The organism is Zoogloea oryzae, from assembly GCF_030161255.1.
GTDB classification, from domain to species: domain Bacteria; phylum Pseudomonadota; class Gammaproteobacteria; order Burkholderiales; family Rhodocyclaceae; genus Zoogloea; species Zoogloea oryzae.
The window spans coordinates 1-52,922 of record NZ_BSPX01000029.1 but is presented as its reverse complement, the minus strand read 5'-3'; the positions used below and the strand labels follow the sequence as shown (position 1 = coordinate 52,922).

Sequence of the window (52,922 nt, the reverse complement as noted above, 5' to 3'; positions counted from 1 at the left end):
CCGTCTGCGCCGCCGCTGGCCGCGCCCACCGCGCCGCCCCAGCGCCCCGCCCGTGGCGTCGCCCGGGCCTACGCGATGGATGGCGCCACCTTCTATCAAAGCGGTCGCAAGTACCGGGTGCAGGGGCTGGATGCCCGTGATCCCGGGATGAGCTCGGAGCACGCCACCCAGCGCCTGCAGCGCGCGCTGGATGCGGGCAACCTGACTGTCGAGCCGGTTGAGGTCGATCCGTCCGGCCATACCGTGGCGGTGGTGCGCGTGAATGGCCGCAACGTGGCCGACACCGTGCGCGGCGCCAACTGAGCGCGCAATGAACAACGGCCCTTCGCGGGGCCGTCTGCTCGGAATGAACAACGGGGCCTTGCGGCCCCGTTTGTTTTTTGTCTGCCCTTACATGGCGACGAGGGACTGGCGACCCCACCAGTCGGCGCCGGGGGAGAGCTCGATGGGCTCGCGCACGGCGGCGGCCTCGACGCACAGCATCCGGCGGAAGCCGTCGGCCGGCATGTCGGCGAGCCTGGCGCATTTGTCCACCCACGGGTTCCACACCACCACGTCGGGGAAGTTCTCGGCGTGGATGCCCATCGCGCGGTCATCCTCGCGCACCAGGATGGTGGCCGGCGCCTGGTGGTAGATGCGGTCGATCTCGTCGTCGACCATCACGCCGACGCCGGTTTCCTTCTTGAGGGTGCCGCCGTCGGCGGTGTCGGTGTAGTCCAGCCCGCGCAGGCCTTCGATGCGCAGGGATTCCACCTCGCGCACCTTGAGGTAGGTGTGCAGCGCGGCGGTGAAGCTGAGCGGGGCCTTGCCGGTGTTGGTGACTTCGAGCTCCATGTCGAGTCGGCCGCCGCCGATGGAGACACTCATCTCGGCGGCAAAGGCGTGGGGCCACAGGGCGCGGGTGTCGGCGTTGTCTTCGAGGCGCAGGGTGACGACCACGTAATCCTTGCCGGCGCGCTGGTTGGCGAGCGTCCACAGGCGGTTGCGGGCAAAACCGTGGGCCTTGAGCGGGCCGTTGCCGGCGAATTGCGGAAAGCACACCGGCACGCCGCCGCGGATGGCGGTCTGGCCGTCGAACACGGCTTTGGGGCTGAGGTAGAGGCGGTCTTCGCCGCCGGCGGGCGTCCACGACAGCACCTGGGCGCCGTGGAGGCTGACGAGGGCGACGGCGCCGTCGGGCGTCTGCAGCTTGAGGACGGGCTGGCCGTGGAGTTCGGCCGTTTCGATCTGGTCGGTCATGATTCTGCGGGGCCCTGCCTGGGCCCGGGAGAGGTTACAGAGGGCGCGATGATAACGCGGCCACTTCGGCGTGGCGGAAGCAGTCGGTGGTGTGGTCGTTCACCAGCCCGGCGGCCTGCATGAAGGCGTAGCAGATGGTGGTGCCGACGAAGCGGAAGCCACGCTGCTTGAGGGCCTTGCTGAGCGCATCGGACAGCGGCGTGCTGGCCTGGGCGTCGGCGAGGCTGGCGAGGCGGTTCTGGATCGGCTGGCCATCGACGAAGCGCCACAGCCACGCGTCGAAGCTGCCGAACTCGGCCTGGATGGCGAGAAAGGCGCGGGCGTTGTCGATGGTGGAGGAGATCTTGAGGCGGTTGCGGACGATGCCCGGGTTGGCCATCAGCCGCGCCTGATCGGCGTCGGTGAAGCGGGCGACGACGGCCGGGTCGAAGTTGGCGAAGGCTTTGCGATAGCCTTCACGCTTCTTGAGCACGGTGAGCCACGACAGCCCGGCCTGGGCGCCTTCGAGGGTGAGGAGCTCGAAGAGCGCCTGGTCGTCGTGGAGCGGCACGCCCCATTCGGTGTCGTGGTAGGCCTGGTACAGGGGATCGGCCCCGCACCAGGCGCATCGCACGAGGGGCGCGCCGGCCACCATCAGCCTTGCAGGTTGAGGATGCCGTGCTTGACGGTGTTGTCCTCGGGGTCGTTGGACAGCACGAAGCCCAGGCTGGCGACGAACTTGAGCATGCGCTCGTTGTTCGACAGGAAGATGCCGGTCATGGCGCTCAGGCCGCGGGCGCGGGCGGTCTCGATGAGCACGCCCATCAGCCGGCGGGCGAGGCCGCGGTGCTGCCAGTCTTCGGCCACGACGATGGCGAACTCGCAGGTTTCGCCGTCGGGGTTCACCGCGTAACGGGCCACGCCGATCTCCTCCTCGACACCATCCTCTTCGATGATCGCCACGAAGGCCATCTCGCGGTCGTAGTCGATCTGGGTGAGGCGGGCGACCATCGCCGGGGGCAGTTCGCGCATCGTGTTCATGAAGCGCAGGTACTTGGTCTCGGGCGACAGCTTGCGGACGAACTCGACTTCGAGCTCGGCATCTTCGGGCTTGATCGGGCGGACGGTGATGTCGCCTTCGGGCATCGAGATGCGGGTGATGAGGTGCGACGGGTAGGGGTGGATCGCCATGTGGTCGTAGCGATCGGCCGTCGGGGCGATGTTGTCCACCACGATGCGGGCATCCACCGCCACCGCGCCGTGCTCGTCGACGATCAGCGGGTTGATGTCCATCTCGCGGATCCACGGAAGCTCGCAGACCATCTCGGAGATGCGCAGCAGCACGAACTCCAGCGACTCCATGTTGATCGGCGGCATGTTGCGGTATTCGCCGAGCAGGGTGGCCACGCGGGTGGACTTGATCAGATCCTGCACCAGATAGCTGTTGAGCGGCGGCAGGGCGACGGCGCGGTCGGCCTGGATCTCGACGTGGGCACCGCCTTCACCGAAGGTGATCACCGGCCCGAAGATCGGGTCGCGGAAGGCGCCGACCATGAGCTCGCGGCCGTAGGGCTTGACGACCATAGGCTCGATGGCGACGCCGTTGATGATGGCGTCGGGGCGCTTGCGCTTCACATCCTCGAGGATTTCCTGGTAGGCGGAGCGCACCGCGGCGAGGCCGTTGAGGTTGAGCCGCACGCCGCCGGTGTCGGCCTTGTGGGTGATCGACGGGGAGTCGATCTTCATGGCCACCGGCAGGCCGAGCTCTTCGGCCAGCACCATGGCTTCGGTTGCGGAGCGGGCGACGACGGTTTGCGCGATGGGAATGCGGAAGGCCGCCAGCAGGGCCTTGGATTCCATCTCGTTGAGGTTCTTGCGGCGCTCGGAGAGGGCGGTCTCGATGACCAGCCGGGCGCTCTCGACGGACGGCGGGTTGAGGTCGGACGACAGGGACGACGGCGTCTGGACCAGCAGCTTCTGGTTGCGGTAGTAGGCCGAGATGTGGCCGAAGAGCTCGACGGCGGGCTCCGGCGTGCGGAAGGTGGGGATGCCGGCGGCTTCGAAGATGTGGCGGCCTTCGCGCACCTGCTCTTCACCCATCCAGCAGGTGAACACGGGTTTGTCGGCGTTGCGTTCGACGTCGATGATCTGCTGGGCCACTTCGGTGGGCGAGCACATGGCCTGCGGGCACAGCATGGTGAGCACGCCTTCGACGTTCTCGTCCGCCAGCACGATCTCGAGGGACTTGCGGTAACGCTCGGCGTCGGCGTCGCCGATGATGTCGATGGGGTTGGTGTGCGACCAGGTGGGCGGCAGGATCTCGTTGAGCTTGGCGACGGTGGCGTCGGACAGGGTGGCGAGGGGAATGCGCAGGTCGGCGGCACGGTCGGCAGCCATCACGCCCGGCCCGCCGCCGTTGGTGATGATGGCGAGGCGGTTGCCGCGCGGACGGAAGTGCGAGAACAGCGCGTTGGCGGCAGCGAACAGCTGGCCGAGGTTGTACAGGCGGATCACGCCGGCGCGGCGCAGGGCGGCGTCGAACACCGCGTCTTCGCCGACCATCGCGCCCGAGTGCAGCAGCGCGGCGTGGGAGCCGACCGGGTGACGGCCGACCTTGATCAGCAGCACCGGCTTGACGCGGGCGGCTGCGCGCAGGGCGCTCACGAAGCGCCGCGCGTCCTTGATGCCTTCGACGTACAGGAAGATGCTTTCGGTGCGGGAATCCGACACCATGTATTCGAGGACTTCACCGAAGTCGATGTCCACCGAGGTGCCCAGCGAGACGACCGACGAGAAGCCGACGTTGTTGGGGCGCGCCCAGTCGAGGATCGCCGAACAGAGGGCGCCGGACTGGGAGATGAGGCCGATGGAGCCCTTGGTGGCGCCGCCGTGGGCGAAGCTGGCGTTGAGGCCGAGCTCGGGGCGCAGCACGCCCAGACAGTTGGGGCCGAGCAGGCGGATGCGGTGCCGGCGGGCGTTCTCGATGGTGTTCTTCTCGAGCATCTTGCCCCGGGGGCCGGCGTCGGAGAAGCCGGAGGGGATCACGACCACCGACTTGGTGCCGGCGCGGCCGCAGGCGTCGACGATGGCCGGCACGCGGTCGGCCTTGGTGGTGATGATCGCGAGATCGAGCCGCTGGGGGATGTCCTCGACGCTCTTGTAGCAGGGCACGCCCAGGACTTCTTCGTATTTGGGATTGACGGCGAACAACTTGCCCTTGAACCCCGCCTCCAGCATGTTGCGGACAACCACGTTGCCGAGGGAGTTTTCCCGTTCGGTGGCACCGATGACGGCCACGGACCGGGGTTCGAAGAGGGGGGTGAGGTAGTGTCGTTCGTTCATGATGGATGCTCGGTTAGTGCAATTCGGTTGGTCTGCTGGGGCGACCATGACCCTTGCCGTAGCCGCAGATATTCTTATCGTCAGTTAACAGTCGAATTTTAACCCGCAAGAATGCTGCCGGATATCGGTAAAAGTGCCGATGTATTGCGATGCACAACATTAGTTGTGACTTATATCAACGCTTTTGAATTCAGGCTGTTGCGCAGCAGCAACGGTTTGGCTGCCGCACAACACCCGGAGGTGCCGGATCAGTGGCAGAGCGTGAAGAAGAAGCTGGCGCCCTGGTCGGGGGTCGACTGGGCCCAGACGCGCCCTTCGTGGCGCTGGATGACGCGCTGGACGGTGGCGAGGCCGATGCCGGTGCCGGCAAATTCGCTGATGCCGTGCAGGCGGTGGAAGGGGAGGAACAGCTTGGAGGCGAAGGTCATGTCGAAGCCCGCGCCGTTGTCGGAGACACAATAGACGATCTGCCGGTCGCGCATCTCGGCGTGGAAGCGGATCTGCGCCACGTCGCGGCGGCTGGTGAACTTCCAGGCGTTGCGCAGGAGGTTTTCGAGCGCCACGCGGATCAGCGCGCGGTCGGCGGCGGCGACGAGGTTGGGCTCGACGTGGATCTCGATGGCGCGTTCCGGGTCTTCCTGGCGCAGTTCGGTGAGGATCTGCTCGACGATCTGGCTGAGGTTCACCTGCTCGCGCTTCATGGCCTGGCGCGTGAGGCGGGCCAGGTCGATGAGGTCGTCGATGAGCCGCGCCATCTTCTGCGTGGCGATGCGGATGCGGTGGAGGTATTCGCGGCCGGTTTCGTCGAGGCGCGGGGCGTAGTCCTCGGCGACGATCTGGGCGAAGCCGTCGATGGCCCGGAGCGGCGCCCGCAAGTCGTGAGAGACCGAATACGAGAAGGCTTCGAGCTCGCGATTGGAGGCTTCGAGTTCGGCGGTGCGCACGCGCACGCGGGCTTCGAGCTCGAGGTTGAGGTTGCGCTGGGACTGCTCGGCTTCCTTGCGGGCGGTGATGTCGTCCAGCGTGCCGGAGCTGCCCACCACGTGGTCGTAGGTGTCGCGCAGGGGGCGGATGGTGGCCTCGACCCAGCGCAGGCCCTCGGAGTGGGTGCGCAGGCGGAATTCGAACTGGGCGATGTCCTCGTAGCCCTCGCGGATGCTGCGCAGGTGCTGCTCGACCCGGCTGCGGTCTTCGTCGGCGACGAAATCCAGCAGGCTCTGGCCGATGGACAGCCGGCCGTCGAAGCCGGTGGTGTGGCGCCAGGCCCGGTTGAGGAAGGTCACGCGACCTTCGCCGTCGGTCTGGAAGAGGATCTCGTTAACCGACTCGACCACGTCCCGGTACATGGCGCGGCTCTCGCGCAGCACCTGCTCGGCCGACAGCCAGCGGGCCACGTCACGCAATACATAAAGCACCGCCGGCTGGCCGTCGAAGCGCATCCGCACGCCGGTGGCTTCGGCGTTGATGCATTCGCCGTCGAGGCGCTGGTAGCGCAGGGGCAGCGGGGCGAGGCCGGTCTGCTCGGGGTTGGCGGCAAACTGCTGGAGCCGCGCGGCTTCCATCGCCCGGTCGTCCGGATGGACGAGGTTGAGCATCTCGATGCCTTCGAGCGCGCGGGTGTCGTCGGCGGCAAACAGGCGGCGGCTGGCGGCGTTGGAGAGGTGGATGCGCCCGTCGATGCACACCAGGGTAGCCTCGGGCGATAGCTCGAAAAGCTGGCGGTAGCGCTCCTCGCCGGCGCGGCGGGTGTCGAGGGTGTCGCGCACCGCGGAGATGTCCTCGACGACCACCGCGAAGGACGGCGGCGTGTCGTCGCGGCCGGGGATCAGCCGGACGGATTCGCGGCACCACAGCATGCTGTCGTTGGCGCAGTGGTAGCGCACGTCGCGGCTGTAGTGGTCGATCTCGCCCGTGAGGCAGCGGGCCCGCAGGGCCTTGCCGGCGGCGGCGTCTTCGGTGCTCATCACGGCGTCGAGGGCGGCGCCGGCGAGGGCTTCGGCCGGCTGGCCCAGGAAGGCGGCGAGGGCGGCATTGACCTGCAGCCAGCGGTCATCCACCGAGATCCGCCCGACATTGGCCGGCGCGTGCTCGAAGAGCGCGCGGAACAGGGCTTCGTCCCGCTGCAGCTGCTCGCGGGCGACGACCCGATCAGTGATGTTGCGGGTGGTGCCGCAGTAGCCGGCGAACACGCCCCGGTTGTCGAACACCGGAATCCCCGATTCGCTCAGCCAGATCGCCCGGCCGTTGCGGTCGCGGCGGCAGAACACCAGATTGGAGAAGGGCTCGATCTGCTTGAGCTGGGCGATGTGCTCGGCCCACGGGGCTTCGTCCGGGGATTCGCCGGGCAGCTCCCAGCGCCGGTTGCCGATGGCGTCCTCGGCGGCCAGGTCGGCCAGGTGGCCGGAGCTGGCGGTGATCGCGGTGTAGCGCAGGTTGGCGTCCTGCTCCCAGTAGCCGTCGGTGCTGTAGGCGATGAGGGCGTGGATGCGCTCTTCGTTGCGTTCGAGGTTGGCCGACAGGCGTGCGCGGTCGGTGACCTCGCGGCCGATGCCCCGGTAGCCCTGGAACTGGCCGGCGGAATCGAAGATCGGTCGGCCGCGAAGTTCAAGGTAGCGCACCTCGCCCGTCGCACTGCGGCGCGTCAGCGTGACGGCGATCGGTCCGTGCCGGCCCAGGCTTTCCTGGTGGGCGATGGCGAAATCGGGCGGCAGCTCGGGGACGATCACCTCTTCCCAGCTGCGGCCGATGGTGTCGGGCGGGATGATGCTGGGCGGGGTCGGGGCGTCGGGCACCGGCACGAAGCGCAGCGTGGCGTCGGTTTCCCACGGCCAGTCGGAGGCGATCTCGACGAAATCCCGCCACGGGGTGGTTGGCACACCCGGCGGCATGGGGCGGGGCGGCATCGCCGAAAGCGGTGGCGCACCCGAGACCGACAGGGGGGCCGGCGCCGGCGGCGGCACGGGGCGTGGGCGGGAGATGCGGCCGAGGAGCAGGCCTGCTGCCAGCCCGCCGCCGGCCACCAATAGATAGGGCAGGGAAGTCTGGATGCTGAAGTCGCCCGCCCCGCCCGCGGCGGCAAGAACGACGGGCGCGTAGGCACCTCCCGCAGCGAGCAGAAAGGGGAGGGCTGCCCGACGGAGCAGCGGAGAGGCGGGACGGAAGAGCATCAATACATATTATCTGCGCCACGAATGCATTTTTCGCAGCCCAACTCGCCATCGAGCATGCGGCGTGACACGGAGTGTGTAAAATTTCTCCAAACGGCTATCAGGCACGGACAGGCTGCCGCGGCAGTGGTTCAGAAGCGTTTCAGAAAATTTTTTGATTTTCTGTTTGACTGATAGGAAGAGGCTATGTATTATTCGCGCCTCTCGGGGTGTAGCGCAGTCCGGTAGCGCGCTTGCTTTGGGAGCAAGATGTCGGGAGTTCGAATCTCTCCACCCCGACCAAAGCTTGACCCCGGTGCCCGCGGCGATCTGCCCGTAGCTCAACTGGATAGAGCACCGGCCTTCTAAGCCGGGGGTTACAGGTTCGATTCCTGTCGGGCAGGCTCAGACAATTTGGTTTCAGGTTGGCGACGCAAGTCGATGACCTTCAGTGGCGGCATTAGCTCAGTTGGTAGAGCACTGGATTGTGATTCCAGGTGTCACCGGTTCGATCCCGGTATGTCGCCCCAAGCAACACAGCGAAAGCCCCGAGAAATCGGGGCTTTCTGCTTTTCAGCGCTGCCGTTCTCCCTCGCGCCTTCTCGCCAGCCCGGATTCTGGCCGTCTTCGGTGACCGCCGGGTGACTGGCGTCGCGACGACGAGGCCGCGCGATACGCCAGTCCTGCGGCCGGGCGGGGTTCTTTCCCGCGCCACGGCCCGGCGCGAGCCCTGCCGCTCAGTTCCCCTCCTCAGCTTCCAGTCCCTTGATCCGACGGTAGAGCGTGCGCTCGCTGATGCCCAGCCGCGTGGCCAGCGCCTTGCGTGAGCCGGTGTGGTTGCGCAGGGCGGCGGCGATTTCCTCGTCGCTGGGCGCGGCGGTTTCGGGCGTGAGGGCGGGCGCTGCTGGCAGGTTGCCGCGAGTGAGGTCGTCATCCATGGCGGTGGCGGCGGGCTGCAGGAGTTCGTCGGGCAGGTGGTTCGGCATGATGGTGTCGCCGTCGCACAGCAGGCTGGCCCGTTCGAGGATGTTGCGCAGCTCGCGCACATTGCCCGGGTAGTCGTAGGCGACGAGGCTGGCCAGCGCTTCGGGGGCGATGCGCAGCTTGCGCTCCGGCGCCACGCGGCCCAGGAGCACCTCGGCGAGCAGCGGGATGTCGTCGCGGCGGTTGCGCAGGGGCGGCAGGCCGATCGGGAAGGCATTCACGCGGTAGAACAGATCCTGGCGGAACTGGCCGTTCTCGACGAGGGTCTTCAGCGGGCGGTGGGTGGCGGAGATCAGCCGGATGTCGGCGCGGATGAGTTCGGTGCTGCCTACCCGCCGGTAGGTGCCGGTTTCCAGCAGGCGCAACAGCTTGACCTGCATGGTGAGCGGGATGTCGCCCATCTCGTCGAGGAAGAGCGTGCCGCCGCTGGCGGCTTCGACGAGCCCGATCTTGCGGGTGTTGGCGCCGGTGAAGGCACCTTTTTCGTGGCCGAAGAGTTCGCTCTCGAACAGGGTTTCGGTGAGGCCGGAGCAATCCACCGCGACGAAGGGCCGGTCGGCGCGCCGGCTGGCGTCGTGGATGGCCTTGGCGGCGAGTTCCTTGCCGGTGCCGGATTCGCCCTGCAGGAGCACGGTGGCCTCGGATGGCGCGACCCGGGCGACCAGCTCGAGCATCGCCCGGAAGGCCTGGGAGCGGCCGATCAGGCCCTTGTCGTCGGCAAACCCGCGGGCTACCGGCAGCGGTTCGAGCTTCTCGATGAAGTAGGCGATCTCGCCCTGGGCGTCGCGCACCGGCGACAGCTCGATGTTCTCGTAGCTCTCGCCCGACGAGGTGTGGTGCAGATGGACGACCCGCTCCCGCTGGCCGGAGATCAGGCTGCGCGCCAGCGGGCAGGATTCGCCGGCCTGGTCGCAGGGCACCGGGTAGCGGTGCGAGACCTCGTAGCACTTGCGCCCGATGAGATCCTCCGGCCGCCCGCAGTTGGCCCGGTAGGCCGCGTTGGCCGCCAGGATGCGGTAGCTGCGGTCGCACAGGATGTGGGGCTCGGGCAATGAGTCGAGGAAGGAGACGAGCTCGGGCAGGGGATGGACGCTGGCGGTCATGGGGAGGCTTCTGCCAAGTAGACTGCCAGATGCTGTCATGGGGGTGTCTGGCGGTCAATCGGTGTCATCACGGAGATTCCGCGGCGCCCAGCAGGTGACTGTGAAAAAAGGGATTTCCGGGCCCGGCGCGGGTTGGCACGGGGCTTGATTGGGTTTGCACATCGGGGGTGAAAGGCGGCAGGCTATGGCGTTGCTGATCCAACCCCTTTCATCTGCCCTCAAGAGGAGAGCCGTTTGATGATGACCCGCTTGTTTCGATCGTTTCGGGCGCTGTTCGTGCTGGGTGCGCTGCTGCTTGGCATGGGGGCCATGGCTGCGCCGCTCGCCCCGGGTGCGGTTTTTCCGGTGCTGAACCTGGAGGATCAGCACGGCAAGGTGCTGGCGGTGCCGGCTGGGACGCGGGTGGTGCTTTTTGCCGCTGACAAGACGGCGAGTGATCTTGCCAACGCCTTGCTGGCGGCTCAGCCTGCTGGCGTGCTGGATCGGCTGCAGGCGGCCTATCTGGCCGACATCAGCGCGATGCCCGCGGTGATCACCCGCATGTTCGCGCTGCCTGCCCTGCGCGCGCTGCCTTTCCGGGTGGGGCTCGCGCGGGACGCGTCGCTGCTGGCCGATGTGCCACGTCAGCGCGGCGCGGTGTCGGTGATCCGGCTGTCCGAGGGGCGGGTCGATCGCATCGATTTCGCCAGCGACGAGGTGCAGCTCAGGTCGGCCCTTGGCCTTCAGTAGCGTTTTGCGGAGCCCTGCCATGCGCTGGAAATCCTGTTCGCACCGGCTGGGACATGCGGCGTGGGGCGCTCCGGTTGGTGCAGAACGCCGACTTCGCGCCTCAGATCCAGGCCGAGCGGAGCCACCGCGGACCTGGCCGTAATTTCAGACGGGTTCCCGTCTGCTGAAGGGCTGGCACAACAGCGGCCTGTCGCCACGCCCGAAGATGAATCCGGAAGAGATGTATCGCCATGAACCCGACTGAGTTGCCATCCATCGAGCCCACGCCCATGAATCAAGCTGCTGCACCATCCCACTCCCTCGCCCACCTGCCGGTGGCGCTGTTTTCCACCGTGATGGGCATTGCCGGTCTGGCCCTGGCTTGGCAGAAGGCTGCCCGCCTGCTTGGCTGGCCGGCAGCCGTTGGGCAGGGATTGGTCTGGGTGGCGAGTGCCGTGTTTGTCGTGGTGGCCTTCGCCTACCTCGTCAAATGGCTGCGTCATCCGGATGCGGTGCATGCCGAGCGGGCGCATCCGGTGAAGATGAACTTCGTGCCCACTATTTCGATCGGCATCCTGCTGCTCGGTGTCGCCTGGCAACCGGTGGTGCCAGCGTTCGCCAGCGGGGTGTGGGCGGTTGGTGCTGCGCTGCATCTGGCGCTCACGCTGATCACGATGAGCGCCTGGATCCACCATACCCACTTCGAGGTGCAGCATCTCAACCCGGCGTGGTTCATCCCGGTGGTGGGCAACATCATCGTGCCGTTGGGCGGCGTGCATTTTGCGCCGCTGGAGTTGTCGTGGTTCTTCTTCAGCATCGGGCTGGTGTTCTGGATCGTGCTGCTGGCGGTGGTGATGTACCGGCTTTTCTTCCATGCGCCGCTGGCCCTGCGTCTCACAGTAAAGCGGCTTTGAAAACTGGACGGACTGATGATGATTTCAGGACGCCAATTTCAGGCTGAAAGCCGCTGATTTCTGGACGCGCATTTCTACCACGTCCGAAGCCCCTTCATAGCGCTTTCGAAAGCGCTTCAATCCGCCTGCAGGCGACATCGAAGTAGTGGGGCGACTTCTCCACCCCGATGAACTTCCGCCCACTCTGGAGGGCTGCCACGCCGGTGCTGGCTGACCCCATGAACGGGTCGAGCACCACCCCGCCCGGGGTACATGCAGCCACCAGCCCTTCCATCACCTCCACCGGCTTACCCGTCATGTGCAGCTTTTCCTTGGCCACCACCTTCTTGGTGATGAAGCCGGGGAACGGTCCGGCATCATCCCGCTGATGGCAGGGGCCATTGGTGCCCCAGACCACGTACTCGCACTGGTGCCGGAAATAGCCCTTATGAGGCGCACGGCTGGCCTGGGTCTTATCCCAGGGCACCAGACCGCGCCAGACAAAACCGCCGCCCTGGAAGACATCGGTGCAGGCCGGGAGCTGGCGCCAGTCGGTGAAGACCATCACGTAGGCGCCGGACTTGAGGTGATCGCGGGCGGCAGACATCCACAGCGTCATCCAGTACGCCCAGGAGCGGGCGTCGAGGTGGTCGCCGGTGAAGTCGACGTTGTGGGCGAGTCCTTCGAACCCGCTGCTCACATACTTCCGCCCGGCAGGCTGGGCGCGGTCGCTACGATGCAGCCCACCGCTGCTGTACGGCGGGTCGGTGATCAGGGCGTCGACGGGGGTGTCGAGCTCCTGGAGAACGGCAAGGGCGTCGCCGCGGTAGAGCGTGGCGTCGCCGATCTGGACCTTCTCGATAGCCATCGAGTCACCACCCCACAGCGAAGTAAGTTCCGCCTCGCATGTTGATACCCCCCGTGAACAACTGAAAGCCCAGGCGGGTTCGGTTACGGACAAAGGCTTTGAACAGGGTCGCATCGTCCGTATCACTATCGATCGATGGAACGATACTTAACAAGGCATTCGGGAAGGGCGTTCCGAAGGTTATGTTCTGGTTTCCACCAACCGCCGCGAGCGGGCCCCATTGGTGAATTATCCGGCGGCCGGAGGCATCAGGCGGAAACTGGTAGTACCCCTGGTCGGCCGTGTTAAAAACCACGGCATCATTGCGCCAGAATTGCGTCGAGTCGTAGCCGTCCAGCGTATCCGCATTGGTCGCTCCGGCTGCCCCCGAACCGATCATCGCAATGATCGCGTCTCGAAGCTGCGTTTCCGACCCGCCGTTGAGGACGAGGCCAGCCCCGACGATCACATTGCAGACTTCCTCCTGCAAGCCATTAAGCCACGACGCAGTGATTTCCGTAGGCGGCCTGCTCGTGGCCACATCCTCGGAGACAAAGCGCCCCCCCACATGGCCAGCGCCATCAATTCGTTTCATGATTTTCCTCTCCACCGATGCCGGTGATGTCTTCGAACCAAAGTTGAACGTGGGCCTGCTTGAAGGCCCGTAGTGCGGCGGCAAGTGCCACCAGATTGACCACGCCCCGGTAGTAGCGCACACGAAGCGCCAGGCGCGCACCGCTCCCCCAGCAGCCGTCGCCCACGTGGCTGCCCACGCGCAGGGGTTTGAAGGTGAGGTGATCGACCTGCACCAGGGGAACGGTGAAGGTGGCCGGGCTATGGCTCCACAGGCGGTCACCCACGTGGCTGCCCACGCGCAGGGGCTTGCGCACGCCTTCGACGGTGCCCGCCACGGCAGCAGCGGCCACGGCCTGGTAGGCCGAAATGTGGAAGCTGGCGCCACCCGGGTGATGGGCCTGTACGGCGCTGGCCAGGATGGCCGACGGGGCGGCAGCAATGCGGGCCAGCTCCTGGCCGGTGGCCAGCATCAGGGAGTCGCCAACGCCCCCAACCGGCCATTCCCAGGCGGCGCCGGGCGGGAGCAGTGCCTGCAGGGAGTCGGCGAAGTCGCGGGCCGTGTAGGCCTTGAGAGTCAGGCTCATGCTTACACCCAGGTGAGGGACGGAAGGCCGAAGATTTCGCCCGGGCCAAGGGCAATGTCGGCGGTGGGCGCCAGGCGCTCGTACTGGCTGGTGACGGTGGCCACGGCGGCGTCGAGCTCGGCCAGGGTGAGCACCGACGCCTCGGCCGAGTTGGCGAAGATGGCGGTGACCAGCGCGGATTCGATGGCGGCCCGAGTGGGGGCCGAATCGACCACCGGCGACAGATCGAGGGCGATCGGCACCGGGGTGGCGATGGGGCTGGCCACGCGCACGTCGGCACCAGCCGGGGCACGCATGGCGATGTAGTCGCGCACGTCCGTGAGCACGGTGTCGGTGGGCAGCCGGCTGGGCAAGGCGTTGCAGATCGGGCGCACCAGCACCGTGCCGAGCCCCAGGGCGCCGGGCTGCACCAGGGCGCCGGTGACGCTGGGGTGGGCGCTCTTGGCCCACCACCGATAGTCCGCCGCACGGCCGCCAGATCGCCCCCCATCTGCCACCACCGTGGCCCACTCGTCCGCCACCCGGATGCGCCAGTCGTCGAGGCTCTCCAGCTCGGCGCCGCCGCTGATGCCGCCCACCATCACGGTGGCTGAACCCGTCACGCCGGCAATCGGGTTGGTGGCGGTGAGCACCTGGCCGACAGAGAGGTTTCCAGCCTCGCCGGCAACCTGGCAGCGCACCAGCACCCGGGCGCCGGTGGCGGTGATGGTCGCGGCTTCGGTCACCTCATAGGCCAGCCCGTTGGGGCCGCTGAAGCTGTCGCCGGCCAGCACCACGGCGCCGGTGGTGCCGGTGGCCAGAATCGCCCCTTCGGCCGGCACGGCTTCGAGGCGGGTCACGCCGTAAAGCGCGCCCCAGGTGGACAGCATCTCCAGCTCGCAGGTAAGCGGCGATGCCTGGGCGGCGATCCAGTCGAGGTAGCCGTGCTGGCCGTGGCACGCGCGGGCCCAGGCAGCAACCAGCGGGCCGCGGAGAGAGGCCGGAAACGCACCCAGATCGACGTCGATCCGGGCCTGCAGCTCGGCAAAGGTGGGGCGCTCGTAGCTCATAGGGGCACTTCCATAACAATCCGGCGCCCAGCGTAAAAGCCGGTGATCTTGAGCACCAGGGAGGAAACGCCTGAAGCGCTGGCCGCCTCCTGGACATCCACGCCGGTGATGCTGTGGGCCTCCAGTGCATCCCGCACCATCTCGATGGCTTCGCGCCTGGCTGCGCTGCCCAAGGGCTGGCGGCGCACGTGCCACAGGCCGGACCCGGCCTCGGCATCCGCCCACCAGCCACGGCGCTGGTAGCGGTCAGGCTCGCGCCTTGCGGGGGCTTCGGCATCTGTGAAGAGCGCGGCGTAGACCAGCGTCTCCACCGCCGGACCATCGCCCTGGGCGGGGTCGTAGAACGCAAGGTCGAAGCGGCCGTTGTCGATCTGCACCAGGCGCAGGGAGTAACCGTCGAAGGGGGTCGGCGCCGCCACTGCAACGGACGGGGAAACCAGCTCGGTGCGGGTGAAGATGGTCAGGCGGTTTTCCGCGACTACCGCACAGAGACCCTTGTCGGCATATAGAGACGGGTTGGCGAACCCATTGCCCGTTGGCTTCTCCGCCCCCTCAAAGAACTTCACCAGGCGCAGCACCCCATCAGCGCCGATCCGGAAAAGCTGCAGCTGCTGCGCTGACATGCGCACGTTCCACACATGCGTCAGATCCGATTCGATCATGCCGCACTCGTCGCTTTGACCGCTTGAGCCCGGGCCGAACTTGTACTCGTACCACGGCGCCTCGATCGTGCCGCCGGAGACCGCCACGAAAGCCGTGCCCGTCCAGCGCACGATGTGCCACTGATCGCCCGTGCCGCTGCCGTAGATCGATCCAGCCGCAGCCGTCACGAAAAACAGGTGCTTGCCGTCAGGCGAGATGGTCGAGGTGAGGTACTGGCGCCCCGTCCCGACGGGCAGGGAGAGCGCAGTGGCGGTTCCCGACGTCGCCCCGACGCCCACGACAAACGCGCCGGAACCGATGATGACTCGAACGTCGCCAGCCCACAGGGTCTTACCGTCCCACATACGGCCAAGGGGCCAAGGCTTGCTGGTGCCCAGATTCCCCCATGCAGCTTCGGTCGTGTTGCGGGCCCGGCTTCCGCCGTACGCGCCATCAAACCCGAAGCCGTAGGTGGTGGTGTTTGTGCCCACCAACAGGCCATCCCTATCCAGGGAGTAGATACGCGGCTTGCCGATCACCTTCGTCCAGTAGGTGTCGAACGTGATCGGCAGGCCCGCATCCAGCACCCGCGCGAAGTAGTCGGCCATCAGATCACCCCCTCGGTGGTGGCGCCGCCCACGTGGTGGCGGTGGCCATCGCCCACGTCCTTGCCGTTCACCGTGAAGTCGCCGACCACGGCGGCACCGCCTGCCAGGCTTGCAGCGCTGCCGGCCGGGCCGAAGAAGCCCACGGCCTGGGCATGCCCCATCACCACCAGGTTGCCGCTGATCAGCACGTCGCCCGTGGCCTCCACCTTCGGAGCATCGACCCGCACCAAGGTGCTGGCCTTGATTTCGATTTCCCCCCCGGCCTTGAGGTGGACGTGGTTACCGTCGGCGTCATGGATGGCCACCTCGCCGCCCTGCAGGTCCATCTGATACCGCTTGTCGCCCACCACCAGGGCGATGCCGTGGGTGCGATCGCCGGCCGGGAACATCATGTAGGCCTCGCCACCCGTCGGGTGGTGGCTGAAGCCGTAGGGCATCGCATGGCGCACGTTGTCGAGCACCTCTTCGTCGAGTACTCGCACCTGCACCTTGCCCTTGCCGATACCCAGCACCTTGCCCTGGGCTACCAGCATCTGAAGCCGGCCCCAAACCTGTTGCAGCACGCTCATTTCTTCCGTCCTCTCACACCTGCGCCACGCTTGGCGCGCTTGGTTTCCTGCCCCATGAAGGCCTCACGGCTCATCACCTGCAAATGCGTCATCTCGCCGCCGTTGGCGTCGTAGCTGAAGGCCCGCTCACCGATCAGAAACGCCCCGTCGATGCCCTCGCGCGGGATCACCACACGCACCTGGGTGTTGATCGCCCACAGTCCGCCCGCGTGGCGCCAGCCCGGAACATCGAGCTCGATGCGGTGTGCCCGGGCCAGGCGGCGGTTGCGCTCCAGCTCGGCGCGGCTGCCGCAGCCGCCGGCCGTCTGGCCGTGGCGGTCGGCCACGATGTGCATGGGCCGGAAGTAGCTGATGCCGGGGTCTTTCACGGCCCCTTTCAGCGCGGCGCTGTTCTCAAAGTCGAAGGCCTTCACCACGTAGTCGGAGAAGCGCAGCTTGAATTCGTCGATCACCTCGTAGCTCTCGATGTGCTCGCCGTAGTTGAGCGTGGCCACCGGAGCGGCGTCGGTGGGCTTGGTGAGCACCAGGCCACCGTCGGCCGTTGGGTACAGCAGCAGGTTGGCGGCGCGGGCCGCGTTGATCAGGGCGTTGGCGGGCAGCTCGCATTGCATGGAGAAATGCGGCACCACGGCCGTATCCACATCCACACGCAAAGGCACTTTGAAGGTGGCAGAAAGGCGCTTTGCGATATCCCCCAGCTTCAGGCCCGACAGCGTCTTGCTGTACTGGCAATCGACCAGCTCGCGCCCCAGCGACCGGGCCTGCAGGCGGATGCTGTGGGTGGTGGCGCCCACCCGGCGGTTCAGCGCGTCGATGCGCACCGTGCTGGCCAGCTCGCCGTCCACAAGCACCTCCACCACGGTGTTGGCCGTCAGGCCCATGCTGTCGCCGATGCCCGGGCCGGCCGCGGCCAGCGTCACCGAGGCGCACAGGTCATCGACCGACTCCCGAACATCCACCTGCTGCCAGGCGCCGTAGCGCTTGCCGTCGAGGCGCAGCTCGATACCCGTATCAGCCATGGACGCGCCCCTGGACGAACAGCGGGTGGCGCACCCCGTTGGTGGCGTTGAACACGTCCTCGTCCGCATCCAGCCGGTGGGCCAGCACCACGGCCGGCGTGGCGCTCACCACGTCGCGCACCTGGGCAGGGTCCAAGGCCTGGCTGGCCAGCGCCTCGATCACCCCCGTGCGCAGCTCCCACGTGGTTTCGAACAGGGCATCGGGCATGGTGGGCAGCAGCACATCCAGCACGCCCACGGCGCCGGCCTGGGCGGCATCGCGGGCGGCGGCGGTGGTGTAGTCGGCCAGTGCGAGATCCACGGCCGCGGTGGCCACCATGCGGGCGCGCACCGTTGCCTCGCGGGCGGTGTTGCTGCCAGCAGGCACGGCCTCGGCCGCGGTGCGCTTGGCCACCTGGGCCAGCCGGGCCACCGCACGCACCCGCTGCGGGTCGGTCAGGCCCTGCACGTTGCCGATGGTGTCGGCCAGGCTGGCCAGCGCCGCCGCGTAACTGGCCGGAGTGGCCAGCAGGGTGGCCAGGTCGCCCTTGATGCCCTGGATTGAGCTGATCACCGTGCTGGCCTGCGCCACCGGCAGCGCCGTGAGGGCGATCACCGTGCGCAGGCCTTCCACGGCGTTGCTCACCTGGGAACGGAAGCGCGTCATCACGTCCAGCGGCATCGGCGCCAGGCTGAAGTCGGCGGCGATCGCATCGCGGGTGCGGCGCACCCGGTCGATCGCGGCATCCACCTTGTCCACGTCGGGCACGTAGGGCGCCCGGCCACCGGCCACGAAGTCGATGCTGACCGCCGCATAGCCCCCGCGCTCGTTGGATTCCGACACCGACCACTCCCGCGCCCGGGCCCACACCTTGCCCAGCCAGGGGTGGGTCAGCCAGTCCGCCACGCCCTCGGCCAGCAGGGCGAGGAAGCCGTTGCGCTCCCGGTCGTAGTCGGCGCCGATGAAATAGGCCACCACGCGCCACTCGCGGGCCTTGCCGCCCAGGTCTTCCACGATGGGTTCGTCGGCGCCGGGGAACTCATGCACCACCAGGCGCCGGCCGCCCTTGGCCTCGTGGCTGTCGGTCAGGAAGTCGAAGCCGCGGAAGCTCCCGCGCTGAAGTCGATCACGCCAGCTCATTGCGGTGCCCCCGACCAGATGTTGCCCGTATCCAGCTTCACGCCTGCCGGGCCGTTGGTTTCAACCGTCTGGCCCTGCAGCACCAGGCCAGGCGCCAGCCCTACGCGAATGTCCGCCTTCACGTTGGTGGGCTTCGGGTCTTTCTTCAGCAGATCGCTGATGCCCTGAATGGCCATCCCCAGGGCAGCGCCGCCGGCCGCCCCCACACCCGTGCCCAGGATCGGAACCACGCTACCCAAGGTCGCACCCATGCCCGCGCCAGAAAGCGCCGCGCTGCCGTAGCGGGCGGCCGTGCTCTCTTCGCCGTACATGGACGAAAGCACCGCGCCGCCCAGGCTCGCCCCGATCGCCCCCAGGCCCACCCCCTTGGGGATCACCGGAAGTCGAGCGGCCAGGCTTGAGGCAGTAGCAATGCCCGGGATCGACGAGACAGCCCGAAGCCCGGCGCCGGTGCCCATAACCCCCTGCAGCATGCGCAGGCTGGCCCAGCTGGTGGCCGCGCCCGCACCCAGGGCACCCGCCGTGATAGCGCCAGTGCCGAGGCCGGGGTACTTCTCGAGAACGGGCTGCACAGCGGTCAGGCCGTCGTTGATCGTATCCAGCGCCTGGCCTTTGGTTTCGGCCAGGCCCTTGGCCGCGGTCGCCTTGGTGTTCTCCCACGTTCCGCCCGCAGCCTCTTCCTTGCTGGCCAGGGTGCTGGTCTTCTGGGCGATGCGGGGGCCGATGTCCGCCTGCTCGTCGAGCTTGGCACGGCTCTCGCGGAAGGCCTGCAGGCCGCCCTTCTGGATCATGATCGACGCCGGCCGGCTCGCCTCCACGCCGAACAGCTTGTCCAGCACGTGCATGCGGTCGATGTCGGTCAGGGGCTTGAGCTTGTCCAGCTCGGAGAACATGTTCTCGAGGCCCTTGAACTTCCCGTCCTTGCCGTAGAAGTTGAGGTCGATGCCGTGCTTTGACAGCACCTCGCGGGCCTCCTTCGCCGCCTCGCCCTTGCCGCCCAGTCGTGCGTCGATCTGGCTGGTGCGCGAAAGCATCATGGCGAAGTTCGTGCCGAAGCTGGTGTTCTCCAGCCCGACCGATGCGGCAATCCCCTGCACGGCCAGCAAGTCGCGGGCGTTCTCCTTCCCGGTCAGCCCGAGTGTGTTGTAGGTCGGTGCCGCATACTGGGCCACGGCCCGGAAGTCATCCGGTGCAATCCCGTAGGCGTTCTTCGCCTTCTGCATCAGGTTGGCCATCTCGGGCAGGTCGCCATCTGCCAGGCCGTAGGCCTCGCGCATCTTGGCGATGGATGTCGCGCTCTGGTACTGGTCCATCTTGGCCAGCACGCCAAACTGAGCCGAGGCGGTCAGGCCGCCGCCCGTGATTGCAGAAAGCGGCATGCCCTGTTCGGAAAGGGCCGTGGCGGCAGACACGAAATCCTTGGTGCTGCCGGGCAAGGAATTACCCAGCGCCACCGCCTGGCGCATGATTTCCTTGTAAGCATCTTCAGGCACCACCCCGCCCTTGCGCATCAGCGCAATCCGCAAGTCCGCCTGGGCGGTTTCCAGATCCTTGGCTGCGGTTATCGGGTTGTTGGCGACGCGATAGGCCACGGCCGCGCCAGCTGCGCCAGCAGCACCAGCCTGCCCGATCTGCTCCATGCGCTGCAGGCGGCTCACCTCGCCCAGCTCGCGCTTCAGCTCGCGCACCTTAGCCAGGGTCGCGTCTTGCGCCCGGGCCATCTCACGGGCCGACAGCGCGCCAGATCGGGCCAGCGTCTGGTACGCCGCCTGGGTCTGCTGGATTTCCTGCCGAACCGTCCGCTCGGCGCGGATGCCGAGGGTCTCGCGGGCGTTGGCCATGTCCCGATACAGGCGCACATGGGTGTCGTGGGCAGCCTGCACGGCCTGGGTGGATTTGAGGGCTGCATCCTTGGCAGCCAGGGCCGTCTTGCTGGAGCCCTCCACCGCCACGTCGGCGGCTTTCTTGACGGCCTGCTCGACGGCCTTCAGGCCAGCGGCCGACCCATCCGTCGCGGTAAATACAATCCCGACCTTCGTCGTTGCGTCGCTCATCTCCAGCGCCCCGGGCTATTCAGAGCCTTGAGCATAGAGAGAGGCGGGGAAGACTTTCAGGCGGGAAATGATTTCCGCCACCTGGCGGGCGCTGAAATAGAAAAAGGGGCCGAAGCCCCTTTATCCGTCATTTGAATTTGCGTCCCTCGAATGGCGCTGCCAGCTCGGCCCATACAAACAGCTCGGACAGCGGCAGCGTCTTGATGTACCGCATGTCCTGGTGAAGCCCACGCGCCACCAGGGCGCAGGCCATCAGGACACGGGCACGTTTTTTTCGTCGCTCTCCGGCTTGATCAGTTCGGTGGCGATGCGGTCAGCCGCGCGGAAGTCAGCCACATGCAGGCGCTCGATCACGGCGGTATCGGTGCCGGTCAGGTTGGCAATCAGGTGGATCGTCTGGCGCGTGGGCCCCACTTCGTCGAATGCAAGCAGGTCGCCCGCGGTGGCGTACTCGCGGAAGGTGAGGCTATCCAGCGTCTTCTTGCCGATCGGGATGGGGTACTTGAGTGGGTGCTTTTTCATATCAGCGAAATCCTTCAGGGTCGGAATGGATGTGGAGCAGGCCCAGGCGGGCCAGCGTGTCGGGCCAGCTTTCGACGTCCAGGTCGGACACGTCGGACGCGGCGAGCACTGCAAGCAGCGTGGCCGGGTCGAGTCCGGCCGAGGTGGCAACGGCGGCGAGCGCATCGGGGTTGGCCAAGAGATCGGCGAAGTCCTGGTCGATGGGGCCAGAGCTTGCCCAGTGCGTGGCCGGCAACTCCCCGGACGCCGACAGCGGGACGGTGTACATGCCCGAACCACCGGCGCCGGCCAGGGCTTCGCATGCAGCGCGGGCGGCATCGACGAAGGGCGACGGGACGATGATGGTTCGATTGACCCAAGTCATTACGCTACCCGTCCCTTCTGGTTGAGATATCGCTCCACCCTAGCGAATGTGCCATCGTTCGCCGCCGCGCCGCGCAGCAGCAGGCCGTAGAGGCGGCCGTTGAACGGAAGCGATGATCCGGCGCGCCGGCCCAGGTAAAGCACCGCGTTGCCAAAGGCGCCTATGCCAATGCTTGTGGTTGAAGACGCTACCTGTACGCCATTCACGCGCAATGCCCGATACGACGCAGCGATGTCGGCGTAAGCAGAAACCAACAGGCCGACCGGCGCTGCAGACGTGGTATAGGACAGCCCACCCGTCAGCACCGTACCCTTCGCATTAAACCCCACGCTGGGCGTTCCGCTCGCGCCAGGGGCAAGCAGGACAAACGTGCCATTCGACGCCGAGTAGTCCGACGTCGATTCGAGAACGACGCCGAGCCCGGAGTCCGACAGACGGCGAATTGCCGCAGAAAGCATGAGCTTGTCCGTGCCGCTGAAATCGACGTTCGTCTGCAGGAAGTCATCCACGCCGTCCAATTTCAGGTACAGAGGGAAACCTGCGGTGTCGTATGTGGTGGCATCGACGACGCGCTGGTACTCAGGCAGCCCAATTCCATCACCAGCCTCGCGGAAATCCGAACGCCAGATATACATGGACTGGCCGACTGGAATGGCTCCGGTGCTTCCTACGTAAACAACTAGCGAGTCTGTGACGGAAACGCCCGACGTAATCTCGATCCTCAGCCGTTTCCAGCCATTGCCCATGTCGGTATTTGTGAACTTGCCGTACGTATCTGTTCGGTCAGATGCAGTAATTGTCCCCGCGAGCAAGTTCGTCGCGGTGGTTGCATTCCGCACCATGATCGTTGGGTTCCATGCCCCGGACTTGCACCAGACCGTAAGGACAGGATTCTTGTACCCCGTAAGGCCGGCCTTGCTCAATGCCGCATTTGCATTTGTTGAGGTAATTTTCCATGCGGTATTTGAACCGTCAGGCGCGGCGGTATCCGCCGTGATTTCTGACGTGAAGCTCGCCTGCCAGGTCCAATACGTACCGTCGTTGTACTTTTCGGAAGCCAAAAGCCCGTTGTAACGAGCCGACAGCGTTGGCCGGCTGGCAGTCGTTGCTTGGTATGCGTGGTTGCCTGAGAGTTCGCGGATAGACACTCCGCTGACCTGGTAGTCCATTGCCCCTGCGTTGCGCTTAATGCCGATATATGCTGCCGCTGCCCGAAAGATGCAACGCTTCACACCCACTGTCGTCGCGACAAATGCGGTCTGCGTGGTATCGCCGCCCTCAAGTGAAATGCCCTGACCCGCGACGGCCACACTGTCAACGGTAAAGGTGAGTTCGTACCATTTCCCGACTGCCAAGCTACCGCCCAGGTTAATGAGGTTATATGCGCCAGATGAGCTATAGCAGCGATAGACGCCCGGCGAAACTCGGTAGCTTTCGCCGGATAACAGAACCGCTGCGTCGCTAAACCGAGTTGCACCTCTCGACAGCCCTTGCCGCTTGTCGAGGATCATCCCAACTGGCGGGTCGATTTGCCCGCTGCCAGGGTAGTACACGGGTATCGACCCTGACGAGTCCTGATACATCGTCGACAGGTCGCTGGCGTCGTACCACAGCCCCTGTTCGCCGTTGGCAAACAGGGCAGCCACCTGAGCCGCCAGCGGCCGTTCGGTCGGCATTCGGCGATCACGCATTACGCGGGTGCGGATGCTCACGGTCAGGCCTTGTCGAAGTAGCCCACCTGCACGGCGCAGGCGGTGGCGCTGAACAGCTTCACGGCGGCGAGCGAGGTGTCGACCGGGTAGATCACGCCGTCGTCGATCCGGGTGCCAGTGGTCGCGCTGGGGGCAGTGCCTTCCAGGGTGATCCGCACGGTGGCGCCATCAGCCTGGATGTGGGCGGCCACTGCACCGCCCGGCGGCGTGAGCGTGACGATGGAGCCCGCGGCAATGGTGATGGTCTGCCGGCCGACGCACGCGCGAGCGGTCGCCGAAACGGCCAGGGTGGCCTGATCCGTTGCGAGCACCACCGGGAAGGACGCAGCGCTGGCCTTGGCGCCAAGGTTCGCGGGGAGCGCAGCCAGCAAGGTGGTCCAGCGCTGCAGGCTGCGCTTGATCAGGGGGATGACGCCCACGGCCGCGACATCGGTCGCCGCGGCGCCGTCGCCGGGAGCGCCCAGGTCGGTGTCGACGTTCTGGACGGCAGTCTTGACCAGGAGTTGCGTCACCTCGGTGGTATCAGACGTGCCGCCGGTGCCACCTGACACAGCCCCTGACAGCACAAGCGCCCCGGCCTCAGTGACCTGCAACGGCACCATATTGCCGCCGATCGTCAGTCCATAGAGAAGGCTCATGATCAGGAAATCCGCTCGGAGACGTTGGCGACAATCACCAGCTTGCTGTCGCCTTCGGAAACGCCGATGGGCTCGGTGACGAAGGCCTGGGCCAGCATGTACACCGCGCCGTCAGCCAGGCGCACGATCACGTCTTCGTCCTTAATGGCGTTGAGGGCCTCCAGGCTGATGCCGCCCTGCAGGTTGATGGTCAGGTCGAGCCGGGCCGGGGTGCTGGTCTCGGTGTAGCCGCCGTCCTCGGCCAAGCGGCCGGCCTTGTGGGCGCGGCTGGTGCCGCTGGGGGTGAAGGTGCCGGGCTTGTCCGCCAGGGGCAGCTTGCCGATCGACGGCACAGACACGGTGCGGATGTTGTTGAGTTGAGCCATTTTTGAACGTCCTTTGCAGGGGGTTTATCAGCCCGTCAGGGCGTGGATCAGCGGGCGGATTGCGGGCCAGCACAGGACCAGGGCGCAGGGCCATACCACCAGCCCGGCGAAGGGGTTTATCCGCACCAGGTCGGCCACCGTTGGGATGGCCACCCACACCACCCAGCCACCCACCACAGCGATGGCCAGGCAGAACACGGCGAGGTCGGCGGGGGTGGTGGGCATGGTGCTAGACCGCCACTTTGCGAAACTCGCCGCGGCCCGCGAGGATGTAGAAGGGCGAGAGCAGCACCGGCGTGTCGCGGTAGTTGAAGCGGCTGGGGTTGGTGGGGTCTTGCTCAACGATCAGGTTGGCCTTGTAAAACTCGTAGTCCTGAACCCAGCCGTATTCAAACATCAGGGTGCTGCGGTACAGGGTGAGCAGCATGGCGCGCACGTCATCGACGGTCGTGATACGCAGGCCAGGCCGGAAGCCGTCGTTGTTCTTGGCTGCCGCGCTGCCGGTGAAGCGCGCAACGGCGGCGCTCATCTGCTCCCGGCGGATGCGCTCCATCAGCTCGGGGGTGTTGATGTCGAGGAAGGCATCGTCGGCGCTGCCGTCGGCCTTGGTCTGGTACATCGTCACCAGGCGCTTGATGGTGCAGGTGCCATCCTTGGCCACCTTCATCACGCTCATGCCCTTGAACAGCAGGCTGTTGGCGTTGGTCCAGTCGAAGTAGCTGGCGCCGATGATGCCCGGCAGCGGGGTGTCTTCCAGGCTCTGCGCGGGGTTTGCGAAGAGCTTGGGCGCTGCGGCTGCAGCCACAACGGCGGCGGCTTCCCAGGTGGGCGTCGGGTTCAGCTCCAAAGACATCGCCGCGATGTGCTCGGCGTTACGTGCAGTGCCGAAGGTGACGGTCGAGGCGTAGTCGCCCCGGAAGGCGGTGAAGATGCGGAAGCCGGACTGGATGGGCGGCGCATAGCGGCGCTGGCTCTCGGTGTGCCAGGCGGCCATGGTGGCGGCATCGCTCATGCCCAGGCACACGTAGCGGAACCAGCGGGTGCCCAGGATCGCGGCCAGATCGCCCGGCGCCGGGTCGCCCGCACCGCCGGCCATGGCGACGACAGTCACCGCCAGGCCGGCCGGGCGGTCTTCACCGTACAGGCTGATGCGCAGGTCGATGCCGTTGCCGATGGTGCCCTTGTGCTTGGCGCTCACGGTGACGACACCGGCCGCGGCCGTGGCGGTGACGGGCACATCGGCGGCGGTGATTGCGGCGACGATCGCCGCGGCCACATCGGCCACCACCATGGTGGCGGTGACGGCCACCTGCACCAAGCGCCCGGCGATGTAGAGCGACAGCACGCCCGCGGCGGTGGGTGCGGCGGTAACGGTCAGGGTGCCGGTGGCCTTGGTGCCTACGCCGCTGTCGGCGTAGGGCAGCGCCCACAGGTCGAATGTGGTGTCGATGGCGCGGTACTTGGCGGCCATCTGTGCCAGCGCGGAGCCGGCGCCGAACTTGGCGATGGCGTCCTGCACGCTGCTGATCTGCACCACCTCACCCGCCGCCGCGGTGCCGGTGGCCAGCTTCTGGCCAACCAGCAGCATGGCCGGCATGTCGGTGCCGAGGCCGGCGCGGCTGCCGTCCACCTCGATATAGACGCCCGGGTAGCGCAGGGCGGCGGGGATTTGCTTGTACGTGAGCATCAGTGTTCTCCGGTGTTGGCGATGCCGGTGTAGGCCGGCGGGTCGGGCAGGTAGTTGGTGATCAGGGCGCTGAAGGTGTAGCGGTCGGACCAGTAAATATCGCCGTTGGTGTATTCGAGCACCTTGCCGCCCCCCCACTTGATGGGCATCACGCCGGGGGAAATCTCCCACCCGAGCAGGCGGTCCTTCACGGCGCTGCGGTACTTCAGCAGCTCGTCGTCCATCGTCCGGGGGTCAGCCAGGCGCAGGTTCTCGACGGCGATCACCACGTCGAACACGAAGGTGGTGTCCTCGGTGCGCTCGCCCGCATGGCGCACCTGGTCGGCTGCGCGCACCACCCAGCAGGCCGGAAGCGGCAGCGCTTCGGGGCTGATGGCGGCGTACTCGGCCGCACCACCCACCGCCCGGAACCACACGCCGTCGAAGCCGGCGGGCTTGGGCTTGAGGTGGGCCACCAAGGGCGTCAGGGAGATCATCACCAGTCCTCGGCGGCGGCCGGTGCGGCGCCACCGTAGCGGCGCGGCTGGCTCTCGATGATGGCCAGATCGTCGGACTCGGCCGGGTCGGTCGGCGCGGCGGGGATCAAACTGATTTCCCCCTTGGCGTGGCTCTTCAGCATGGCCAGCACCGCGTCGTACTGTTTCTGCATGGCCTCGGTCATGCGCTCGACGCCCTGGAGGTTGTAGAGCGCGATGGTGCAGGCCAGGCGGGTGAGCATCGGCGTGATAGCGTCCTCGGGGATGCCGTAGCTGAGGATCAGGGCGTCGGCATCCGAGAGGGCGTCATTGACGGCAGCCAGCGCACCGGCCAGGGCCGGCTGCTGATCGGCCGGGAAGCTGGCCACGTCCGCGCCGTCGAGCACCGCCCGCACGGCATCGCGCGGGGCCATGTCCATGTCGGTGGGAACGGCCAGCTGCGCAATGCGGTTGGCGCTGCCACGGGCGAGCAGATCGGCGCGGGTGGCGAAGCTCACTTGCGGGCCTTCTTGGTGGTGGCTTCGGGCTCGGCCGGGGCGCCTTCGGCCAGCTTGTCGATCGCAGCGCCCAGCTTGGCCAGGGCAGCGTCGCCCTTGGCGATGGCGTCATCGATACGCACATCCACCGCCGCGACCACATCCCGCTCCACGGCATCTTCGCCGGTGGAGGCCAATGCCTCCACCGGAGCTGCTGCGGTCGCGGGGTTGTTCAGGGCGGCGAGCTGGGCGCGCAGCGCGGCGTTCTCTTCGGCCAGCTTGCCGGCCTCGAGGACAGACTGCTCAAGCAGGCCCGCCAGGCGGGCACATTCAGCTTCGGCGTTGTCGCGCTGATGGGTCAGCATGATCAGCAGATCACCGTCGGCGCGATGGGTGACGGCGCTGTGCTCGGAGATGGAATCAAAGATGTCATCCAGCGTGCCGGTATCGAGCCGCGTACCGACGATGGCGAGGATCTCGCGCTCCAGATCGGACAGGGTGCCCGTGGAGGCAGTGAGCTGGAGGGCGGCACCGCCCTCGGCGGTGGGTTCGAACCCTTCGGGCTTGGTGTCCGACACCTCCAGCATCTGCTCTTCACGAAGGCGCTTCAGGGTGGCGTCATCGACACCTTCCAGAAGGCGCCAAGCGCCGGTGAACTGCTCGCCGCAGCGGTGGAAATTCTCCACCCCCTTCTTGGCGATGCGCACATAAACGTTGCTCATGGTTCGTCCTTGTCTAGGGTCAGGTCAGGGGCTTACAGCGCCAGGAACGGGGTCACTTCCAGCCGCACCTTGTTGTAATTGACGTTGCTCTCGCCGCCGGTGGTCTGGAGGGCCTTCAGCAGGCGCTCGGCAGCGCTGCGGTTGTCGGGGCCCACCACCAGCACGTCGGGGGTGACGCCGAGGATGCGGCCACCGTCGCCCTTGCGCTTTTCCATGCTGGCGAACGCGGCCTCGAAGTTGGCGACGGTCAGGGCGGCCTGGCTGCCGAAGGCGAGCTGCCAGAAGCCGTAAGCCGCATTGCCACGCCAGCGCCCGCCGTAGCTGAACACGTCGTTGTCGAACACCGCGGCGCTCTGGGCGGTGGTGACGGCTTCGAACTGGGGCTTGATGCGCTCCTGCAGGTAGATGGCCTTCGGGGCGCGCTCGGTGCAGAGCAGCACCCAGGGTTCCAGCGCACCGGCTTGCATGTTGCTGGCGTTGGTGACGGCGCCGGTGCCGTCTTCGTTGGCATAGACCGGGTGGTCGGTGTCGAAGAAATATTGGCCGTCGTAGCAGACGCTGGAGAAGCCAGCCTTCAGGGCCTTGAAGATCAGGTCGTCCTGCAGGTCGAGCACCGACACGCCGTAGCTCTCGGCGATGTCGCCGTAGTGGCCGAAGCTGTCGTCTTCCACGTCGGTGCGCTGCACGTCGAGGGTGGCTTCGAACTTCTTGTTATCGACGGTGTAAGCCTGCTCGGCGGCAGCCTTGTGCAGGCGGCTGCCGATCCACTCGCGGAAGGCGGGGAACTGGGTCAGCCAGGCGTAGGTGTTGCTCTTGCCGTCGGAGGTGATGTAGCCGGCGACCTTCTTCCAGTGCGGAGTACGGACAGCCAGACCCTTGTTGAAGCGGGTCTTCAGGGTGGTGTGGAGTGCGGCGAGTTGGGCAGCGGTAAGCATTGCGTTCTCCGGGTTTTATATAGGTGTTGGGTGCGGCTTACTTGCCGGCCTTGGTCTTTGCGTATTCCTCGGCAGTGACGCCCAGGCGGGTGCACATGGCCTGCTCTTCGGCAGTGAGGCCCGCGGCGGGATCGCCACCGGCGCCGCCCTGGCGGCCACCGGCGGGCGGCAGCGGCGCAACGGTGTCGAGGTACTCGGTCAGGGCCGCGAGGGTCTGCTTCTCGGCCCAGGGCTTCATTGCCGGGGTGAGGCGGCCATTGGTGAGGGCCGCGTCCATCAGCTCGGCGTGCTTGGCCTTCTCGGCGGCCAGGGCGGCCTGGGCCTTTTCCTGGTCGGCGGCATCCGCCTTGGCCTTCAGCTGGTCGCGTTCGGCGGTGAGGGCCGCGTTGGCCGTCTTGAGGTTGGCCACCTCGGCGGTGAGGGCCGCGTTGGAGGTCTGGAGGGTGTCGCGCTCGGCGGTGAGCGCAGCAAGGGCGGCTTCGGTGATCGGCATGGTTTCCTCTTCAGGTGAGTGCAGGCGGGCCAGCGCGGCAAGCGCGTCGAGGCCGTCGAGTGCGGGGGTATTGGTCAGGGCCACAGAGATGATTTCCACCACCTCGCCGGTGTCGGGCCGGTAGGTGAACACCGCGCTCACGTAGCGCAGCTTCTTGGCGGCGATCAGCTCGGCCGTGTCGCCCACCCAGGTAATCCCCACCGCGTACAGCCCCTTGCCTTCGCGCCACTCCAGCTGACGAAACCAGCCGGCAGCCTCTACGCGCTTGCCGTTGTCGGCAGCCCGAATGGACTGATGCTCGAAATCAATGAGGGTGTCGTTGGTGCGCTGCTCCTGGCGCTTGATCACCAGCTCGGCGATGTTGGCGTCCAGGTTCCAGGCGGCGCAGTCGCGCGGCCGGCCATCGACGGCCCGGAACGGACCGACCGGCAGCAGGTGTGCTTCCGTGGTGCCCGCGTCGAGCTCGAAGACGAGCGCAACGGCGCACTGGAGACGGCTGGCGATGCGAGGGGGTTTGCTGGGGTTCGACACGTTGGCTCCTGTTTGGTACAGGGCCATTTTCGTGGCGATGGCGTTTTGATACATCCCGGGAAATGTTTCCCGGGATAAGTACGGGGAATGGGTTTCGAGGTCGGCGCGTTTAAACGGCCGTGGCGCGATTCAGCGCGCCGGACGCCCAAAGGGACGTCGAAGAGAAGATAGGCCCCTTTCAAACGCTATACGGCGTTTTCGAATGGGGTTTCGATTGACGGGGGATGGTGCGGTTGAGAATCGCCGGGTCTGCAGCCCCGGAAACCCTCAAAAAAGGTCCATCTGGTCCTCTTCCCGGGTGATGTTCTTGATCTGCCGGGAGGTGAGGAAGTAGGCGCGGGCTACGGTGCGGATGGATGCGTTCTCGCGCTCCTTCCGTATCTGCATGTTGCGCGCCTGGCGAAAGACCTTGTCCGGCTTGGGCAGGTCGATCTTGCAAGTTTCATTGTCGATATGCGGGGCCAAGGCGATGCGCAGGCGGTCCAGCTCGTCGGGATCGAGACCGAAGGCCTTCGGCTTCAGCTTCGGGATATGCACGCTCACGCCGCCGAACTCGGACAGGAACTGCCCTGCTCGGCCAACACCTAGCGCCCGGACCACCGCCCGATGAATCGGCGGAAGGCCCTTTAGCAGCTCGATGTCGACCGATGGCCACACCGGGTCGTGGGGGGGCTTTTCGAGCGAGCCCATGATCAGTCTCGCGCCGCCCAGCCCTTGAGGGCCTCGATCGCCTTCTGCAGCTCGTCGGTGCTCATGGCGTCCAGCTCGGTCAGCTCGCGCCCGACCTGACGGCCGCACCAGGCAAGCAGCGCCGGGCGACCGCCGTCGCGCACCTTGCCCGCCTTGGCCAGCCGTCCCCACAGGCGGAACACATGCCCGATCTGCGGCGGCACCACCTTGGGCTTGGCCGCAGCGCCAGCCTTGCGGTCGGCAAAGAAGGGTTTGCGGGGCCAGCCGCGCTTCTCGTAGTCAGCCAGGGCAATGTGCAGCTGGGCGAGCGTGAGCGTGGTGGCCGAGTACCGGCCCTCCACCTGCTTGGCGCCTGCCCGCTTGAGCAGATCGGCGTGGGAGTCATCCGACCAGCCCGGCAGGCTCTTCATGGCCCAGCTCTTGGCGATGCCCAGGAGCTGGCGGTAGTGCTTCACCAGGTCAGCCATGACGCCCCCCTTTGAACACGCGCACCAGGTGCGGGTGGATCAACATTGACACCAGGATGCCCAGCGGCCCGCCGGTGATGTAGGCCGCCAGGTCGAGCGCATCCGTGGGGCCGGGAATGGACTTGAGCACCACCAGGTTGGCCCCGCTGATTCCCGCGCTGGTGAGCATGGCCAACACCCGGTGGTTGCCGGCCACGTTGAGCTGCTGCAGGCCCAGGAAGAGCACCAGGGCGAAGGTGGAGGCGAAGATCAGGAGGGCGCTCACGGCTTCGGCTCCCACTTGATGCACGCTGCACGCTCCTGCACGGTCAGGCCCTTGTAGCTTGATGAAGACTTTTCAAGGCAGATGAGCGACACACCGACCCCACTATCGCGTCGGATGTAGGTCAGAAATTCTGACCACAAGCACGTCGCGCAGCGCTTCGCGTCATGAACCTGGGCGTGGTCAGCCTGCCGAGGGCCCTTGTATTCGACCTTCGCCGCCCACTGCTGGGCGGGCGTTCCCTTCGGATCAGCCTTCAGCATGATGGCCCTCCTGGATCTGGTTATTCATGGACAGCAGGCTCACCCGGGCGGCGCTCACCAGGTCGTTGCCGATGGCGGCGCGCAGGCGCTGGCAGGCCAGCTCCACGCGGGCCACGTGGTGGGCCGCATAGCCCACGTCCTGCGGCGCACCGCCGACGAAGAACGTGCGGTGGATAGCCTCTTCGGCCTCCTGGAGCACGCCCACCGCGTCGGCGGCAGCAGCCACGCAGGCCCGGCGGTTTTCGGCCTCGGGGTTCGCGGGCAACAGCAGGTCATGGGGGAAGTAGGCACTGATCTGGCCGTCCACCTTGCCGGAGCACAGCAGCAGGCCGGCGTCGTCGATGCCCTCGAACAGCACGTGGTCGCCCTCGGTGGTGGTCAGCTCGGTGCCGGTGGGCACCGGGTCGAACACCTCGAAGCGCATGGACTGGCCGTTGATGATGGTGATGGCGTGCATGGTGGCCCCCTTACGCGCTGGCCACGTCGAGGCTGATCGGCTTGTAGCCGTTGCCCTCGCCGTCACGCTCGTACACCCGGATGTAGGCCTTGGAGCCGGTCACCGTCACGCTGTCGCTGATGGCTTCCATCGCCCGCTTCCAGCGCTTGTCGTCGATGTCGAGCTTGCGCAGGGACAGCACCCGGCCGGTGTTGATGTTGCCCGCCTTGTCCACTTCGAATGCGCCGGTGATCAGGGCCTGCACCTCGGGCCGGGCGCCGTCGCTCCAGTCGTTGATGCACTGGTGCACCAGCTCCTTGGCAGCATGCAGGCGCTCGTCGAAGCTGATCGACTCGGACACGGCGCGCTGAACCTTGTACTGGCCGTCGAAGGTGGCCAGGCTCACATTGCCCTTGCCCTCGGCGCCGCGCATCTTGACCTTGTATTCGCGGGCGCTCTCGGCAATGAACTCTTCCACGGCCTCGAAGGCGCGCTTGCGGAAAGCAGCGATTTCCGCATTGAGCTTTCGGGCGTCGTCGATGATCTGGCGCACCACGGCGTCACGCTTCAGATCGACCGGCTTGATGGTGTCGATGGGCACCAGCCGGCCCTGGGGGTCTTTCATGTAGCCATCGGGGGTAGTCATGGGGGATGGCAGGTTAGATTTCTGCGAATTCACTTTGAATGTCCTTTGTCACGGATTTGCTGCTTGGCGTTAAGGCTGGCGACAAGTTCGCGCAACCTTTCACGGTTTCGTGCACGTTGCTCGGCTGTCATGGGCGGCTCGGGCAGGGCCAACGGCGGGTCGCGGTTGCCGAGGTGGGCGATGAAGAGCTTCGGGGCCGGCCAGCGGTCGCAGTTGATGAACAGGGCACGGAAGCTGCGCCGGACCCTGGGCAGGTCGAGGGATTCGTCCCACCGCATGCGCGGGCTGTCGATGGCCTCCAGCCACACGGCTGCGGTGCCGGCCACCGCGTCTTGCGGGGGCGTGCCTGGCAGCCGAAGGGCGATCAGCTTTTGCAGCCCTTCGATCACGGCGTTGTGAAGCCAGTCGGGGATCATCGCTTCATGGCCTCCAGGGCAGAGAGGCCGGCGACAGTCTGCGAGTGGGCACGCGGCGCGCTGGGGGCGTCGGTGGCCACCACAGCGCCCGCGGTCGGGCGCCAGCTGCTGATCACCTCGTACAGCCAGCCGTGGCCCTTCAGGGGCGTCTTGAGGCGCCCGTCGTCGCGGGCCTGCAGGCTCTGGTCGATGGCCCACACCCATGCGTCGTGGGGGGCTTCGAACACCTGGCCATTGCGGGTGATGCGCTGGGCCTGCAGATCAGGCAGCAGCTCGGCGATCAGCTTGCCCACCCGCTCCATGGTCAGCTCGGACTTGGCCGGGCGAAACAGGCTGATGTAGCGCACCACGGCGCCGCCCACTTGGCCGCCCAGGGCAAAAGCAGACTTGAGGGCTTCGCGGGCACCGTCATGGGCGACCAGGGCGTCGAGGCTCACGGTGGTGCCGCAGCAAGGGCAGCGGGTTCTCATTTCCCCCCCTTTGCGCCGCGCGCCTTTGAATTTGCTGCGGCCCTCACCTGGTGGGCGGGCTGGGTGGAGCGCTGGACGCGATCTTTTCCGGTGGGCCAGAACACCACCACATCACCACCCGGGCGGTGAATGCGGCAGGTGATAACTTGACGCTCGCGCACCAGCTCTTCGACAGCGCCCCAGGTATCGGACTCTTCGCCGCCGACCAGGGCGATCAGGTCGCCACTGGGCAGCGGGTTGCGTGCGCTGTGGCGACCCAGGATTTCAAGGATGCGGGCGCGGCTCACGATTCCACCCCGCTGGCGTTGGGTTGGGGCTGGGCAAGCATCTGCACAGCTTCGCAGTCGAGCTTTGCCCGCTTGGCGGCGTTGAGGCGATCGCGGTACTCGGCCTCCAGCCCCCACAGGGTGCAGAGCACCCCAAGGCCGAAGCACACCACCATGCAGAACACGAAGGATTGCAGGCGGTTCATCGCGCACCCACCAATTCGAGCTGCGCCTCGAGGCCCAGCACCAGATCCTCGTAGCCCGTCCAGAAGAACACCGGATCACGGAGCAGCTGGTTGTTCTGGATGTTGTAGAAGCCACCCTTACCCAGCAGGCTTTGCCGGTACTCGTAAAGGTCGGTCAGCAGGTAGAAGCGGAACTCTTCCGGGTCGGAGTCCGCCCCGCGGTCGATGGCGATCTTGGCCAGCAGGCCGTTGATCGGCTGGGTGGTGTGGGCATGCCACACGATGGCAGTGGTCAGCATGGCGGGCAACTCAGGCGAGCGACTGGAGGCACAGGGCCTGCTTGGCCACGGCGTCGATCAGGCGCACGTCGAGCGGGCGATCCTTGCGGAACTCCTTCACACCCGCGATCAGGCCTTCAACCAGCATCCGGGCGCTGCCCTTGCTGTAGGCGAAGAGCCGGGCGACCACATCCTCGGGCACCTCTTCGGAACCAAAGCCGGCCTGCACCAGGGCGGCGGCGTCCTCCAGGCTGATGCCCTGCACGGTGGCGGGCCAGAAGCCGGTGCGGCTGCGAATCTGATCGAACTGGCCGTGGGCCGGCTTGAGGATGCCGGTCAGGTGTTCGGTGCCTGCAAGCACGATGCCGATGTTGGCCTTGTCGCGCAGGCGGCGCAGGGTGTGGAGCTGCTGGGGCGTGAGGGTCTCGGCCTCATCGACGATCACCAGGCTGTCGGTGTCCTTGAGCTGCTCCACCACCGTGGAGAACTTGTCACCGACCGACACGCTCTCGGTCACACCCACCAGACGGGCCAGCAGCTTCACAAGGCCGGTGGGCGTCATGGTCGGGTCGGCTTCGATCAGATACACGTTCGGCGTGGTCTTGGCGTAGTGCTTGAGGGCAAAGGTCTTTCCCGTACCCACGTAGCCGGAGAGCACCGCGAAGTTGCGGTAGCGCCGGGCCATGCGGCAGGCAGTCACGGCCAGCTTGTAGGTGCCCGTCTCCACCGGCGCCACGGTGTCGGCGGTGGTTTCGTCGGCGTGGCGCATGGCCGATTCGATACTCACCAGGAGCGGCGCCGGGCTGGTGGCGTACTTGCCCTTGATGATCTGATTCAGGCTGCTGGGCGAGACGCGAGCGAGGCGGGCCAGCGCGGCCTGGGGATAGGCGCGCTCGGCAATCCAACTCTTGATGCGGCCCACGGCGTCGATGTCGGCGGCGGTGTAGTGGTCGGGCCAGGTGATAGCGGTGTTCGTCATGGTGGCGGCTCCTTATTCGATGTCGAGGTCGAGGTCGAGAATCAGGGGGGTGTCAGTCGGGGCGGCAGGCGCGTCGAGCAGCGTCATGTCGGCGTCGAGGGCCTCCACGTCGCGCACGGTGGCGTCGGCATCGACGATCAATCCGGCGCGGGCCTTCTGCTCGTCCATCTTCTTTTCCAGGCGCTTGATGGCGTCGGCAGCGCGCAACTGGCGCTTCTCTTCAAGTCGGCTGACCGGCACGCTGTCGATGGTCTGAATGAGTCGGGCGTCGCAAATCCAGCGGCCGTCCATGCTGCGGATCACGCCAATGGCGCAATCCATCAGGTCGTATTCCAAAACCACCTTCTGGTGATTCCAGCTGTGCAGATCGGGGTGGCCGTATTCGCGCTTTCCATGCTTCACGCTGGCTTTGCGAACGGTGAGCACCACCGCCTGGCGCTTGAGCTCGCGCTCGGTGGTATGCGGCGGGATCGGCACCAGGCCGGCCCACACCTGGGCGCGGGTCACGCTGGCGTCTTCGGGGTGAGGCCGAGCGTGGTAGCGGTCGAGCCAGGCGTTAAAGGCTTCGGCGAACTGGGCCAGGCTGGGGGGTGATAGCCGGCCGGCCTTCACCTCACCGACGATGTGCTGGCGCACCTCGTCGGCCATCTCGTGGCCGCAGTAGAAGGCGGGCTGCCACAGGCGCAGGAAGTCGTCCTTCATGGTGCGGAAGAAGCGCTCGATCCAGCCCTTTCCGTGGGGGTTTCCCGGGATGGCGTGGATGATCTGCTGCACACCAGCACGCTGGTAGAAGCCGCACACCTCGTCGTCCATCAGGAAGTTCTTGTAGCCGGAGCCGTTATCCACGTAGAGGAATGGCGGAACGTGGTTCCAGCGGGCGAAGGCCTCGGCCCACATGTTCTGCACGGCCACCGTGCCTTCGTGTTCATCGGCCCTCCAGCCGATGATGAAGCGGCTACGCATGTCCATCCCCACCGTCAGCTCAGGGCGGAACAGGTCACCCGTCACCGGGTGGGCGATGTACACGTCGGCGCGGTAGCCGTCGGCCACATACACATCGCCGGGAAGGGCGTTTTCGGTCGAGCGGCGCACGAAGGCTTTCTCCGTCAGGCGATACAGGTTCTTGCCCAGTCGGGCGGGGCTGTGACGGCCGACCATGGCCGGCACACTGTTGAGGTAGGCGCGCACCTGCTCGTAGGTGCAGGCGAAGCCCTCCACCTCCACAAGCCGGCGATGCACGGCGGCAATGTCCGGCTTGCTCGGCTGGTTGAAGTGCTCCAGGGCAGGGCCCCACCAGCTGGCGTCCTCCACCACCCGGCCCTTGTGGGCGGGCAGCAGCCCAGCCGGGCCACGCTCGGCGCGATAGGCGGTGAGCCATTCGCAGATCGCGGAGCGGCTGGGCGCGGCCTTTCCGCCCTTGGCCGTCGAGGCGAGCGCGGAGGCGGTCGGAGCGGGAAGCGTCCCGGCGTCGAGCCGATCCAGCATCAGGGAGATGGCCACGTTCTGGCTGACGCCGGTATCGACGAGCGCCTGCACGTACAGCACAACCGTTTCGCGGGTAAGGGCAACAGCCCGGGCCTTGTCGGTCGCCTCGCGCCACGGGTCGCGTGCGCGCAGGGCCAGCACATTGGTGCGGGGCACTGCGGCAACGACACCGCGTTTTCTAGGAGTTGGCTTGTCAGCCACGGCGATGACTGGCATGGATCACCCCTGCGCTTTCTTGGGGCGACCCGGGCCGCGCGGGCGGGACTCTTCGCGCTGCTGCTGACGTACCGCAGCCTCGGCCTGCATGCGTCCTTCCAACGTGCGCCACTCGACAATCCAGCGCTTGGCCTCTTCAGGCGTCAGCAGGTGCTGACCGAGCACGCGATCGGGCAGCGGCTGGATGTCCTCTTCGCGGATGTGATTGATGGCATCCAGGGCCATGGCCGCGATCGTGTGCAGGGTGATCCACACCTGCTCAACCTGAATCTCCCGCTCGGGCACCAGTTCATGGGGGGCCGTGGCTTCGCGGTACATGCGCAGCAGGGCACGGAGGTTGAACTCGCAGGTTCCTTGCGCCACCAGGCATTCAGACCGCACGTCTTCAGTGCGCGGCGTGAATTCAGTGATCTGCAGACGGGCCTTGGAGAGCTTGGCAATGATGTGTTCACGGCGCTCAAGCTCGGCATCGGTATTGGCGGCACGCTTGGCGAAGCCTTCGATATCCCCTTTCAGCTCGGCATTCTGGAGCTGCAGCTCACGAGCGGAGGCCTTCTCCTTCTCAATGGCATCAAGGGCGGCTTCGAGAAGGTCTTCCCGGTTTCCGGATTTCGCGATCAGCGCTAGGGCTTCTCGCTGGTCGGGCGGAAGTTTGCGAAACTGGCGCAACTCCCGGTAGCCGATGCCCATCCGGTTCATGCTCTCGAGGGCCTCTTCACCGAAAGCACGGAGGTTGGCGATATCCTGGTTAACCTTCTCGTCGGACATCCCGAGCAATCCGCAGAACTCCTCCCAAGTCCCCTTCAACTCCAAACCGTTTGGAGCGCGCATCCCTGCAAGCCCCTTGTAGAGCCGGTTTTCCTTGACGAAGGCGAGCTTCGAAACTCCAAACGTTTGGAGTAGCTGAGAGGCCGCTGAGAACGCCTGAGCCTGCCCGAGAAGCTGATTGACGAGGTCACGACCACTGTCAGAGCCGGCCGAGGCATGAGTAGATTCGGACACCACTTCGGTGCTGACTGCGCCAACAGAATTGACGTCCAGCGAGACCGCTCCGTCGAGGATGCCGAGGTCAATGTGATCAGGAGTGTGCTGAGTACTCACAGCTGACCTCCCAAGGAGAGAATCACGCAACGCTTCGAGTCGATACGGCGATCAGCCTCGACGGACTTCGATACAAAATCGTCATGAATCAGGAAGGTGACGATGTACTCGGCCTCCATTAGGATGGTGAGGCAGCGCTCCTTCAAGTCGTCGCTGACGGCTTCAACGCCAAGGCTTTCGAGAATTTTGGAAATCCGCTCTTCGGCTGCATCTTTGTCGGTCCCGTCAAGCAGGTTCTTTTTCATAGTGGCTTCGATCATTTCGACTCCGGGTAAAATTAAGCAGAAGGGCGCGGATCGGCCTTGATGCCGAGCTTCACGGCGATCTCGTGGGGGATACCGCGCTTGCAGGGCGAGAAGCCGTTCAGGACGCGATACACATCGCTACGGCGATAGCCGTGGTCATCTGCCCACTTCGAGATGGGCTCGCCGCGTACCTCGAAGTCGGCTTTAACTTGTTGAGGGGTCTTGCAGGACATGCTTGGCTCCTATTTTTAACACTTACCAACTGGTAATTAAATTACTTTGATGTAAGTTTAATACCATATAGTAAGTAGTCAAGGGGGTGCCATGACTTTTTTTGACGAAGCGTCGCTGCGGCTCAAGCAGCAGTTGAAGGTGACAACTGACAAGGAAGCGTCCGAAGTTCTTGGGCTATCCCAGCGAGCGTGGGCAGGCAGGAAGGACCGGGATAGCTTTCCGGTCAAAGAGGTGTTCATGCTTGCGGCTCAACGGCCAGAGCTGGGCCTAGACCCTGACTGGATCGTCACGGGAAGTAGTAACAAGATGGAAACAGCAGGCAGCCGCGAGGCCAGCCTGCTGCAGTGCTTCAGAAAGTTGACCGACGGGGATCAGCAACGGCTATTGCAGTCCGCGCTGCTGTGGTCGGGTGAAATGGTCTTATCCATTCCGCAAAGAAAATCTTCCGAAGACGAAATCGATCTGCTAGGTCCGATCCTCAGAGGTGAGGAAGGGTGATCCACCGTGATGTAACTGGCGTTCCGCTTCAGTTCACGCGTGAACAGATCGAATCCATGATGGATGCCCTGCCCCCCGAGCACCGGCAGCTCGCAAAAGAACTGGCTGAGACCATCGTCGCCCCTCACGAAATCTGGCAGGCATGGGTGCGCGACGAGAACAACCAAGGCCAGTGGCAAAAAACGCGCTCCTACCTTCGGTTTCTCGACCTCGCCCACCTTGATATCGGCGCCCCCTTCGGCGCGACCGTCGTCAAGTTCGCCTATAGCGCCGCGTGGGAACTCGCCAGCATTGGCATTTTGCTAGGCACCTATGACGACGTTGCGGACCAGATGGAAACGATCCGCAGTGGAAGCATCGAGTACTCAATTCAACGGCAGTAGCCACCACTTTGGACGTGACATGAAAAAAGAGACTCAGAACCTCCTGTTGGCTTACATGGCGGCTTGTTTGAACAAGATGCCCGAGGACTGGGGAGGTCCGAAGCCGGTTACAGGCAATGAAATGCTTGAGGCCTTGTGGCCGTTGAATGACGTTTTTCGCCCCCACATGCGGGACGTAGGTGCGCTTCCGTACGAAGCACAGTACGAACAGGCAGCGGACGCTGCCATTGAGAAATTTCTCGGTGAGGGGATTGATGCCTGGCGCGAATTACCCGCAGGCGTATGGCGGGTTCTCATGGAGCGCCACACGCAAAGCCTAGTGGCCGCCACCGTTAATGAATTGGCTGGAAACCCTATGATGTCCGTTCCGGTAGAGTTTCCTTCTGCGCACCTACAAGGCGTCGCAATGATCTATATGCTTCACGGGATGAAGCTCCCCTATCCCGTAAAACCGCTATCCGACACCTCATTCCCTCCTGCAGGGGCGAAGCCAGGGTCTTTGCTACATTGACGGCCCGCAAGTTTTCTTTTGACCACAGCGCGTTCCAGTCCATCGCGACACTCCATTCTTTACAGGTGATTCAAGGCTGACGCTCTAGGCGTTCTCTGTCGCGCGGGGCGATCACAGCCTAGAATCGCCATTTAAACACCTGCTCCACCACCCCACCCCCCGGGAAACATTTCCCGCCTGATAGAGATTCCCCCGCGCGCATAAGCTCCGGTTGTCGTATCCCGACAACATCAACCGGAGCCGCGCATGCTTACCTTTCCGAAGTGCCCCCGCCTTTTTGGCTGGCTGATCGTCACCATCCTGCTGCTCGTTGCCATCGCCTTCCTGGCGCCGCAGCAGCTCCCCGTGTCCCTCTACAAGCTCTCCCTGGTCAGCATGGCCGGGGTGGTCGGCTATTGGCTCGACCGTTCGCTGTTCCCCTATGCCCGCCCTGATGCGCTGACCGACTACTGCGCGGTCGATGACATCGAGAGCCTCGAAGACCTGAAGCTCGACGAGGGCGAAAACCCGGAACCGATCCTGGCCGAGTTCGACACCCGCGCCAATATCGTGTTTGGCCTGGCCATGCTGCGGCGGGCGATCATCGTCGGCTGCGCCATGCTGGCGCTGGGCCTGGGGGCGTGATCATGACCCGCGACGAATTCGTGGCCTGGTGCGAAGAAACGGCCGAAAGGGATCGCAAGACGATGCGCCGCGACAGGCTGGCGATGAGGATCATCACGACCGCCTTCCTTGTTGTATTGGCGGCAATTGTCCTGATTGCTATGTCAGCTACGGCCCACGCCCAGGACATCCCCCGCGCCGCCCTCAAGCACCGCGCCGACCTGGTGCGGGTGGCCCATGCCGAGTGGGGCCTCGACGCCCCCATCGCGGCCCTGGCCGCCCAGGTGCATCAAGAAAGCGGGTGGAACCCCGAGGCGGTCAGCCGCGTGGGTGCCCAGGGCATGGCCCAGTTCATGCCGGCCACTACGCGCTGGTGGTGCGGGCTGTCCGATATCCCTGCGGCCGAGTGCATCCCGACCAATCCCACTTGGGCGCTGCGCGCCCTGGCCGGCTACGACCGCTGGCTGTTCGACCGGGTTCGCGGACCGTCCGAGTTCGACCGCATGTGGGCCACGCTGCGGGCCTACAACGGCGGGCTTGGCCATTGGCTGGCCGAGGCGAAGTCCGCCCGGGCGGATTCGCGCCAGGCGGTGGATGCGGCCTGCGGGACGGCCCGGCGCGCTGCGATCCACTGCACCGAGAACCTGGGCTATCCGCGCCGCATCCTGCTGGCGCTGCAGCCCCGTTACCTCACCTGGGGCCGCGGGGTGCAAGCGTGATCACCCTGACCGCCCTCGCAAAACGCACCCTGTACAGCGCCCTGGCGGGCCTGATCGTCGGCGGCGCCGTCGCAGGCACCGGCGCGGCGCTGTACTACCGCGCCGAGATTGCCCAGCTGATCAGCACCCAGGCCGAGCAGGCCAAGAAGGCCGCGATCGACGCCGCCCGCCGCCTGCTGGATGCCAACACCCGCGCCGACGCCCTGTCGGCCCAGCTCTCCGCGACCGAATCCGCCGCAGCCGCGGCCACCCTGGAGAAAGCCCGTGAAATCCCCCGCGTTACGACTGGCCGGCCTTGCCTCGGCCCTGGCGCTGTGCGCCTGCTCAACGGTGCCGGCCAGCCCGGTGCTGGCACCGTGCCACAAACCCCCGGCGCACCTGCTGCAGCGGATGCCGCCGTTGCCACCGATACCGACGTCGCCGGCTGGATCGCCGGTGCCCAAGGCCAGTACGAAACCTGCCGAGCTCGCCTCGGTGCCCTGATCGACTTTGAAGAAGGATCGCCGCAATGAGCGACAACAACCACCTGAACGCCGCGCCCGCCGACATCGCCCAACTCAACCACGCCATCGGCCAGCTGACCGGCGCCGTGCAGACCATGCACACCGGCCTCACCGCCCGCATCGCCGACATCCGCGCCGACATCCACCGCATGGAGACCGCCCACGCCAACCGCATGGATCGGATGGAATCCACCTTTACCCAGCAGGTCGAGGCCGTGGAAGAACGCCTGGTCAAGCGCCTTGACGGTCTGGGCACCCGCGTGACTGCCCTCGAAGCCGAGGACAAGAAGCTCATCGAGAAGACCGCCAAGCTGTCTGCCCTGGGTGGTGGCATCGGCGGTGCGCTTGCGGCGGCAGCAGTCGAGCTGATCAAGCGTATCTGACATGGCCCACTCCCAAGAAACCCGCGACACCGTGCGGCGGCTCTACATCGAGGGCATGCCCTTGAATGGCGCCGCCGTCACGGCCGGCGTGAGCTACGACACCGCCCAGGACTGGCGGAAGAAGGCCAAGGCCCGCGGCGATGACTGGGAAACCGCGCGGGCGGCGTACCGGATCAGCGAGCAGGGCATCGACGATCTGAACCAGCAGCTCGTCGAGGACTTCGCCCGCCAGGTGCTCACCACCACCCGCGAGCTGGAGACCGCCACCATCCCGGCCGGCGACAAGGCCGTGCTGCTCGCCCAGCTGGCCGACGCCTACGCCAAGTTCTCTAAGGCCTTCGCCCGGGTCAATCCGGCCTTCTCGGGCCTGGCCGTGGCGCTGGACACCCTCAAGATCATCGCCGAGCACCTGCGGGCATCCGATCCGGCCACGCTGCGCGCCCTGCAACCCCACTTCGAAGAGATCGGCGTGAAGATCGGGGAGCGCTATGGCCAAGCCTAAGCTCCAGGCCATCCGCAACCTGCGGGAGTTCGACGACGCGATCGCCCAGCTGGGCGACGAGCTGCGCGAGTGGATCGAGCTGGAGGTCTCCAGCTTCTCCACCGACCCGGTGGAGAGCGCCAAGCGGCGCGAGCGGGCGGTGATGGACTACCGCTTCTTCTGCCAGACCTACTTCCCGCACTACGTGCCCACGCCGTACCACTCGGCCTTCCAGGAGTTCGCGTTCAAGCGCCTGCCCGAGCTGATCGACGGGCCGACCGATGCGCGCGAAGTCCATCAGGCGCCGCGAGGCGAGGCGAAGTCCACCTACGAAACCCAGCTGGGCAGCCTGTGGTGCATCTGCCGCGCCAACTACCTGGCCGGCCGTGGCCTTCCTGCCAAGGCCCGCAAGCACATGATCGGCATCGTCATGAACACCGAGGAGCAATCCACGGAGATGCTGGCGTCGATCAAGGCCGAGCTCGAAGCCAACCCGCGCCTTGCGCAGGACTTCCCGGAAGCCGTTGGCCAGGGCCGGGTGTGGCAGGCCACCACGGTGATCACCGCCAACAACATCAAGATTCGCATCGGCGGCACCGGCAAGAAGATGCGGGGCATGAAGCATGGCGCCCACCGTCCCGACCTGATCTTCCTGGACGATCTGGAAAACGACGAGAACGTGCGCGACAAGGCCCAGCGCGAGAAGGTGCAGAACTACGTGCTGTCGGCCATCGTCGGCCTGGCTGGGCCGGGCGGCGGCATGGACATCTTCTGGGTCGGCACGTCACTGCACTACGACGCCGCGATCAACCGCGTGAGCCGTAAGCCCGGCTGGCGCCGCCGCATCTTCCGGTCGATCACCACCTGGCCCGAGCGGATGGACTTGTGGGACCAGTGGGAAGGCCTCTACACCTCGGCCGCAACCGGCACCGACGAAGAGAAGGAGCAGGCCGAGGCCGACGCGCTGGCCTTCTACCAGGCCAACAAGGCCGAGATGGAGCGCGGCGCCGTGGTGAGCTGGCCCGAGGTGCGCCCGCTGTACCGGCTCATGTGCATGCGCGCGGTGGATCACACCGCGTTCAACCAGGAGCAGCAGAACGAAGCCGGCAACGACGAAGACGCCCCGTTCAAGACAATCCAGTTCTGGGTGAACCGGCTCCCCGAATGGCTGTTCTTCGGCGCGCTCGACCCCTCCATGGGCAAGAAGTCAAAGGCCCGCGACCCGTCGGCGATCCTGGTCGGCGGCATCAACCCGAAGACCTCGATCCTCGACGTGGTGGAGGCCGACATTGCCCGCCGCGTGCCCGACCTGATCATCGCCCGCGCCGTGGAGCTGCAGCAGGAATACGGCTGCCTGATGTGGTCGGTGGAGTGCATCGCCTTCCAGGAATTCCTCTACACCGAGCTCATCAAGCGGGCCGGCCTGGCGGGTGTGCCCTTCCCGGCGATGCCCGGCCCCACCGGCCGCGACAAGGACTTGGCGATTCTCTCGCTGCAGCCCTACATCAAGAACGGCCTGATTCGCCTGCACCGCACCCACTCGACCCTGATCGAACAGCTTCAGTTCTACCCCGAAGCCGACCACGACGACGGCCCGGACGCCCTTGAGATGCTGCACAAGGTGGCCACCGAGTTTTGCGTCGAATGGAAATACACCAGCGCGGCCCGCAGCCAACGGGGCCGCCGCAGCACCAGCCGGCGATCGGCTGCAGATGACGAGGATGACGACGATGACGATTAAACAGCGCATGGCCGCCCTGGTCGAACGGGTGACCGGCGGCGTGAAGCGTGGCCTGCAGGAGATGCAGGCCGGCCCCCGATCCATGCAGGGCGGTTCGCTCAATTACATGAGCGTGACGACGGTCGATCCGACCACGCTCGCGCAGGCCTTCAGCCAGGCGGACATGGGCTACATCACCGACCAGGCCACGCTATTCGAGCTGATCGAAGAGCAGGACACCCACGTGTACAGCGAGCTGGCCAAGCGCCGCCGCGCCGTGACCGGCCTGCAGTGGCAGCTCAAGCCGCCCAAGGACGCCACCGAGGCCGAGATCCAGCGCGCCGCCCAGCTGGCCGACATGCTGCGGGGCATCGAAGGCTTCAACGACTTCCAATATGACCTGACTGACGCCATCGGCAAGGGCTTTTCCGCCCAGGAAATCGACTGGCGGCTGGGCGCCGAGTGGGTTCCGAAGGCGTTCGTGTTCGAACCGCAGCGCCACTTCCGCGTGGGCCAGGATTCGCGTGAGCTGATGTACGTTCGAACGGGCATCGAAGAGCCTTTGCGGCAGTGGAAATGGGTGATCCACCAGCACACCAGCAAATCGGGCTATCTCGAAGGGCAGGCGCTGTTCCGGGTGCTGGCATGGGCCTACGCCTACAAGGCTTACAACACCCGCGACATGCAGCGCTTCCTGGAGGTGTATGGCCTGCCGCTGCGCCTGGGCCAGTACCCCGCGGGGATCAACAAGGCCCAGCGCAACGAGCTGCTCAAGGCCGTGCGCAACATCGGCAATGACGGCGCCGGGGTAGTGCCGAGCAACATGAAGATCGAGTTCATCGAAGCCCAGATCGGCAAGGTGGGCGACTTCCTCGACGCCGTGCGCTACTGGGAGGCCAAACAGTCCATGGCGATCCTGGGCGGAACCCTCACCAGCCAGGCCGACGGAAAGACCAGCACCAACGCCTTGGGCAACGTCCATAACGAGGTGCGCCGGGAAATCATGCTGCACGACGTGGAGCAGATCCAGCCCACCGTCAACGCCCAGGTGATCCGGCCCATTGCGCTGCTGAACGGCATGTTCCCCGAAGACCGCATGCCGTGCTTCGAGTACGACACCACCGAGGCCGTGGATCAGAAGGCCATGGTCGAGGTGCTGGAGAAGGCTGCAGGCCTCGGCATGCAGATCGACGTGGATTGGGCCCACGGCGCCCTGCAAATCCCCAAGGCCGAGGATGGCGCCAAGGTGCTGGGGCGCCCTGCAGCGCCGACGGGCAAGGGCAATGCCGACGCCGCCCTGGTGCGCCTGGCCGCACTCGCCCGCGCAGCCAAAGAAGGCGACACCACTGGCGCCTACGCCGCCCAGCTCGCCGCCCTGTGCGCCCCCATCGAACAAGCCCGCATCCAGCAGATCAGCGCGGCCGTGGCCGAGGCCGGCGACTTCGCCGAGGCCCTGGAGAAGATCGAAGCGCTGGCAGCACAGCAGCCGGGCAAGGACTGGGCCGAAGCGCTGGCACTGGGGCTGGCGGCGGCAAATCTGGCGGGAAGGAGTGAGGCGTGACATGCGAACCATGCACCTCTTCGCAGGGGCCGGCGGCGGGCTGCTCGCCGATCTTGTTCTCGGGCATCAACCCATCTGCGCCGTCGAGTGGGACACACACGCCTGCCAAGTGCTTCAAGCCCGATCCGATGAAGGATGGTTCCCCGGACTGCACGTGCACGAAGGGGATGTCCGCCAGTTCGACTTCCACCCCTGGGCCGGAACAGTGGATCAGCTCTGCGCGGGCTTCCCTTGCCAGGATATTTCAGCAGCTGGACGCGGCGCAGGCATTGAAGGAGAGCGTAGCGGCCTTGTCTCGGAAGTCTTCCGGGCCATCGACGAAATCCGCCCGCCGCTCCTCTGGCTCGAAAACTCACCCAACATCCGCACCAAGGGCCGGGATGTGGTTATCGCCGCGCTCGTGGCGCGTGGATACGCCTGGAAAGACGGAAAGCTTGGTGCGGCTGATGTCGGCGCCGGCCATCTGCGCGACCGCTGGTGGTGCCTCGCTGCCAACGCTGACGGTCTGCGGAAACTACGCGAAGAAGGGAAGCGGTCAGACCACTGGGGATGGCTTGGCCACGGCGCTGGGGAAGCTTCTACCAACCATCACGGCGAGCGGGGCAGCGGCGATCCGTCGAAACGTAAACCAGCATGGAAGAACGCCGGACGGGGTGAAGCGGACGATTTCGCTTGGAACCAGATTGGCGCAACTGCCGACGATCTGTGCCACCGATTACAAGTCGCCGTACAGCGAGGCGGGCTATCTCCAGCAGACGCAGCAGCGATCGAAGCCGCTGCGCGACACACTGGTGCATACGACTGGTCACCGCCTGACGCCGGCCTTTGCGGAGTGGTGGATGGGGTGGCCAATCGGATGGACCGCATTAAGTGCGCTGGCAACGGGCAAGTCCCGCTCCAGGCCGCAGCCGCGTGGTTGATATTGAGTCGATAGGAAACAGCATGGAAATCTTTCTTTTCACCCTCGCCGCCATCGCCCTGCTGGTAGCCATCGTCGCCCTGATCCGTTGGAAGGTCCGCCGTGACTGGGCCCGGATCGAACGGAAGATGGCCGAACGGGATCACGCCACCCTGCAGAGCTACAAGAAGCACACCATCCCCGGCCGGCGCAGCTCGCCGGACACCACCCCGAGCAGCTCCTCGAGATGCTCGACCCAGGGCGACACTGCCGCGCCGACCCCATGGGACATCCCGGCCATGTCGGCGATCCACCGCAGCGCCGAGCCGTCAGGCCTGGAGCCGACGATCATCGGTGAAGAGCGGATGCCCGATGAAGTGCGCGATCAGATGAAGGCCATGAACCGAAAGGCGAAGTGGCCGAACCAGGATGAGGTCGAGGCCTTGCGCGAGAAGGTGAAGACGCTGGAGGCGCAACTTCATGACGACCACTGGCCCCACGGTGCGACCGTAAAACTTCGTTGGGTCGGGCCGGGGCACTGCGAAAAGGCGGGCTGGGCCAAGCGCGACAAGTACGGCCACCTTCTGAGCGCTTATAGCCTGACCCCGCTTGATCCGAGCTGCTGGGAAGTGTGCGAAGAGCGTCCGCTTGAAACCGAAGGGAGGGACTGAAATGGCCTGCAGAAAACTCAAGCCCATTGAAGAGCGAGATCCACAAGCGGCTCGCATCCTGGAGGCGTTCGACCGACTGCACGGTCTCGACCAGGACGTGGAGACGAAGCCCGCCACCAAGCCCGTGCTGCAGCTGGTCGGCCGCCAGAAGCCTGCCCCGAAATCCGGCCAAGGTGGCTACCTCAACCTCGACTTCTCGGCCCTGTTCGCCGCCCTGGTGATCGTTGGCGTGCTGATCGGCATCGCGCTGACCTTGGGCGTGCCTTGGCTGTGGGACAAGGCCAAGCCCTTCATTCACGCGGTGACGGCATGATGGCCTGGATTGACACCATCGCCCTGTGGATCGGGTACGTGATCATGGCCGCCATGGGCATGGGCGTAGCTGCCTTCGTGGTCGGACTGGTGCTGGAAGAGATCGGCCGCAAGCTGCGCAATGGACTGAGCCTGCGCGACATCCAGCAGGCGGTCGAAGAATGGCGGAAGGCCCACCCGGAGCGTGCCGCTCGTTTCGATAGCCGAAAGTCCTGGTAATGCCCGCATCCCCCGCCCAGCTCCCGTTCAAGGAAGCGATCGACTTCTACCGCGGCAAACTCCAGCTGCCCAGCGCCGGCTGGACGGATATCTGGCAGCAGCAGCACAGCCAGGCGTTCGTGGTGGCCGGCGCCAACCACGACGCCCTGGTCGAAGACTTCTACAACGCCGTGCGCAAGGCCCAGGAGGAAGGCACCGGCTACGCCGCCTTCCGCAAGGACTTCGACGCCATCACCGCCAAGCATGGGTGGGCCTACAACGGCTCGCCAGGCTGGCGCTCGAAGGTGATCTACGACACCAATATCACCCAGGCGTACAACGCCGGCCGCTACCAGCAGATGCAGGCCGTCAAGCACCTGCGCCCCTACTGGGAATACCGGCACACCCCGGGCGAGCACCCGCGCCTGATGCACCTTTCCTGGAATGGCCTGATCCTGCCGGCCGATGATCCGTGGTGGGCCACCTACTATCCACAAAACGGATGGGGCTGTAAGTGCCGGGTCAATTCCCTTTCGCGGCTGGAGGCTGAACGCAGCTGGAGCGCCTCGGGCAAGTCCGGCCCCGACCAGGCGCCCGCCATCGAATGGGAAGAGAAGGTGGTGGGCAAGAACGGCAGCCAGCCGCGCACCGTGCGCGTGCCCAAGGGCATCGACCCGGGCTTCGCCTACAACCCCGGCAAGGCCTGGCTGGAGCCGCACACCGTGCCGCCGCTCACCGGCTACGACGCGGTGCTGGCCGAACGTGGTGTTACCGCCCCGGCCCTCAAGCTGCCGCTACCCAAGCCCACGCCGCTGCCGGCCAGCGCCATCCTGCCGGCCAGCATCGCCCCCGAGCGGGCAGTGTCCGACTTCCTGGATGTGTTCGGCGCAACGATGGATCAAGGCGCGGTGTTCGAGGATGTGACCGGCGCGGCAATGGCGATCACCAAGGCCCTCTTTCAGGATGGCCGGGGCGAGTTCAAGTGGATGAAGACCGATTCGAAGCTGGAACGCCTTCAACACATCAACCTCCTGGCCATGACGCTGATCGAACCCGACGAGGTGTGGTGGCACTGGGTGAAGGACAGGGCCGAGGCTGGACGCTGGCGGCTCAAGCGCCGGTACATCCGGGCCTTCGAGGTGGAGGGAACACGGGAATTCGGCCTGGCGGTTTTCGAGTGGGGCCGCACCGGCTGGGTGGGCGCCACCACGTTCATGGCCTCGCAGAAGAGCGAGTCCGCCCGGGCGGCCTACATCGACAAGCAGCGCATCGGCCGCAGGGTGTGGCACAAATGAAAACGCGGCCCCATGCACAGGCCGCGTCGGTGGGTCAGATTTGAGGGCCATGCAGGGCCACAGCTTCTTCACCACGGTTCCAGTATATGCAATACACCATCCAGTTTCAAACCGACCATCTGGAGCGCTCCCTCGCCGCCGTCCGGCGCGAATTCGCTTCGCCCCACGTGATGCTGGCCGGCATCGGCGAAGCCCTCTTACGGGTCAATACCGACCGCCACGAGAAGGGCCAGGCGCCAGACGGAACACCCTGGAAACCGCTGGCCGCTGGAACGATCGCCAGCCAGGCATGGAGCAAGCAGGGCAAGGAGTGGCGCGAGAAGAAGGCGACCAACATCGAAGCCGGCCGCAAGGCAGCAAGCCGCCGCATCCTCTACCAGCATGGCGACCTGCTGCGCTTCCACTACCAGGTGGCCGGCGCCGAGCTGTTCATCGGCACCAATGACCGGAAGGCCGCATGGCATCACAGTGGCACGGGCACCTACGGCCCGAAGGGCAAGCCCTACGTGATCAAGCCCATCAATAAAAAAGCCCTGGCGTTCGCAGGGCATGTGGTGAAGCGGGTGAATCATCCGGGCATCCCGGCGCGTCCCCTGGTCGGCTATCCCGCCGCCGACGAGCAGCTGGTGAAGGATGTCTCACACGATCACCTCACCGCAGTGTTGAAGGCCGTTCGCTGATCGAATAAATGGCCTTCGAACCGGATAAAACCCTATTTCCTCCGGTCGGTTTTCCGATAATTCCCCGTCCAAATCTCCGGCTTTTGTCCAAGTTTCTGTCCAGAAATCAGGATTCTTGTCCAAGTTTCTAACCTCCTGATCTACGGCGATTTTCAGCTAAATTTAGCCTGTTCCACCTGTCCGATTTCTCCCCCCTCCCTTCTCTCACCCCGACCCTGTTTATCCTGCTGGCCCCGCCGTCGGTGGGCTTTGTGGCCTACACCGGGCTGACCGGCGGACTCGATGCCTTTGCCCGCGTCCTGTATTACACGGCGCTGTTTCTGGCGCTCCTGCTGGCAAGCAATGCGCTGCGTTTCTACCGGCTGCCGTTCTTCGTGTCGGCCTGGGCGTACTCGTTTCCGTTGGCCGCGCTCACGACGGCCACGCTGCGGATGGCGGAGCTCTCCGGGCTGGATTTCTTCGTCTGGCTGGGCAGCGGCCTCCTGGGGGTGACCAGTGTGGTCATCGTGCTGCTTGCGGTGCGAACCGTGCGGGCGGCGGTCGCAGGTGAGCTCATCGCCGGAGAGTGAGCTGGCTGACAGTGTCGGCTGTCATGGCAGGGGTGCTGGCAGATCAGGTGGCAGAGCCCGTACCCTCTGCAAGGTGGGTTGATTCTTCAAGGTATTGATTTATTGGGCGGTTTTATTCTTGGGTGGGCTGGCACGGATGTTGATATGTCCAGCTAGGTATCACAGAGGCTCCGCTTGTCCCGCGAGCCCCCAACGGAGAGAACCCCATGACCAGCAAAACCCTGACCCCAGCCGGCTGCAGCGCCGGGGCGCCGTGCAACCCCTCCCGCAGATCCCTGCTGATCGCCACCGCCGGCGCCGGCGGGGCGCTGGCGGTGGGCGCCGCGGTGCCCTTCGTTGTCAGCCTCACGCCGTCCGAGCGGGCCAAGGCGGCCGGGGCGCCGGTGGAGGTGGATGTCGACAAGCTCGCCCCGGGCGAGATGATGGTCGTCGAGTGGCGCGGCAAGCCGGTGTGGATCCTGCACCGCACGCCCGAGATGCTGGCGGCGCTGGCCAAGGCCGAGCCCAATCTGGCCGATCCGGGATCAACGGTGGACGCCCAGCAACCCGAATACGCCCGCAACGCCCATCGCTCGCTGAAGCCCGAGCTGTTCGTGGCGGTGGGCATCTGCACCCATCTGGGCTGCTCGCCGTCGAGCGCCTTCCAGGCCGGCAACCCGGCCCTCGGCGCGGACTGGCCCGGCGGCTTTCTGTGCCCGTGCCACGGCTCCACCTTCGATTTTGCCGGGCGGGTCTTCAAGAGCAAGCCGGCGCCCACCAACCTGGAGGTGCCGCCCCACAAATACCTGTCGGATGCGCGTCTGCTGATCGGCGCGGACGACACCGGCGCGGCCTGACCGGGAGCGCAATCGTGAGCAGACACGATCTGGACCATCCTGCGTCGGACCATCCCGACCCGGGGTTCCGCATCCTGTCGCTCGCCACCGGCGTGGTGCTGGCGTTGCTGCTGGTGCTTTTCCCCCGGGTGGCGATGGACCGCTGGGGCGGTGCCGACCCGCTGGCGGCGGGGGTGCTGTTGTGGGCGATGGGCACCGGCTTTGCCAGCGGCCTGCGCCTGGTGCCCCGGCAGCGGGTGCTGCGTGGCCTGCTGTCGAGCGAGGCCTGTCTGCTGGCGCTGGTGCTGTCCCTGCTGCAGATTGCCAGCCACTGAGGGTGTTGCGATGTACTTCCGGCAATTCTTCGATCCCTGCAGTGCCGCGATGAGCTATCTGATCGCCGACCCGTCCAGCGGGCAGGCGGTGCTCATCGACCCCAACCCCGATCCGTGCCAGGCGCTGGTCTTCAAGGCCTTGCTGGCCGAGCGTCGGCTCGAACTGGCGCTGGTGCTGCTCACCCACGCCCACGGCCCGGCGCTGGACGGGCTGGCCGATCCTTACCCCAGCACGGTGGTGGTCGCCGGCGCCGCGCCAAACGCCGGCGACGGCTTCCGCCAGGCCATCGACGGCGAGGTGCTGCATTTCGGCAATGAAGCCATCCGGGTGATCGCCACCCCCGGCCACACGCCGGCCAGCGTGAGCTACCTGTGGCACGACCGGCTGTTCTGCGGCGATGCGCTCGAATTGGGCGGCTGCACCCGGGCCGAGACCGGCGAGGGCGATCCGGGCCGGCTCTACGACTCGGTCGTCACCCGCCTCTTCGTGCTGTCGGACGAGGTGCTGGTGTTTCCCGGTCACGACTTCCACGGTCGCACCGTCTCGACCATCGGCGAGGAGCGCCGCCGCAATCCCTACTTTCTGGCCCGTTCGCGGGATGCCTTCGTGGCCGCCTTCCGGGCCCGGCAGCAAGAGGCCCTGGCCCGGCCGGCGTTTGTCGGTGCCGCGCCGCTTCACCACTGAAACCCCATCCACAGCGGAGAAAACCCATGTCCCTCCTCATCACCGAAGGCTGCATCAACTGCGACGTGTGCGTGCCCGAGTGCCCCAACGAAGCCATCGCCCAGGGCGACGACATCTACACCATCGACCCGGCGCGGTGCACCGAATGCGTCGGCCACTTCGATGAAGAACAGTGCGTCCAGATCTGCCCGGTGGACTGCATCGTCCACGACGACGCCCACGTGGAATCCCGCGCCGAGCTGATGGCCAAGTTCGAACGTCTCGCCGCCTGAGCACGATTTTGCCGTCGTCCGGCGGCCGATTTGCTACGCTTCAGGCAGGGTAGCCTGGAGAGAGCAGGAAGATGGACAGTCTGGAATTACGCAGCCGGATGATCGTGCTGGCTGTTGCGCTGGGCGCGATGGCCGCGCCGGCGTTGGCGGTGAACAAATGTGTGGGTGCCGATGGCAGCGTGACCTACACCGATGGCCCCTGCGCTGGCGGCACGACCCAGGCCAAGCGGATCGAGACGCCGCCACGGCTCTCGTACCGGGAAGAGATGGAGGCACGCCGCCGCAGTGAGCGGGTCGTGGAGGACGCCCGGGCACTGGAGGCCCGTCAGTCCGCCGAACGGGCAGCCCGCGAGCGCCGTCAGGAGGCCGAACGCGCCGCCGAGCTGGCTGCCCAGCAGCGTCAGGCGCGCCAGGAGAGCCTGCGGGAGGAGCAGGAGCGCTGGAGTGTGACCCAGCCGGTGGTCCGCCGCTACGTGCCGCCGATCCAGGTGGTGCCGCCCCGGCCGATCATCAAGCCCCCCGAGCCCGAGCGCCGGGAGCCCATGCGCGGGTATCCGCCGTTCCGCTGATTGATCCCCAAGGAAAAACGGCAACAGTGCGCTGCGCATTGTTGCCGTTTTTGCATTGAATCGTCGGGCGGGCTTCAGTCACTGCGTATCTGCCCGGGCGGAACCGCCGGGTCCAGCACCAGCAGGCGCACCGGCTGATCGCCGTGGCGGGCGGCGTGGGCGAGGGCGGCTTCGAGCGGCGCGGCGAGGCGGGCGTCGACCACCACGATCAGCGTCGGGCGGCGCGGCAGCCAGCGGGA

The 52,922-nt window shown here is 66.0% G+C and carries 68 protein-coding genes and 3 tRNA genes; 28 read left to right on the top strand and 43 right to left on the bottom strand.

The window, feature by feature from the left end; all coding sequences use genetic code 11:
- Positions 1-303, top strand: a 303-nt coding sequence (locus QQK25_RS11190; protein ID WP_284187999.1) for a hypothetical protein, incomplete at its 5' end; no start/stop codon positions are given.
- Between the two features lie 87 nt (positions 304-390).
- Here QQK25_RS11190 and QQK25_RS11185 read toward each other — a convergent pair.
- The 4 genes from QQK25_RS11185 to QQK25_RS11170 form a co-directional block, all read right to left on the bottom strand.
- Positions 391-1,239, bottom strand: a complete 849-nt coding sequence (locus QQK25_RS11185) for a D-hexose-6-phosphate mutarotase (RefSeq protein ID WP_284187998.1) — start codon at positions 1,237-1,239, stop codon at positions 391-393.
- A 34-nt stretch (positions 1,240-1,273) separates the two neighbouring features.
- Positions 1,274-1,852, bottom strand: a complete 579-nt coding sequence (locus QQK25_RS11180) for a DNA-3-methyladenine glycosylase I (protein ID WP_438696435.1) — start codon at positions 1,850-1,852, stop codon at positions 1,274-1,276.
- Between the two features lie 20 nt (positions 1,853-1,872).
- Entirely contained in the window at positions 1,873-4,560 is a 2,688-nt protein-coding gene (locus tag QQK25_RS11175) for a bifunctional acetate--CoA ligase family protein/GNAT family N-acetyltransferase (RefSeq protein WP_284187996.1), read from the bottom strand.
- 248 nt (positions 4,561-4,808) lie between these two features.
- Positions 4,809-7,727 (bottom strand): PAS domain-containing sensor histidine kinase, encoded by a 2,919-nt coding sequence (locus tag QQK25_RS11170; protein WP_284187995.1) that lies wholly within the window; start codon positions 7,725-7,727, stop codon positions 4,809-4,811.
- A gap of 205 nt (positions 7,728-7,932) precedes the next feature.
- On the opposite strand from QQK25_RS11170, the gene QQK25_RS11165 reads away from it, so the two are divergent.
- The 3 genes from QQK25_RS11165 (at position 7,933) to QQK25_RS11155 (ending at position 8,236) form a co-directional block, all read left to right on the top strand.
- Positions 7,933-8,009: transfer RNA gene (locus QQK25_RS11165), tRNA-Pro, on the top strand.
- 27 nt (positions 8,010-8,036) lie between these two features.
- A tRNA-Arg gene (locus QQK25_RS11160) sits at positions 8,037-8,110 on the top strand.
- A gap of 50 nt (positions 8,111-8,160) precedes the next feature.
- Positions 8,161-8,236 (top strand) — tRNA-His (locus QQK25_RS11155).
- Between the two features lie 207 nt (positions 8,237-8,443).
- Here the strand turns inward: QQK25_RS11155 and QQK25_RS11150 are convergent.
- Entirely contained in the window at positions 8,444-9,793 is a 1,350-nt protein-coding gene (locus QQK25_RS11150; RefSeq protein WP_284187994.1) for a sigma-54 interaction domain-containing protein, read from the bottom strand.
- Positions 9,794-10,030: 237 nt separating this feature from the next.
- Here QQK25_RS11150 and QQK25_RS11145 point away from each other — a divergent pair, with 237 nt between their 5' ends.
- Together QQK25_RS11145 and QQK25_RS11140 are read left to right on the top strand one after the other, a co-directional pair.
- Positions 10,031-10,522 carry a hypothetical protein gene (locus QQK25_RS11145; RefSeq protein ID WP_284187993.1) on the top strand — a complete coding sequence of 164 codons (492 nt, stop codon included), beginning with the start codon at positions 10,031-10,033 and terminating at the stop codon, positions 10,520-10,522.
- A gap of 269 nt (positions 10,523-10,791) precedes the next feature.
- The gene (locus tag QQK25_RS11140) at positions 10,792-11,415 is read left to right on the top strand and encodes an SLAC1 anion channel family protein (RefSeq protein WP_284187992.1); all 624 of its coding nucleotides are present in this window, start codon (positions 10,792-10,794) and stop codon (positions 11,413-11,415) included.
- Positions 11,416-11,509: 94 nt separating this feature from the next.
- Here the strand turns inward: QQK25_RS11140 and QQK25_RS11135 are convergent, their stop codons facing one another.
- From QQK25_RS11135 to QQK25_RS10950, 38 genes are all read right to left on the bottom strand, one after another.
- Positions 11,510-12,262, bottom strand: coding sequence for a DNA-methyltransferase (locus tag QQK25_RS11135; protein ID WP_284187991.1), 753 nt, complete (start codon positions 12,260-12,262; stop codon positions 11,510-11,512).
- 4 nt (positions 12,263-12,266) lie between these two features.
- Positions 12,267-12,836, bottom strand: a complete 570-nt coding sequence (locus QQK25_RS11130) for a gp53-like domain-containing protein (RefSeq protein WP_284187990.1) — start codon at positions 12,834-12,836, stop codon at positions 12,267-12,269.
- Positions 12,823-13,401, bottom strand: coding sequence for a hypothetical protein (locus tag QQK25_RS11125; protein ID WP_284187989.1), 579 nt, complete (start codon positions 13,399-13,401; stop codon positions 12,823-12,825). The genes QQK25_RS11130 and QQK25_RS11125 overlap by 14 nt, the downstream gene beginning before the upstream one ends.
- Before the next feature lie 2 nt (positions 13,402-13,403).
- Positions 13,404-14,450 carry a baseplate J/gp47 family protein gene (locus QQK25_RS11120; RefSeq protein ID WP_284187988.1) on the bottom strand — a complete coding sequence of 349 codons (1,047 nt, stop codon included), beginning with the start codon at positions 14,448-14,450 and terminating at the stop codon, positions 13,404-13,406.
- On the bottom strand, positions 14,447-15,700 hold the full coding sequence (locus QQK25_RS11115; RefSeq protein ID WP_284187987.1) for a phage GP46 family protein: 1,254 nt from the start codon (positions 15,698-15,700) through the stop codon (positions 14,447-14,449). Before QQK25_RS11115 ends, QQK25_RS11120 begins: the two co-directional genes overlap by 4 nt.
- Positions 15,700-16,269, bottom strand: coding sequence for a phage baseplate assembly protein domain-containing protein (locus QQK25_RS11110; RefSeq protein WP_284187986.1), 570 nt, complete (start codon positions 16,267-16,269; stop codon positions 15,700-15,702). Before QQK25_RS11110 ends, QQK25_RS11115 begins: the two co-directional genes overlap by 1 nt.
- A complete protein-coding gene (locus tag QQK25_RS11105; RefSeq protein WP_284187985.1) occupies positions 16,266-17,288 on the bottom strand; it encodes a phage baseplate assembly protein in 1,023 nt (340 codons plus the stop codon). The genes QQK25_RS11110 and QQK25_RS11105 overlap by 4 nt, the downstream gene beginning before the upstream one ends.
- Positions 17,281-18,408, bottom strand: coding sequence for a DNA circularization N-terminal domain-containing protein (locus QQK25_RS11100; RefSeq protein ID WP_284187984.1), 1,128 nt, complete (start codon positions 18,406-18,408; stop codon positions 17,281-17,283). The genes QQK25_RS11105 and QQK25_RS11100 overlap by 8 nt, the downstream gene beginning before the upstream one ends.
- On the bottom strand, positions 18,405-20,462 hold the full coding sequence (locus QQK25_RS11095) for a phage tail tape measure protein (protein ID WP_284187983.1): 2,058 nt from the start codon (positions 20,460-20,462) through the stop codon (positions 18,405-18,407). The genes QQK25_RS11100 and QQK25_RS11095 overlap by 4 nt, the downstream gene beginning before the upstream one ends.
- Before the next feature lie 127 nt (positions 20,463-20,589).
- Complete coding sequence (locus tag QQK25_RS11090) at positions 20,590-20,715, bottom strand: hypothetical protein (protein WP_284187982.1); 126 nt, start codon at positions 20,713-20,715, stop codon at positions 20,590-20,592.
- Positions 20,715-20,984 (bottom strand): phage tail assembly protein, encoded by a 270-nt coding sequence (locus tag QQK25_RS11085; RefSeq protein WP_284187981.1) that lies wholly within the window; start codon positions 20,982-20,984, stop codon positions 20,715-20,717. The genes QQK25_RS11090 and QQK25_RS11085 overlap by 1 nt, the downstream gene beginning before the upstream one ends.
- Before the next feature lies 1 nt (position 20,985).
- Positions 20,986-21,348 (bottom strand): hypothetical protein, encoded by a 363-nt coding sequence (locus tag QQK25_RS11080; RefSeq protein WP_284187980.1) that lies wholly within the window; start codon positions 21,346-21,348, stop codon positions 20,986-20,988.
- The gene (locus QQK25_RS11075; RefSeq protein ID WP_284187979.1) at positions 21,348-23,060 is read right to left on the bottom strand and encodes a phage head spike fiber domain-containing protein; all 1,713 of its coding nucleotides are present in this window, start codon (positions 23,058-23,060) and stop codon (positions 21,348-21,350) included. The genes QQK25_RS11080 and QQK25_RS11075 overlap by 1 nt, the downstream gene beginning before the upstream one ends.
- Positions 23,061-23,062: 2 nt before the next feature.
- Positions 23,063-23,572, bottom strand: coding sequence for a hypothetical protein (locus QQK25_RS11070; protein ID WP_284187978.1), 510 nt, complete (start codon positions 23,570-23,572; stop codon positions 23,063-23,065).
- Between the two features lie 128 nt (positions 23,573-23,700).
- Positions 23,701-24,063, bottom strand: coding sequence for a phage tail tube protein (locus QQK25_RS11065; RefSeq protein ID WP_284187977.1), 363 nt, complete (start codon positions 24,061-24,063; stop codon positions 23,701-23,703).
- 27 nt (positions 24,064-24,090) lie between these two features.
- Positions 24,091-24,288 carry a hypothetical protein gene (locus tag QQK25_RS11060; protein WP_284187976.1) on the bottom strand — a complete coding sequence of 66 codons (198 nt, stop codon included), beginning with the start codon at positions 24,286-24,288 and terminating at the stop codon, positions 24,091-24,093.
- Between the two features lie 4 nt (positions 24,289-24,292).
- Positions 24,293-25,750 (bottom strand): hypothetical protein, encoded by a 1,458-nt coding sequence (locus QQK25_RS11055; RefSeq protein ID WP_284187975.1) that lies wholly within the window; start codon positions 25,748-25,750, stop codon positions 24,293-24,295.
- Complete coding sequence (locus QQK25_RS11050; protein WP_284187974.1) at positions 25,750-26,226, bottom strand: phage tail terminator protein; 477 nt, start codon at positions 26,224-26,226, stop codon at positions 25,750-25,752. The genes QQK25_RS11055 and QQK25_RS11050 overlap by 1 nt, the downstream gene beginning before the upstream one ends.
- Positions 26,226-26,723, bottom strand: coding sequence for a phage protein Gp36 family protein (locus QQK25_RS11045; protein WP_284187973.1), 498 nt, complete (start codon positions 26,721-26,723; stop codon positions 26,226-26,228). Before QQK25_RS11045 ends, QQK25_RS11050 begins: the two co-directional genes overlap by 1 nt.
- On the bottom strand, positions 26,720-27,424 hold the full coding sequence (locus QQK25_RS11040; RefSeq protein ID WP_284187972.1) for a hypothetical protein: 705 nt from the start codon (positions 27,422-27,424) through the stop codon (positions 26,720-26,722). The genes QQK25_RS11045 and QQK25_RS11040 overlap by 4 nt, the downstream gene beginning before the upstream one ends.
- A 32-nt stretch (positions 27,425-27,456) precedes the next feature.
- Positions 27,457-28,359 (bottom strand): Mu-like prophage major head subunit gpT family protein, encoded by a 903-nt coding sequence (locus QQK25_RS11035; RefSeq protein WP_284187971.1) that lies wholly within the window; start codon positions 28,357-28,359, stop codon positions 27,457-27,459.
- A gap of 37 nt (positions 28,360-28,396) precedes the next feature.
- Entirely contained in the window at positions 28,397-29,383 is a 987-nt protein-coding gene (locus QQK25_RS11030; RefSeq protein ID WP_284187970.1) for a phage protease, read from the bottom strand.
- A 267-nt stretch (positions 29,384-29,650) separates the two neighbouring features.
- A complete protein-coding gene (locus QQK25_RS11025; protein WP_284187969.1) occupies positions 29,651-30,073 on the bottom strand; it encodes a hypothetical protein in 423 nt (140 codons plus the stop codon).
- A 2-nt stretch (positions 30,074-30,075) separates the two neighbouring features.
- Entirely contained in the window at positions 30,076-30,540 is a 465-nt protein-coding gene (locus QQK25_RS11020) for a regulatory protein GemA (protein ID WP_284187968.1), read from the bottom strand.
- Positions 30,533-30,805: a hypothetical protein gene (locus tag QQK25_RS11015; protein WP_284187967.1), complete on the bottom strand. Its 273-nt coding sequence runs from the start codon at positions 30,803-30,805 to the stop codon at positions 30,533-30,535. Before QQK25_RS11015 ends, QQK25_RS11020 begins: the two co-directional genes overlap by 8 nt.
- Complete coding sequence (locus QQK25_RS11010) at positions 30,802-31,065, bottom strand: hypothetical protein (RefSeq protein ID WP_284187966.1); 264 nt, start codon at positions 31,063-31,065, stop codon at positions 30,802-30,804. The genes QQK25_RS11015 and QQK25_RS11010 overlap by 4 nt, the downstream gene beginning before the upstream one ends.
- A complete protein-coding gene (locus QQK25_RS11005; RefSeq protein WP_284187965.1) occupies positions 31,052-31,522 on the bottom strand; it encodes a hypothetical protein in 471 nt (156 codons plus the stop codon). Before QQK25_RS11005 ends, QQK25_RS11010 begins: the two co-directional genes overlap by 14 nt.
- A 10-nt stretch (positions 31,523-31,532) precedes the next feature.
- Complete coding sequence (locus QQK25_RS11000; RefSeq protein WP_284187964.1) at positions 31,533-32,147, bottom strand: DUF3164 family protein; 615 nt, start codon at positions 32,145-32,147, stop codon at positions 31,533-31,535.
- A gap of 29 nt (positions 32,148-32,176) precedes the next feature.
- Entirely contained in the window at positions 32,177-32,563 is a 387-nt protein-coding gene (locus tag QQK25_RS10995; RefSeq protein ID WP_284187963.1) for a hypothetical protein, read from the bottom strand.
- A complete protein-coding gene (locus QQK25_RS10990) occupies positions 32,560-33,033 on the bottom strand; it encodes an HI_1489 N-terminal domain-containing protein (RefSeq protein WP_284187962.1) in 474 nt (157 codons plus the stop codon). The genes QQK25_RS10995 and QQK25_RS10990 overlap by 4 nt, the downstream gene beginning before the upstream one ends.
- Positions 33,030-33,320, bottom strand: coding sequence for a hypothetical protein (locus QQK25_RS10985; protein ID WP_284187961.1), 291 nt, complete (start codon positions 33,318-33,320; stop codon positions 33,030-33,032). Before QQK25_RS10985 ends, QQK25_RS10990 begins: the two co-directional genes overlap by 4 nt.
- Positions 33,317-33,505 (bottom strand): hypothetical protein, encoded by a 189-nt coding sequence (locus tag QQK25_RS10980; protein WP_284187960.1) that lies wholly within the window; start codon positions 33,503-33,505, stop codon positions 33,317-33,319. Before QQK25_RS10980 ends, QQK25_RS10985 begins: the two co-directional genes overlap by 4 nt.
- Positions 33,502-33,783, bottom strand: a complete 282-nt coding sequence (locus QQK25_RS10975) for a hypothetical protein (protein ID WP_284187959.1) — start codon at positions 33,781-33,783, stop codon at positions 33,502-33,504. Before QQK25_RS10975 ends, QQK25_RS10980 begins: the two co-directional genes overlap by 4 nt.
- Positions 33,784-33,793: 10 nt before the next feature.
- A complete protein-coding gene (locus QQK25_RS10970; protein ID WP_284187958.1) occupies positions 33,794-34,741 on the bottom strand; it encodes an AAA family ATPase in 948 nt (315 codons plus the stop codon).
- A gap of 12 nt (positions 34,742-34,753) precedes the next feature.
- Positions 34,754-36,442, bottom strand: coding sequence for a Mu transposase C-terminal domain-containing protein (locus QQK25_RS10965; RefSeq protein WP_284187957.1), 1,689 nt, complete (start codon positions 36,440-36,442; stop codon positions 34,754-34,756).
- A 3-nt stretch (positions 36,443-36,445) separates the two neighbouring features.
- Complete coding sequence (locus QQK25_RS10960; RefSeq protein WP_284187956.1) at positions 36,446-37,543, bottom strand: hypothetical protein; 1,098 nt, start codon at positions 37,541-37,543, stop codon at positions 36,446-36,448.
- A complete protein-coding gene (locus tag QQK25_RS10955) occupies positions 37,540-37,803 on the bottom strand; it encodes a hypothetical protein (RefSeq protein ID WP_284187955.1) in 264 nt (87 codons plus the stop codon). The genes QQK25_RS10960 and QQK25_RS10955 overlap by 4 nt, the downstream gene beginning before the upstream one ends.
- 17 nt (positions 37,804-37,820) lie before the next feature.
- Complete coding sequence (locus QQK25_RS10950; protein ID WP_284187954.1) at positions 37,821-38,021, bottom strand: DNA-binding protein; 201 nt, start codon at positions 38,019-38,021, stop codon at positions 37,821-37,823.
- 91 nt (positions 38,022-38,112) lie between these two features.
- Between QQK25_RS10950 and QQK25_RS10945 the strand changes: the two genes are divergently transcribed.
- The 22 genes from QQK25_RS10945 (at position 38,113) to QQK25_RS10840 (ending at position 52,683) form a co-directional block, all read left to right on the top strand.
- The gene (locus QQK25_RS10945; RefSeq protein WP_284187953.1) at positions 38,113-38,520 is read left to right on the top strand and encodes a helix-turn-helix domain-containing protein; all 408 of its coding nucleotides are present in this window, start codon (positions 38,113-38,115) and stop codon (positions 38,518-38,520) included.
- A complete protein-coding gene (locus tag QQK25_RS10940; protein WP_284187952.1) occupies positions 38,517-38,903 on the top strand; it encodes a PBECR2 nuclease fold domain-containing protein in 387 nt (128 codons plus the stop codon). Before QQK25_RS10945 ends, QQK25_RS10940 begins: the two co-directional genes overlap by 4 nt.
- 19 nt (positions 38,904-38,922) lie before the next feature.
- Positions 38,923-39,414 carry a hypothetical protein gene (locus tag QQK25_RS10935; RefSeq protein ID WP_284187951.1) on the top strand — a complete coding sequence of 164 codons (492 nt, stop codon included), beginning with the start codon at positions 38,923-38,925 and terminating at the stop codon, positions 39,412-39,414.
- Between the two features lie 246 nt (positions 39,415-39,660).
- Positions 39,661-40,038, top strand: coding sequence for a putative holin (locus QQK25_RS10930; protein WP_284187950.1), 378 nt, complete (start codon positions 39,661-39,663; stop codon positions 40,036-40,038).
- Between the two features lie 2 nt (positions 40,039-40,040).
- Positions 40,041-40,736: a transglycosylase SLT domain-containing protein gene (locus QQK25_RS10925; protein WP_284187949.1), complete on the top strand. Its 696-nt coding sequence runs from the start codon at positions 40,041-40,043 to the stop codon at positions 40,734-40,736.
- On the top strand, positions 40,733-41,248 hold the full coding sequence (locus tag QQK25_RS10920; protein WP_284187948.1) for a hypothetical protein: 516 nt from the start codon (positions 40,733-40,735) through the stop codon (positions 41,246-41,248). The genes QQK25_RS10925 and QQK25_RS10920 overlap by 4 nt, the downstream gene beginning before the upstream one ends.
- Positions 41,245-41,622: a hypothetical protein gene (locus tag QQK25_RS10915; protein ID WP_284187947.1), complete on the top strand. Its 378-nt coding sequence runs from the start codon at positions 41,245-41,247 to the stop codon at positions 41,620-41,622. Before QQK25_RS10920 ends, QQK25_RS10915 begins: the two co-directional genes overlap by 4 nt.
- Position 41,623: 1 nt before the next feature.
- Complete coding sequence (locus tag QQK25_RS10910; RefSeq protein ID WP_284187946.1) at positions 41,624-42,124, top strand: DUF1804 family protein; 501 nt, start codon at positions 41,624-41,626, stop codon at positions 42,122-42,124.
- The gene (gene terL / locus QQK25_RS10905; RefSeq protein WP_284187945.1) at positions 42,111-43,844 is read left to right on the top strand and encodes a phage terminase large subunit; all 1,734 of its coding nucleotides are present in this window, start codon (positions 42,111-42,113) and stop codon (positions 43,842-43,844) included. The genes QQK25_RS10910 and terL overlap by 14 nt, the downstream gene beginning before the upstream one ends.
- On the top strand, positions 43,834-45,384 hold the full coding sequence (locus tag QQK25_RS10900) for a DUF935 domain-containing protein (RefSeq protein WP_284187944.1): 1,551 nt from the start codon (positions 43,834-43,836) through the stop codon (positions 45,382-45,384). The genes terL and QQK25_RS10900 overlap by 11 nt, the downstream gene beginning before the upstream one ends.
- Position 45,385: 1 nt before the next feature.
- Positions 45,386-46,318 (top strand): DNA cytosine methyltransferase, encoded by a 933-nt coding sequence (locus tag QQK25_RS10895; RefSeq protein ID WP_284187943.1) that lies wholly within the window; start codon positions 45,386-45,388, stop codon positions 46,316-46,318.
- Between the two features lie 8 nt (positions 46,319-46,326).
- Complete coding sequence (locus QQK25_RS10890; protein ID WP_284187942.1) at positions 46,327-46,953, top strand: hypothetical protein; 627 nt, start codon at positions 46,327-46,329, stop codon at positions 46,951-46,953.
- 1 nt (position 46,954) lies between these two features.
- On the top strand, positions 46,955-47,266 hold the full coding sequence (locus QQK25_RS10885) for a hypothetical protein (protein WP_284187941.1): 312 nt from the start codon (positions 46,955-46,957) through the stop codon (positions 47,264-47,266).
- A complete protein-coding gene (locus tag QQK25_RS10880) occupies positions 47,263-47,484 on the top strand; it encodes a hypothetical protein (RefSeq protein ID WP_284187940.1) in 222 nt (73 codons plus the stop codon). The genes QQK25_RS10885 and QQK25_RS10880 overlap by 4 nt, the downstream gene beginning before the upstream one ends.
- Complete coding sequence (locus QQK25_RS10875; RefSeq protein WP_284187939.1) at positions 47,484-48,758, top strand: PBECR2 nuclease fold domain-containing protein; 1,275 nt, start codon at positions 47,484-47,486, stop codon at positions 48,756-48,758. Before QQK25_RS10880 ends, QQK25_RS10875 begins: the two co-directional genes overlap by 1 nt.
- Positions 48,759-48,844: 86 nt before the next feature.
- Positions 48,845-49,438 carry a phage virion morphogenesis protein gene (locus QQK25_RS10870; protein WP_284187938.1) on the top strand — a complete coding sequence of 198 codons (594 nt, stop codon included), beginning with the start codon at positions 48,845-48,847 and terminating at the stop codon, positions 49,436-49,438.
- 167 nt (positions 49,439-49,605) lie between these two features.
- The gene (locus QQK25_RS10865; protein WP_306664083.1) at positions 49,606-50,007 is read left to right on the top strand and encodes an SLAC1 family transporter; all 402 of its coding nucleotides are present in this window, start codon (positions 49,606-49,608) and stop codon (positions 50,005-50,007) included.
- Positions 50,008-50,213: 206 nt separating this feature from the next.
- Positions 50,214-50,843 carry a ubiquinol-cytochrome c reductase iron-sulfur subunit gene (gene petA, locus QQK25_RS10860; RefSeq protein WP_284187937.1) on the top strand — a complete coding sequence of 210 codons (630 nt, stop codon included), beginning with the start codon at positions 50,214-50,216 and terminating at the stop codon, positions 50,841-50,843.
- 14 nt (positions 50,844-50,857) lie between these two features.
- Entirely contained in the window at positions 50,858-51,157 is a 300-nt protein-coding gene (locus tag QQK25_RS10855) for a cyd operon YbgE family protein (RefSeq protein ID WP_284187936.1), read from the top strand.
- Positions 51,158-51,206: 49 nt separating this feature from the next.
- Complete coding sequence (locus tag QQK25_RS10850; RefSeq protein WP_284187935.1) at positions 51,207-51,842, top strand: MBL fold metallo-hydrolase; 636 nt, start codon at positions 51,207-51,209, stop codon at positions 51,840-51,842.
- Positions 51,843-51,868: 26 nt separating this feature from the next.
- Positions 51,869-52,114, top strand: a complete 246-nt coding sequence (locus QQK25_RS10845; RefSeq protein ID WP_153163422.1) for a YfhL family 4Fe-4S dicluster ferredoxin — start codon at positions 51,869-51,871, stop codon at positions 52,112-52,114.
- Positions 52,115-52,185: 71 nt separating this feature from the next.
- A complete protein-coding gene (locus QQK25_RS10840; protein ID WP_284187934.1) occupies positions 52,186-52,683 on the top strand; it encodes a DUF4124 domain-containing protein in 498 nt (165 codons plus the stop codon).
- Positions 52,684-52,922: the final 239 nt, after the last annotated feature.

Bases quoted from the DNA above. Each gene is read 5' to 3' on its own strand.
- QQK25_RS10970 (WP_284187958.1), bottom strand. From the start codon at position 34,741: ATGACGAACACCGCTATCACCTGGCCCGACCACTACACCGCCGCCGAC.
- QQK25_RS10875 (WP_284187939.1), top strand. From the start codon at position 47,484: ATGCCCGCATCCCCCGCCCAGCTCCCGTTCAAGGAAGCGATCGACTTC.
- QQK25_RS10990 (WP_284187962.1), bottom strand. From the start codon at position 33,033: ATGAGAACCCGCTGCCCTTGCTGCGGCACCACCGTGAGCCTCGACGCC.
- QQK25_RS11125 (WP_284187989.1), bottom strand. From the start codon at position 13,401: ATGAGCCTGACTCTCAAGGCCTACACGGCCCGCGACTTCGCCGACTCC.
- QQK25_RS10950 (WP_284187954.1), bottom strand. From the start codon at position 38,021: ATGTCCTGCAAGACCCCTCAACAAGTTAAAGCCGACTTCGAGGTACGC.
- QQK25_RS11100 (WP_284187984.1), bottom strand. From the start codon at position 18,408: ATGAGCTGGCGTGATCGACTTCAGCGCGGGAGCTTCCGCGGCTTCGAC.
- terL (WP_284187945.1), top strand. From the start codon at position 42,111: ATGGCCAAGCCTAAGCTCCAGGCCATCCGCAACCTGCGGGAGTTCGAC.
- QQK25_RS11150 (WP_284187994.1), bottom strand. From the start codon at position 9,793: ATGACCGCCAGCGTCCATCCCCTGCCCGAGCTCGTCTCCTTCCTCGAC.
- QQK25_RS10850 (WP_284187935.1), top strand. From the start codon at position 51,207: ATGAGCTATCTGATCGCCGACCCGTCCAGCGGGCAGGCGGTGCTCATC.
- QQK25_RS11085 (WP_284187981.1), bottom strand. From the start codon at position 20,984: ATGAAAAAGCACCCACTCAAGTACCCCATCCCGATCGGCAAGAAGACG.
- QQK25_RS10995 (WP_284187963.1), bottom strand. From the start codon at position 32,563: ATGATCCCCGACTGGCTTCACAACGCCGTGATCGAAGGGCTGCAAAAG.
- QQK25_RS10965 (WP_284187957.1), bottom strand. From the start codon at position 36,442: ATGCCAGTCATCGCCGTGGCTGACAAGCCAACTCCTAGAAAACGCGGT.
- QQK25_RS10955 (WP_284187955.1), bottom strand. From the start codon at position 37,803: ATGATCGAAGCCACTATGAAAAAGAACCTGCTTGACGGGACCGACAAA.
- QQK25_RS11130 (WP_284187990.1), bottom strand. From the start codon at position 12,836: ATGAAACGAATTGATGGCGCTGGCCATGTGGGGGGGCGCTTTGTCTCC.
- QQK25_RS11000 (WP_284187964.1), bottom strand. From the start codon at position 32,147: ATGACTACCCCCGATGGCTACATGAAAGACCCCCAGGGCCGGCTGGTG.
- QQK25_RS10980 (WP_284187960.1), bottom strand. From the start codon at position 33,505: ATGAACCGCCTGCAATCCTTCGTGTTCTGCATGGTGGTGTGCTTCGGC.
- QQK25_RS11175 (WP_284187996.1), bottom strand. From the start codon at position 4,560: ATGAACGAACGACACTACCTCACCCCCCTCTTCGAACCCCGGTCCGTG.
- QQK25_RS10915 (WP_284187947.1), top strand. From the start codon at position 41,245: ATGAGCGACAACAACCACCTGAACGCCGCGCCCGCCGACATCGCCCAA.
- QQK25_RS11010 (WP_284187966.1), bottom strand. From the start codon at position 31,065: ATGCTGAAGGCTGATCCGAAGGGAACGCCCGCCCAGCAGTGGGCGGCG.
- QQK25_RS10930 (WP_284187950.1), top strand. From the start codon at position 39,661: ATGCTTACCTTTCCGAAGTGCCCCCGCCTTTTTGGCTGGCTGATCGTC.
- QQK25_RS11145 (WP_284187993.1), top strand. From the start codon at position 10,031: ATGATGACCCGCTTGTTTCGATCGTTTCGGGCGCTGTTCGTGCTGGGT.
- QQK25_RS11065 (WP_284187977.1), bottom strand. From the start codon at position 24,063: ATGGCTCAACTCAACAACATCCGCACCGTGTCTGTGCCGTCGATCGGC.
- QQK25_RS11140 (WP_284187992.1), top strand. From the start codon at position 10,792: ATGAATCAAGCTGCTGCACCATCCCACTCCCTCGCCCACCTGCCGGTG.
- QQK25_RS11055 (WP_284187975.1), bottom strand. From the start codon at position 25,750: ATGCTCACGTACAAGCAAATCCCCGCCGCCCTGCGCTACCCGGGCGTC.
- QQK25_RS11025 (WP_284187969.1), bottom strand. From the start codon at position 30,073: ATGGGCTCGCTCGAAAAGCCCCCCCACGACCCGGTGTGGCCATCGGTC.
- QQK25_RS11035 (WP_284187971.1), bottom strand. From the start codon at position 28,359: ATGCTTACCGCTGCCCAACTCGCCGCACTCCACACCACCCTGAAGACC.
- QQK25_RS10925 (WP_284187949.1), top strand. From the start codon at position 40,041: ATGACCCGCGACGAATTCGTGGCCTGGTGCGAAGAAACGGCCGAAAGG.
- QQK25_RS11090 (WP_284187982.1), bottom strand. From the start codon at position 20,715: ATGGCCTGCGCCCTGGTGGCGCGTGGGCTTCACCAGGACATGCGGTAC.
- QQK25_RS11115 (WP_284187987.1), bottom strand. From the start codon at position 15,700: ATGGCCGACTACTTCGCGCGGGTGCTGGATGCGGGCCTGCCGATCACG.
- QQK25_RS10895 (WP_284187943.1), top strand. From the start codon at position 45,386: ATGCGAACCATGCACCTCTTCGCAGGGGCCGGCGGCGGGCTGCTCGCC.
- QQK25_RS11060 (WP_284187976.1), bottom strand. From the start codon at position 24,288: ATGCCCACCACCCCCGCCGACCTCGCCGTGTTCTGCCTGGCCATCGCT.
- QQK25_RS11095 (WP_284187983.1), bottom strand. From the start codon at position 20,462: ATGAGCGACGCAACGACGAAGGTCGGGATTGTATTTACCGCGACGGAT.
- QQK25_RS11105 (WP_284187985.1), bottom strand. From the start codon at position 17,288: ATGGCTGATACGGGTATCGAGCTGCGCCTCGACGGCAAGCGCTACGGC.
- QQK25_RS11185 (WP_284187998.1), bottom strand. From the start codon at position 1,239: ATGACCGACCAGATCGAAACGGCCGAACTCCACGGCCAGCCCGTCCTC.
- QQK25_RS11080 (WP_284187980.1), bottom strand. From the start codon at position 21,348: ATGACTTGGGTCAATCGAACCATCATCGTCCCGTCGCCCTTCGTCGAT.
- QQK25_RS11135 (WP_284187991.1), bottom strand. From the start codon at position 12,262: ATGGCTATCGAGAAGGTCCAGATCGGCGACGCCACGCTCTACCGCGGC.
- QQK25_RS11020 (WP_284187968.1), bottom strand. From the start codon at position 30,540: ATGGCTGACCTGGTGAAGCACTACCGCCAGCTCCTGGGCATCGCCAAG.
- QQK25_RS10840 (WP_284187934.1), top strand. From the start codon at position 52,186: ATGGACAGTCTGGAATTACGCAGCCGGATGATCGTGCTGGCTGTTGCG.
- QQK25_RS10870 (WP_284187938.1), top strand. From the start codon at position 48,845: ATGCAATACACCATCCAGTTTCAAACCGACCATCTGGAGCGCTCCCTC.
- QQK25_RS10890 (WP_284187942.1), top strand. From the start codon at position 46,327: ATGGAAATCTTTCTTTTCACCCTCGCCGCCATCGCCCTGCTGGTAGCC.
- QQK25_RS10880 (WP_284187940.1), top strand. From the start codon at position 47,263: ATGATGGCCTGGATTGACACCATCGCCCTGTGGATCGGGTACGTGATC.
- QQK25_RS10885 (WP_284187941.1), top strand. From the start codon at position 46,955: ATGGCCTGCAGAAAACTCAAGCCCATTGAAGAGCGAGATCCACAAGCG.
- QQK25_RS10845 (WP_153163422.1), top strand. From the start codon at position 51,869: ATGTCCCTCCTCATCACCGAAGGCTGCATCAACTGCGACGTGTGCGTG.
- QQK25_RS10935 (WP_284187951.1), top strand. From the start codon at position 38,923: ATGAAAAAAGAGACTCAGAACCTCCTGTTGGCTTACATGGCGGCTTGT.
- QQK25_RS10900 (WP_284187944.1), top strand. From the start codon at position 43,834: ATGACGATTAAACAGCGCATGGCCGCCCTGGTCGAACGGGTGACCGGC.
- QQK25_RS10910 (WP_284187946.1), top strand. From the start codon at position 41,624: ATGGCCCACTCCCAAGAAACCCGCGACACCGTGCGGCGGCTCTACATC.
- QQK25_RS11005 (WP_284187965.1), bottom strand. From the start codon at position 31,522: ATGCACGCCATCACCATCATCAACGGCCAGTCCATGCGCTTCGAGGTG.
- QQK25_RS11040 (WP_284187972.1), bottom strand. From the start codon at position 27,424: ATGAGCAACGTTTATGTGCGCATCGCCAAGAAGGGGGTGGAGAATTTC.
- QQK25_RS11050 (WP_284187974.1), bottom strand. From the start codon at position 26,226: ATGATCTCCCTGACGCCCTTGGTGGCCCACCTCAAGCCCAAGCCCGCC.
- QQK25_RS11120 (WP_284187988.1), bottom strand. From the start codon at position 14,450: ATGAGCTACGAGCGCCCCACCTTTGCCGAGCTGCAGGCCCGGATCGAC.
- QQK25_RS11110 (WP_284187986.1), bottom strand. From the start codon at position 16,269: ATGAGCGTGCTGCAACAGGTTTGGGGCCGGCTTCAGATGCTGGTAGCC.
- QQK25_RS10945 (WP_284187953.1), top strand. From the start codon at position 38,113: ATGACTTTTTTTGACGAAGCGTCGCTGCGGCTCAAGCAGCAGTTGAAG.
- QQK25_RS11170 (WP_284187995.1), bottom strand. From the start codon at position 7,727: ATGCTCTTCCGTCCCGCCTCTCCGCTGCTCCGTCGGGCAGCCCTCCCC.
- petA (WP_284187937.1), top strand. From the start codon at position 50,214: ATGACCAGCAAAACCCTGACCCCAGCCGGCTGCAGCGCCGGGGCGCCG.
- QQK25_RS10975 (WP_284187959.1), bottom strand. From the start codon at position 33,783: ATGCTGACCACTGCCATCGTGTGGCATGCCCACACCACCCAGCCGATC.